We start from the raw sequence: 51,054 nt of genomic DNA, 5'->3' as shown, positions 1-51,054 counted from the left end.
TCGAACCGGTCCAGCCGTTAAAGGTATAGCCATTGATGGCAAAGTGGTTCGTGAGATTTGCGGTTCCCGTGCTGCCGGTAATCGTCTGATCCGGCATGGTGCCCGTCGCAGTCTGGCCTGCCGGCGCGTTCGCGACAAACTTGACCGTATAGTGGTGCGGGTTTCTTGTCACCGGGCCCGGGACATAGGTAATCGTATAGGTACCGATTGCCGTGCTGCCCGCCGTGCCGTTGTCAAAGCTCGTCGGTGCGAGCGGCGTTGCATTGTCCGTCGTGGTGGTCGCAACCGGCTGACTGTTGTCAAAGTTCACAGTGACGCCCGTCACGCGGTCGCTGCCGATGAGGCCCGTCACTGTCACATCGGACGGATTCCAGGTGAGGGGCTCGGTCGCCGTCACGTTGCGATGATTCACGGTAATGGTGAGCGGCACATTGACCGCGCCGTTGCCCGCGTTGGTGAAACCGCCGTTCGATCCCTGCACGAGGAAGGAGCTGCCGCCGGTCACATTGATCGTGCCGTTGTTCGTGACATTGCTGCCCGCCGGAACGCCGAGGGTCTTGCCGTTCGTGTTGATCACGACCCCCGCCGGGATGTTCTGCGTCACAACCGTGTTGTTGGTCAGCGTAATCGCCGGGTTGCCGTTCTGGTTCGACCAGGCAATCGCGTCGTCGAGGTTGCTGAAGTACTGCCGCTGACCGTTCACAACCACATAGGCCACATCGCTCGTGACGAGCGGAATTGACTGGTTGACCGTCGTACCGCTCTGCTTGTAAGAACTAAACTCAACGAAGAAGCCGTGAATATCAAAAGGTGCATAGTTATATCCGGTCAGGTTGTGAAGATCGTTCCACTTGCCGCCGACCGCATGTACCTGCATGACAGATTCATAGCCATTAACTGTAGCACCCGTATCGCCGGGGGATGAATTCGGTTCGCCCGGTGTGAAGTTTGTATACATTCCGTTCAGCGGTCCGACACGCTGCTCATAGTATTCAACACCCGCCTCGGGGCCATCCTGCCAACGGAATTTTTTAAACGCTGCGGGAGTTCCGGCCGCATGACCGATGTAGCTCTGCGCTTCGTAGGGCTGTCCCGGCGCGCGAAGCGCTGCGCTGTTGTCGTGCCAAGCGGGAATGCTGTCCGCATCGTTCAGCGGCGCCCAGCGGTTACCGCCCGACCACGCACCGACTGTCGTAATGTTATCCAGAACGGTATTCTCATCTGCGGAGGTAATCGTGACCAGATAGCCGACCATACCATTCAATCGATAGGTTTTTGCGAGATTATAGCTGTCCGCCCAGCTGATCAGCTGACCCGGGTTCGGCTCCACATACATGTAGTAGTGCTCGGCCGTATCGCCCTTGTCCGTCCGCGGATTCGGAATGGTTGCCTTGGTGATGGTCGCGCCGGTCGGCAGGTTGTTCGCGCCGTTTCCGAGCGTGATCTTGACCTGCTGCGTCGCACCGGCGCTCGGCAGATGGAACTTGATATTGTTCTCGATAAAGGTCTTCGCGTCCGCCGGTGTCAGCGCCGTCGGAAAAATAATCTGATAGAACTTGTGCGCGGTTAGAATGTCCGTAAAGGTCTGGACCCCCGTCGGCGTACTGAGAAGCTCAATGCTACCCACATCGACCTGGAAGTTCATCGAAGTGATGCCGTTTCCGAGCGTGTCGGTGACCGTCACATCCTTTAACTTGTAGGCCAAGCGGTTGTCATCGTCATAGTCGAGACGCTTAAATGCGACCGAGAGCGGCAACGGAGTTGCGGAAGTCGGCGTGTAGTTCACAACCGCAAACGGCGAGAAGTGCTCTGCCGCAGCCTGTAAAACCGGCAGATTCTCATTGAGGCCCTCGCGGAGCGTGTCGACCTTATCGGCTGCCTCGTCGATATGGAGGACGGAGACTGCGTTCTGCTCGATTTCCGCCGCATCGGTGCCCGTCTCCGCGCTCGCCGCCGAGACAATCGCAATGTTCCGAAACGAAACAGCGAGGGTACCTTTCGTGTTATCCGGCTGAATCGGCTCACCGGCCGCATTCAGCACCGTGAGGTCGCAGAGGAACTGGGTCGTCGCGGACTTTCCTGCCGCTTCGGCGTGCTCGCTAATCTTTGCGAGCACTTCCTTCTCTTCCTCTTCACTGAGTTTCCGCGCCTTCAGGCTAGCCCCTTCGGGGAGCACACCGGCCGGGGCGCTGACTTCAATCTCGACGCCGTCCAGCTGCGTGTGCAGCACCTTCGCCGCATTGGAAGGCGTGCCCCAGCGCGCGGAACCGGCAGTCAGATCCTCTGCCTTCTTTTCCTTCGCCGCCGCATCGGAGGGGCTTGCGCTGCCCTTCTGCGAGAGCTGCCGCTGTACATCCTTCGGAAGTGCGAGGTCATTGATGAGCTCGGCATCCTCCCGGAACTCCTCGGCAGACGGCGCTGCGAAAGCGGGCGCCGCCGTCGAAATGTTCAGGGCGACCATTGCCGCGCTGAGCACCCCGGCCAGCAGACGCTTTGACCAGTTCCTTCGTTTTCTCATATGCTTTCCTCCTTGTTACGCGAGCCAACCATAGCTCTTTCTTAATAGTCTAGCGAGGTCTGTAAGGATTTTCAACAGCATATGAATATTTTTTTAATTTTATTGTTGTTCATTTAAGATATAACTTGGGTTTTAATGAACTTTTTATGAGCATAGTGTTCAATAACTCCGAGTGCCAAGAAGGCGCTGTGCTCTCGCACAGCGCCTTCTTGGTTTATATCGCATCACGCACGAACTGATCCGAGACTTCAGCGTTTGCTCTCTTTCTGCTCAATGCGGCGACGAATCGCGAGCATCTTTTCATCGGTATCCGCGATGATGTCCGCGCAGGCACGGAGTTCTTCGGAAATTTGCTCGGCATCCGGAATCTCTTTTTTGTACTTGAGTTCGTGGTCGAGGCTCGCCCAGAAATCCATCGCAATCGTGCGAATCTGGATTTCCACCCGGATAAAGCGCTTCTGATCCGAAAAGTAGACCGGCACCTCCGCAATGATGTGATAGGAGCGGTAGCCGTTGTCCTTCGGATTCTTGATGTAGTCCTTAATCTGCAAGACATGCACATCGTCCTGCCGCATCATCATACCGGCGAGCGCGTAAATATCGTCCACGAAAGAACAAATGACACGCACGCCCGCAATATCGTTGAGATTCTCCATCATGGATTGCAACGTCAACAGAAAGCCCTTCCGCTTCAGCTTTTCGATGATGCTATGCGGCTGTTTGATCCGGTACTTAATCATCTCAATCGGATTTCTCTGATTCCGGATCGAAAGTTCGTCATTCAAGACTTCCAGCTTTGTCTTGACCTCCCGAATGGCACAATTATACATCATCATGGCGTCCTGAAACTGCTGCGCCCAAGCGACCATACTCTCGGGGACCTGGAAAGCGCCGGGTCCCCGGAGTACGGCTCGCTCCAGCTCGCTGTTCGGATCGCCGCCGTTTGTCATCATTTTTCCGCCTTGTCTCCTGTGACAGCGGCGACGGCGCCATCCAGCCACGGAACGGTCAGGGTCTCCACCTTGCCCGCATCGACCGCAGCGGCAATGTTCGCGTCAATCGGCGCTTTCGCGAGCACCTTGACCCCGTAGGTCTTTGCAATCTCATCGATATGGCTCTCGCCGAAAATCGAATGCGCTTTTCCGCAGTCCGGGCACTCATAATAGCTCAGATTCTCGACCAGGCCGAGAATCGGCACGTTCATCTGACGCGCCATGTTAACAGCCTTCTCGACAATCATCGACACCAGTTCCTGCGGGCTCGTCACCACGACAATGCCCTCGACCGGCAGCGACTGAAATACCGTGAGTGGCACATCGCCGGTACCCGGCGGCATATCGACAAAGAGATAGTCGACATCGCCCCAGTAGACATCACTCCAGAACTGCTTCACGACGCTCGCAATCATCGGTCCGCGCCAGATGAGCGGCTCCGTGTCGTCGTCGAGCAACAGGTTCGAGCTCACAATTTTGATGCCGCTCTTGGTCTCGGCCGGCACCATCAGATTCTCGCGGGAGTGAAGGCTCTGACCGTCCACCCCGAAGGCTTTCGGGATGGACGGGCCGGTGATATCGGCGTCCAGAATGCCGACGCGGTAGCCCGCCTCGCTGACGCGGGAAGCAAGCAGGCTGGTCATAAGCGACTTACCCACACCGCCCTTACCGCTCATAATCGCGATGACATGGCAGATATTGCTGTTTTCGTTGCTCGGAACCTGAAAATTCGGTTTCGGCGGCTCCGGCATGCCCTGGGGCGTAGAATTACATGTATCAGACATAAACTTACCTCGCAGGAGAACACAATTCTCCGTTTTTTTGTGATAATCAAAACAAAATCAGTCTACAACATTCCAAAGCATTCCGCAAGCAGTGGCAAGCCCTGCCCTCTTTGTGGTATACTGTCCGCGAAGAAGTCAAAGATCATTTTGCGGCGCAATACTTAGTCACTGCAAACTGTCAGAAAAGGAGAAGTTATGCACCAGGCAATTCAGATGAGCGACACACTCTGGTATCTCGGATCCAGCGACAGAAGACTCGCTAAGTTTGAGAACTGCCACCCGATTCCGCTCGGCATTTCCTACAACTCTTACTTGGTCATGGACGAGAAGACCGTCCTGCTTGATACCGTGGATCAGGCGATCTGCGGCGTGTTTCTGGAAAATCTCAAGGCTGTATTAAACGGCCGTCCGCTCGACTACATTGTCGTGAACCACATGGAGCCGGATCACGCCGCTACGCTTGCCGAAGTGTTGCTCCGTTATCCGGAGGCTACGGTTGTGGGCAGTGCAAAGACCCACGCGATGATCAAGCAGTTCTTCGGTGACCTCAATCTGCAGGGCAAGGTCATGCAGGTCAAGGAGAACGATACGCTCTCGACCGGTCATCACAACTTCCGCTTCATTCTGGCTCCCATGGTCCACTGGCCGGAAGTCACCGTGACCTACGACGAGAGCGATAAGATTCTCTTCTCGGCCGATGCCTTCGGTACCTTCGGTGCGCTTTCCGGCAATCTCTATGCCGACCAGCTGGATTTCGGGGATTTTGAACTCTCCGAGATGCGCCGCTACTACTCCAACATCGTGGGCAAATACGGCTTGCAGGTACAGGCGCTCTTAAACAAGGCCGCGGGGCTTGACATTCAGATGATTTGCCCGCTGCACGGTCCCGTATGGCGCGTCGCGAATAAGATTCAGTGGCTCATCGAAAAGTACTCCCGCTGGGCAACCTACCGCCCCGAGGACAACGAAGTGGTTGTCTTCTATGCTTCGATTTACGGCGGCACCGAGAATGCGGCGGAAGTGCTCGCCAATGCGCTCGGCGCCAAGAAGGTCAAAAACATCAAGATGTACGATGTCTCCGTGGTCGATGTCTCCTACCTGGTCTCCGAGGCTTTCCGCGCGAGCCACCTGGTCTTCGCCTCCGCGACCTACAACAACGAGATCTTCCCCTACATGGAGAACCTGATTCGCGACCTCGCGGCGCACAATGTGCAGAATCGCTCGATTGCCCTCGTGGAAAACGGCTCCTGGGCGCCGGTCTCCGGCAAGAAGATGAGCGAACTCTTCTCCTCGATGAAGAACATGAACTTCTTACAGGACACGGTCTCCTTAAAGTCCCGCGGTCACGAGGAACAGCGCTTGCAGTTGCTCTCGCTCGCAGACACGATTGCCGAGTCGGTCTTTGCCGCAGAACTACACTGAGCTTTTCGCGCCGCCGCCTCCCGCTTTGAGTAGGAGCAACCGCAGTAATCCTGGCGGTAGAGCCCGTACTCTCTCGAGAGCTCGGTCGAGCGAAGAAACCCGTTTTTCTTTTTAAAATCTGACGGTAGGAAGGCAACGCCCTCCTCCACACCGATGCGCTCCCCGATTGCATTCAGTCGGGGGGCGCTTTTCATCGGGGAAATCGTGAGACTCGTCGTAAAGTAGTCAAAGCCCCCCGCCTTGGCAGCCTTTGCGCTCTCGCGGAGACGAAGTTCAAAACAGATGCCGCAGCGCTCCCCGCCCTCCAGGTCCGTCTCGTGACCGCGCACCGCTTCGTGAAAGCGTTCGGGGCTGTATTCCCCCTCGAGGAAGCCGACCGGACGCGGCAAATTCATTTCCCGGAGTAAGCGTTTCTCCTCCTCTGCCCTGCGATGATACTCTTCCGGGTCATCGATGTTCGGGTTACAGAAAAAGACAGTCACATCAAAATGCGGCGCCAGACTCTCCAGACAGAAGGAGGAGCAGGGCGCACAACAGACATGAAGAAGAAGCTTCGGGACTTTGCCCGAAGCTTCGTTTTGTTTGACCAAATTGTCCAGCTCACGCTGATAATTTCTCTGATTCATAAAAAGTCTCTGATTCTCTTGGATCTCACCGGGTTTCTGAGTTTCCGGAGCGCCTTTGCCTCAATCTGGCGGATGCGCTCTCTGGTCACCTTGAACTCTCTGCCGACTTCCTCGAGTGTTCTCGGGTGGCCGTCCTCGAGGCCGAAGCGGAGCACGATGACCTGACGCTCTCTCTCCTTGAGGTCGCCGAGCAGCGCCTCGATGTGCTCGCGCAACATGACCGACTCCACATTATCCTCGGGCGTCAGCACATTGTTGTCCGCGACAAAATCGCCGAGGTTTGAGTCGTCTTCCTCGCCGATCGGCGTCTCGAGCGAAGCGGGTTCGCGCGCAATCTGCATAATTTCCATGACCTTTTCCTCGGTCATGTCGAGCGCCTTTGCGAGTTCCGCGACGCTCGGCTCATAGCCAAGCTCCAGCGTGAGCTTGCGCTGCATCTTGCTCATCTTATTGATGGTCTCGACCATGTGCACCGGCACACGTATGGTTCTCGCCTGATCCGCGAGCGCGCGCGTCACGGACTGACGAATCCACCAGGTCGCGTACGTCGAGAGCTTAAATCCTTTCTCGGGGTCAAACTTTTCGACGCCCTTGATGAGCCCCAGGTTTCCCTCCTGCACGAGGTCCAAGAAACTCATGCCGCGCCCCGTATAGCGCTTCGCAATGCTGACCACGAGACGGAGGTTTGCTTCAATCAGCTTCTTCTTCGCCTTCTCATCGCCGGCCTGTTTTCTGCGCGCGAGCTCCATCTCCTCCTCGGCAGTAAGCAGCGGCACGGTGCCGATTTCTTTTAAGTACATCCGGACCGGGTCTTCGGTGCCGACGCCTTCGAGAAGATCCACCGGATTCAGATTGATTTCCTCGCTCTCAATCTTCTCTCCGTTTTCGTCCTCTGCGTCGAGGTCATCGTCGAGATCCAGGTCGAGATCGAGCATCGCATCGCCCTTGCCGTTGCTCACGAGATCCTCCGGCGGCTCCTCCTCTTGGTGGTGCTGCACTTCGATATTATTGCCCTCAAGATAGCTGTAAATATGCTCAATGCCCTCGGGACTCAGATTATAGTCCTGAAAGTAGTCATTGATCTCATCGACATCCAGCTTGGAGTCCTTGTTCTTGGCCTGTTCGACCAGCTGCATGAGTCCGTGCAGGAGCTCCTGCTCCTGAATTTCCCGCTTATCGGCCTCCGCCTGCTTGCTCTTCGCGCTCTTCTTTTCCGTTTTCTTCTTCGCTTCTGCCATTTGGATTCATTCCTCCTGTTCTCGATGTCCTGAAGACACGAACTTACACATAGCCGTAAATTCCGCGCACGCTGACCTCGCCGCTGCGCACTGCCGTGAGACTGTGATCGTCCCGGGACACCAGTAATTCGCCTTCTTCCGTAATGCCGACTGCCGTGCCCGTGTATGCTCCGTCCGGATCCAGCACCCGCACTTCCCGGTTGCGATTGGCAAGTAAGGTCTCGTAGCGTTCTTTCAAGGCCGTGAAATTGCCCGTCTCCTCAAAAAGGCGCTCGTAGACCGCGAAATGCTTCCAGATTGCCGCAATAATCGGCGTCCGCGCGGTCTGCTTGCCCTGTTCTATCGCGAGCGAAGTCGCAACGCTCTGAATTTCCTCCGGAAAGCTTTCGGTATTCACATTGATACCGATGCCAATCACGACAAATTCGATGCGATCCATGTCCGTGCTCATCTCGGTCAGAATGCCCGCGACTTTTTTGCCCTTTACAACCACATCATTGGGCCACTTGATGGCCGCCTCCAGTCCCGTTGCCTCGCGTATGCCGTCCGTCACAGCCAGCGCTGTGACCAGAGTCAACATGGAGGCGCGCTCCGGCCTGAGCGCCGGGCGCAATAAAAGAGACATCCAGATACCGCTCCCCGGCGGGGAGCTCCAGTTGCGGCCCCGCCGCCCTCTGCCGGCGGTCTGTTCCTCCGCGACAAAGAGAGTCGGTCCCCGGTCTCCGGCAGCGGCAGCACGCTTCACCTCTAAGTTGGTCGAGTCGGTCTGCTGCAAAAAAATCCAGCGTTTCAAGAAATTTTGCGCCGCAAATGCCTCGTCGAGCGATGCCTGACTCAGTAAATATTCTGTGTTCTGCAAACGATAGCCTCGATTCTGTCTCGCTTCTATGGTATAGCCCTCGTCACGCAACCTGGCGACCGCTTTCCAGACCGCTGTCCTGGTCACATGAAAGCGCTCGCAGAGCGCCTGTCCCGAGCAGTAATCGCCCGCTTCGAGCAGCGCCTTTAAAATATCATCCTTCAGCAAAGGACCCCCCTCAGAGCATCACGACTGCGCTGACCGCGCAGAGACCTAAGAGTATCGCGCCGAGTAGCATCACAACGACGGCACTGCCCTTTTTCCGGTGTGCGCGCCGAAGAGCGGTAAAACGAACCTGACCGTTGACCAGAGTCAGAAGCCCCGCCAAGCCGAAAATCAAAGAGAAAAAAAACGGATACTCTTCCGGTGACAAAAAAGCAAAGACTGCAAGCACGGTGACCGCAATGCCCACAAAGACATGCAGGACATCGAGCCAGAAATGGTTCTGACTGATCAGACTTCCCTTCATTTTGTCTCCCTTCTCCGCTGTCTTGCGCGCTCATAGAGAAGAACAGACGCCGCGACAGCCGCATTCAGTGATTCCACCTGCCCGAGCATGGGAATATGGATGCTTTGGTCCGCAATCGCTATCATCTCCGCCGTGAGGCCCGCAGCCTCATTGCCGATGAAAAAGGCAGTCTTCTCCGGATACTCTATGCTGTCATAGGGCACAGAGGCCTGAAGAGCCGCCGCATAGAGGCGTATGCCCTCCCGCTTCAGCGTTAGGAGCGCCTCCCGAAAATCGTCGACATAGACCACCGGAACGCGGAAAATGCTGCCCATCGTCGCGCGTATCACCTTGGGATTATAAATGTCCACAGTGCCGCGGTTTGCGAGAATGGCCGAGAGACCGGCTCCCTCGCCCGCCCGGAGCATGGTCCCGAGATTTCCGGGATCCTGCAGGCTTTCGACCGCGAGGAAGCAGCTTGCGCCTTCCGCCAGAACTTCCGCGAGACCTTTCCGCTGCATGCGAAGCAGCGCGAGCACGCCCTGCGGCGTCTTCGTATCCGACATCTTCGCAAAAATATTGTCGGCGACTGTCTCCGCCCTGAGCGCCTCTATTTTTTCCCGGACTTCTCCCTCGGCGCGCGCCGCAAAACTCTCACTCACATAGAGCTCTTCGATTTCCGCTGCGGGTGCTTCCAGGAACATGCGCCCCCCCTCGACCGGAAACAATCCTCGCGCCGCGCGAAGAGACGCTTTCTCAAAGAGTGCGCGCACTTCTTTTACTTTCTTGTTCGCGGGCGATGTAATCATAGCGACTCTGCCTCCTCAAGCCAGACACGGCTCACCGCGTCCGAAGGCATGCGGAGATCGCCGCGCGGCGACACCGCCACACTGCCGGTCTTCGGGCCGTCCGGCAGGCAGGAGCGCTTGAACTGCTGCGTGAAGAAACGGCGGAGAAACGTGATAAGCCACTTTTTGACAGTCGCCCCGTCGTAGACACCCGCAAAGGCACACAACGCAAGACGGTAAATCTTCCGCGGGCTGCTGCCGTAGCGGAGCATCTGAAACAGAAAGAAATCATGGAGCTCGTAAGGTCCCACGAGATCTTCGGTCTTCTGGCTGATCACGCCGTCCTTCGGCGGCAGGAGTTCGGGACTCACCGGCGTGTCGAGAATGTCGAGCAAGACTTCGCGGAGTTTTCCGCCCGCAAGGCTCGCCTCATGCTCGACAAGAACGCGCACCAAGGTCTTCGGCACCGAGACATTGACCGCGTACATTGACATGTGGTCGCCGTTATAGGTGGCCCAGCCGAGCGCGAGTTCCGAGAGGTCACCGGTTCCGATGACAAGCGCATTGTCCCGGTTTGCGATGTCCATGAGTACCTGCGTGCGCTCGCGCGCCTGCGCATTCTCATAGGTGATATCGTGCTTCTCGGGATCTTGTTTGATGTCCTGAAAGTGCTGCAGTACAGCTTCGCGAATCGAGATTTCCTCGAGCGAAGCGCCGATGGCTTCGGCGAGCGCACAGGCATTCCGGTAGGTTCTGTCCGTCGTGCCGAAGGCCGGCATCGTAATCGCCTCAATGCCGCTCCGCGGAAGACCGAGCGCATCAAAGCTCCGGGCCGCGACCAGAAGCGCAAGCGTCGAATCGAGTCCGCCCGAAAGGCCGAGCACCGCCCGCTTGCCGTTGATATGAGCGAGGCGCTTCTTTAAGCCGAGCGCTTGAATCTGCAGCACTTCCTCGCATCTCTCACGGCGCGCCGCCGCATCCGCCGGCACAAAGGGCGACGGATTAACCGACCGCGTGAGTTCGGTCTCCGTGAGGCGAAGGTCAAAGCTGACGCCGCAGTACAGATTCGCCTCGCTGTCCCGCTGCGGGTAGCTGCTCTGCCGTCTCCGGAGGAAGAGCAGCTTTTTCAGATCCAGTTCCGAAGCGATGACCGCATTGGTGAGCAGCGGCGATTCGGCAATCACGCTGCCCGCCTCCGCAATCAGATTGTGGGCGCTGAACACAAGATCCTGCGTCGATTCACCCTCGCCCGCACTCGCGTAAATATAGCCTGCGAGAAGCTTGCTGCTCTGCGCCTTGACTAGCTCCCGCCGCGCCTTCCGTTTTCCGGCGAGCGCATTCGAAGCCGAGCAGTTCACAATGAGCGTAGCCCCTGCCGTGCAGAGATCGATGGAGGGCGCATTCGGGACCCAGAGATCCTCGCAGATTTCAACGCCGATTTTGAGTTCCGGCAATGACTCACAGCAAAAGAGCAGTCTTGCCCCGAAGGGAACCCGCTCTCCGAAGAGCGGCACGAGAACCGGAGACCGGAATCCAGGTGCAAAGTAACGGCGCTCGTAGAACTCGCCGTAGTTCGGGATGTGCAGCTTCGGCACGAGACCGAGCAACTCCCCCTTCTGAAAAACGGCGACCGCGTTATAAAGTTGATTTTCAAACGCAAAGGGCAGACCGACAAAGCAGAGCACTTCGGTGTCCGCTGTCTGCTCCAGCAGTTTTTTTAACTCCCGGCACACCGCCTCCTGCAGCGTATCCTGTAAGAAAAGATCGCCGCAGGTATAGGCACTCAGCGCAAGCTCGGGGAACACAAGTACTTTGGTTCCCCGAGCCGCTTCGCTCCGGATGACGGTCTCGATTTGTTCCCGGTTATAGGCGGGATCCGCGACCCTCACCTCCGGCGTCGCGGCTGCGACGCGGATAAACCCGTCTCTCATGCCTTCTTCTCACTCCCATCGCCCGGCGTTGCCACCGAAGCGGTCTCTTTCAGTGCTGTCACCAGTCCCGCCATATTCTGAAGATCGGACGGAATCACAATCTTGGTCGCTCTGCCGTCCGCAACACGGGTCAGCGCGTCGAGACTGCGAAGCTTCAGAACCGCCTCATCGGCGCCAGCCTCGCGAATCAGACGGATACCTTCGGCCTCCGCTTCCTTCACGGCGCGGATCGCCTTTGCCTGACCTTCCGCCTCCTGAATCTTTCTCTCCTTCTCAGCCTCCGCGCGGAGAATTGCGGTCTGCTTCTCTGCCTCTGCGTTCAGAATAGCGGCTTCCTTATTGCCCTGTGCGTTCAAGACCGCGGACTCTTTTTTACCCTGTGCCAGGGTAATCACTTCACGCTTCTCGCGCTCTGCCTTCATCTGCTTCTCCATGGCCTCGCGAATCGCATCCGGCGGGAGAATATTCTTTAACTCGACGCGGTTTACCTTGATCCCCCAGGGATCGGTCGCAACATCCAGCTGAGAGCGCATCTCGGTGTTGATGGTCTCACGGGAAGTCAGCGTCGTGTCGAGGTCCATCGATCCGATGATGTTGCGGAGCGTAGTTGCCGTCAGGTTCTCGATGGCGGAAATCGGATTCTCGACGCCGTACGCATAGAGCTTCGGCTCGGTAATCACAAAGAAAACAACCGAGTCAATGCGCATCGTGACATTGTCCTTCGTGATTACGGGCTGCGGCGGGAAGTCCGCGACCTGCTCCTTCAGGTTGACGCGCTTCGCGATGCGATCCACAAACGGAATCATGAGATGCACGCCCGCATCCCAGGTCGCATGGTAGCGCCCCAGGCGCTCAATGATGAGAGCCTGTGCCTGCGGCACAATGCTGATACCGTTCGCAAGAATGCCGACGATTATGACAAACAAAATAACTCCCGGAATAAACTTCATGGCTTCCTCCTTTTTGGCGACAATACTCCAATTGTTTTCGTTTCAGTATAGCATACTTCGCAAGGTTTGGCTTGCCAAAGCGCTTTTTTCCTGTTATCCTAAATCCCGAGTGAATTGCTAGGAAATACTGGCAAAGAAAAACTGGAAGGAGTTGTCATGAAAATATCCACAAAAGGGCGCTATGCACTTCGCCTGATGATGGAATTTGCGAGACAGCCGGAGCAAGTCACACGTCTGAAGGACGCCGCTGCAAAGCAGGAACTCTCGGAGAAATACCTCGAGCAAATTGTGGCCGTGCTGAGCAAAGCCGGCTTTGTAAAGAGCATACGCGGCGCCCAGGGCGGCTATCTCCTGACCCGCGCGCCGAAGGACTACTCGGTCGGCGATATTCTCCGTCTGACCGAGGGCAATATGGCACCTGTGGTCTGTCTCGGACAGGATTCCGTCGCCTGCGATCTCGCGGAGCGCTGCGTGTCCCGCTCCGTCTTTTCGCGCATTGAATCGGCGGTCAACGAAGTCATTGACCATATCACGCTCGCGGACTTACTGCAAGAGGAACAGACGCTCGCCACTGCTGCGGCGCCTCTCCCCGAAGATGCCCACCACCGCTGTCAGGGCGGACACTGACAGCGCCCGCAAACGGCAGGATAAGACGCAAAAAAAAGAGGTTGTGCGTTTGCACAGCCTCTTTTTTGTTCGGACCAAACGCCCGTCCCGTCGCTCTGCAGCACTGCGACAAGACGGATTTGCTTTCGTTTTATTCCTCTGCCTTTTCCGTAGACTTTCCCTCTGCCGCGTCCATATCCGCGAGCAGCTTCTCGACGCTCACATACTTCACGCAGAGCGTAAAGAGCTCCGCCGCGATGCGCAAATCGTTCAGGGGCGGGAAAGAAGGTGCAATGCGGATGTTTGAATCGTGCGGATCCTTGCCGCCCGGCCAGGTCGCACCGGCGCCCGTCATAATCACACCGGCCTTCGCGCAGCGGGACACGACTTTCTTCGCACAGCCCTCGAGGGTGTCGAACGAGATGAAGTAGCCGCCCTTCGGCTTGGTCCAACTGCCGATGCCGAGACCGCCGAGTTCTCTGTCCAGAATCTCCTCGACCATCTCAAACTTCGGACGCAGGATGTCAGCGTGTTTTCTCATGTGCTCAACCATGCCGTGGATGTCCTCAAAGAAACGGACATGACGCAGCTGGTTCACCTTGTCGTGACCGATGGTCTGGACTTTCAGCTGCTTTTTGATGTCCTCGAGGTTATTCAGAGACGAGGCGAGTGCCGCAATGCCGGAGCCCGGGAAGCTGACCTTCGAGGTCGAAGCAAACTTGTAGACAAGATCCGGATTGCCCGCGCGCTTACACTCCGCGAGAATCTCGATAATCGTATCCTGATCGTGGTCGTAGAGATGATGAATCGTATACGCATTGTCCCAGTAAATACGGAAATCCTTGGCCGCCGGCTTTAAGCGCGCCATGCGACGCACAGTCTCGTCCGAATAGGAGTTGCCGGTCGGATTCGAGTACTTCGGCACGCACCAGATGCCCTTGATGGCCTCATCTTCCGCGACCAGCTTTTCAACGATGTCCATGTCCGGACCGGTCGGCAGCATCGGCACCGGAATATTCTCAATGCCGAAGTACTCGGTGATTGCAAAGTGGCGGTCGTAGCCCGGCACGACGCAGAGGAACTTCACCTTGTCGAGCTTGCACCAAGGCGTCGAGCCCATGACGCCGTGCGTGTAGGATCTCGAAATGGTGTCGTACATGACATTTAAACTTGAGTTTCCGTAGAGGATGATGTGGTTGTAGGGCACTTCCATCATATCGCCCATGAGCTCGAGCGCCTCCGGGATGCCGGTCAGCACGCCGTAGTTACGGCAGTCCGTGCCGTCTTCGGAGCGGAGCTCGGTGTCCTCGTTCAGCACCGCCATCATTCCCATCGAGAGGTCGAGCTGGGCTGTGCAGGGCTTACCGCGGCTCATATCGAGTTTTAATGCAAGTGCCTGCATGTCCTTATACTTGCCCTTCAACTCCTTCTTCAATTCCAAAAGCTCTTCCCGCGTCATCTCTGCGTATGGTTTCATTAGCTACTCCTTTCAGAACCTAGTGAATGAATTCACAGAATTCTAGCACTGTTTCCGTTGCTTCGCAAGACCGTTCTCAGATTGCATTCTTATAAATATTCAAAATATCCTCATACCCGAGCACCTGGAAGCCGCCGATGCTGCGGGTCTTCTGATAGCTGCACTCCGTCGCAAAAGCTTCGAGTTCTTTCTTCTCCGGCGTATGACCGAGCAGTTCTGTCAGCGTAATCGGCATGCCGAGCGACTGAAAGAAGCGCTCGGTCGCCTGAATCCCGGCCTCGATGCGTGCTTCCGCCGTGCCCTCTTGGATGCCGTATACCTTCTCCGCAAAACGGACAAAGCGGGACGGATTCGCGTCCTTTACATAGCGCGCCCAGGCCGGGAAGACAGCGGTCAGCGTTGCGCCGTGCGTATAGTCGCCGATGGCCGAGAGCGCCATGCCGAGCTGGTGGCACGCCCAGTCGCCCTCACGCGCTGTATCTCCCTTGGCACCGACGCCGGTCAGACCGACATGGGACACGGAACCGCACCACATGAGCTCGCTCATCGCCTCATAGTCCTTCGGATTCTGCACCGCGATCGGCCCGAAGTGAATGACATCCCGGAACAAGCCCTCCGCAATCTCATCGGTCAGGTGGTTGCCGAGAATCGGCGCAAAGTAACGTTCTGCCGTGTGCATGAAAATATCCGCGGCGCCCGCGCCGATCTGCCACTTCGGCAAGGTCATTGTGAGTTCCGGGTTCAGAATCGCAAACTTCGGGCGATTCAGGTCGGTATTGATGCCGCGCTTGGTGGGCTGCGGCAGGGTGTCGTTTGTGAGCACCGCGGAATTGCTGGTCTCGGAGCCTGCCGCCGAAATCGTGAGGATCACACCGATCGGCAGCGCTGTCTCGACCTTTCGCCCGGTCCAGAACTCCCAGACATCGCTCCCCGGCGCAGCTACGGTGTCGGCGACTGCCTTGGCCGTGTCGATCACCGAGCCGCCGCCGATTGCCAGAATAAAGTCCGCACGGAAGGCTCTCGCCTCCTCGACCATGCGACGCGCGGTCGAGACCAGCGGGTTCGGCACCACACCGCCGCTCGCCGAAAAGGCAATCCCCGCCGCACGGAGTATCTCCTCCACGCGGCCGAGTAAACCGCTCTTGACCGCAGAGCCGCCGCCGTAGACGACAAATACGCGACTTCCGCCGTAATGTTTCACGAGTTCCGCCACTTTCGCCTCTTCGCCGCGGCCGAATACAATTTCCGTCGGCGCATAATATACAAATTTCTGCATAGGAATCCTCCTCTTCCGCGAGACTGTTTTCCGTCTCTATGAGTTGACGGGTTTCATGTCCCGGCTTCTTTCTACGCTACTCTCCGGCGTTTTGAAAGCGGGTGCTTCCTCCCCTTTCCCGAATTCGGATTTTATTGTTTTCACTTCGAAGACTGCACTCCGTTTATCCTGTCCGAACCGCTTTGCTGTCTTGATTCGTCTTATGCCTTCACGAGCTTCACGAAATTCTTCTTGCCGCGCTTTAAGAGCTTGCCTTCGCCGACAAAGAAGTCCGCGTCAAAGCTCGCCGCGATGTCCTTTACGCTCTCGCCGTCCATGCTGACGCCGCCCTGCTGGACATTTCGTCTTGCCTCGGAGCGGGAGGACGCAAGCCCCGCCTTCACGAGCAGGGTCAGAATGTCCGCCTTGCCCTCGCTAAAGTCCTCATCCGTGAGTTCCACGGTCGGGACATTTTCGGAGGCACCGCCGCCCGCAAAGAGTGCCTGTGCGCCCTCGCGCGCCTTCTTCGCTTCCTCTTCGCCGTGCACAAGCGTCGTAAGCTCGTAAGCGAGAATATCCTTTGCCTCGTTCAGCTTAGCGCCCTCCCAGGAATCCATCTCGTCAATCTCATCGAGCGGCAGGAAAGTCAGCATGCGGAGGCACTTTAAGACATCCTGATCGCCGACATTTCTCCAGTACTGGTAGAACGCAAAGGGAGAGGTCTTGTTCGGATCCAGCCAGACCGCGCCGCCCACGGTCTTGCCCATCTTCTTGCCCTCGGAGTTTAAGAGGAGGGTGATGGTCATCGCGTGCGCGTCCTCGCCGAGCTTGCGGCGAATGAGCTCCGTGCCCGCGAGCATGTTGGACCACTGGTCGTCGCCGCCGAACTGCATATTGCAGTCATAGCGCTGAAAGAGCTCATAGAAGTCAAAAGCCTGCATGAGCATGTAGTTAAACTCGAGGAAAGAGAGTCCCTTCTCCATGCGATTCTTATAGCACTCCGCGCGGAGCATGTTGTTGACCGAGAAGTGGGGGCCGATGTCGCGGATAAATTCAATGTAGTTTAAGTTCCGGAGCCAGTCGGCATTGTTCACCATTCTCGCCTTGCCCTCGCCGAACTCGATGAAGCGGGACATCTGGCGCTTAAAGCTCTCGCAGTTGCTGTCAATCTGCTCGATGGTCATCATGCTGCGCATGTCGGTTCTGCCGGAGGGATCTCCGATCATACCTGTGCCGCCGCCGACCAGGGCAATCGGCTTATTGCCCGCCATCTGGAGACGCTTCATGAGGCAGAGCGCCATAAAGTGCCCCACGTGCAGACTGTCCGCCGTCGGGTCAAAACCGATATAGAAGGTCGCCTTGCCCTCGTTTACCAGGCGGCTCACCTCCGCCTCATTGGTCACCTGTGCCAACAGCCCGCGGGCTTTGAGCTCATCGTAGCAATTCATCTCTTCTTCTCCTCTTTCAAAATCACAGATAATTTCAGTATACCACGGCGCTTACATTCTCTCAAAGCGCATCATGCCGTTCTCGACTATCATCGCCGTGAGATATCCGTCCTCTTCGCCGCAACCCGTGTCCAACGCAATTACGCCCGTTCGCGGCAACTGAAACCAGATGCCGTAGCTCGGGTGAAAGTTGCTCTCCGCGCCGCTGCCGTCCAGATAGGTCGGGCATTCGACGCGGTGGTGTCCGAAGACTGTGAGCTTTCCCGCGTAGTTGTTCTCCTCCATGCAGCGGTTGCCCCAGAGAAAGGTCTCAGGCTCGTTATTCCAGATAACCTCATCGGTGATGTCCGCGTGCACGGCAATGAAGTCCCCGCATTCATACCAGGTTCGCGTATTCTCCTTCAGCCAGAGCGCTGTCTTTCCCGGGGAGAGCTTTCTCTCCTGCAGGGATTCGAGCGTCTCCTTGCCGCCGTTTTGCTTCCAGAGCAGGCTGTTGGCTATCTGCCCCCTTGTGAGGAGCAGGGCGTCGAGGAGCATCTGCTCGTGCTCGCCGCGAATGTATACAAAGCGCTTCTGCATCTGCTCCGCGAGATTGCGGAGGGCTATATACGTCTCCGCCGGGGAAGTTCCGTAGTCCAGGGCATCCCCGAGCACCACGAGTTCCTCCGTGGCGGGATCGAAATTCAGTTCCTCCAGCATACAGCAGAGTGTCTCCGCCTCGCCGTGTAAATCCGATAGTATGACTGTGCGCATGGCTTCTCCTCATAGACAACTTGCCCCGCCAAAGCGGCGGGGCAAGGATGCGCGTCAGAGCGACGCGATATCAATCAGTGTGAGTTCCTCTGCCTTCTGCTCGAGCGCAGTCGCAAGGGCCTCTGCGGTGTCGAGCGCCGTCAAGACATTGACGCCGGTCTCGACCGCATTTCTGCGAATCTCAAAGCCGTCCTTTTCACGGTCCGCGCCCTCCGGCGGCGTATCGATGACAAGGTCCATCTCGTGACCCAGGATGAGATCCAGAATGTTCGGATGCTCCTGCTCGAGCTTTCTCACCTCGAGCACCTTGATGCCGGCCTCCCGAAGAACCTTCGCCGTGCCGCGGGTCGAGAAGATGCGGTAGCCGAGCGCCTCGAAGCGCTTTGCGATCGGCGCAATCTCCGCCTTATCTTCATCGCGGACGGTGATAATCATATTCTTGTACTTCGGGAGCTTCACGCCCGCGCCCTGGAAGGCCTTGTAGAGCGCCTCGTTAAAGCTCTCCGCGATGCCGAGGCACTCGCCCGTCGACTTCATCTCGGGTCCGAGGCTGATGTCGGCGCCGCGAATCTTCTCAAACGAGAAGACAGGCATCTTGACCGCAATGTAATCCGCCTCCTTCTGGAGTCCCGGCTCGTAGCCGAGCTCGCGCAGACTGTGGCCGCAGATCACGCGGGTTGCGAGCGGAATAATCGGAATGCCCGTGACCTTCGAGATATAGGGAACGGTGCGCGAGGAGCGCGGGTTCACTTCAATCACGTAGACTTCCTCGCCCTTCGCGATAAACTGAATGTTGATCATGCCCTTCACGTGCAGTGCACGCGCGAGCTTCTCGGAGTAGTCGACAATCTTCTTCTTCACGGTCTCGGAGAGTGACTGCGCCGGGTAAACCGAAATCGAGTCACCGGAGTGAATGCCGGTGCGCTCAATGTGCTGCATGATGCCCGGAATCAGGATATCCTTGCCGTCGCAGACCGCATCGACCTCAACCTCGATGCCCTGAATGTACTTGTCGACCAGAATCGGATGCTCCTGCGCGTAGCGGTTGATCACACCGATGTACTCGTCGATGTCGTGGTCCGAAATCGCGATGCGCATGCCCGCGCCGCCGAGAACATAGGAGGGACGCACCAGCACCGGATAGCCGAGGCGATGGGCAATCTCCTTTGCCTCCTCCGCGGTAAAGACCGTGCCGCCCGCCGCGCGCGGAATGCCGGTCTCCTGGAGAATTTCATCAAAGCGCTCTCTGTCCTCCGCTGCGTCGACATCCTCCGCCGCCGTGCCGAGAATCGGAACGCCCATCTTCATGAGGGCCTCGGTCAGCTTGATTGCAGTCTGTCCGCCGAACTGCACGACCGCGCCGTCCGGCTTCTCAAAGTTCACAATGGCTTCGACATCCTCCGGGGTCAGCGGCTCAAAGTAGAGCTTGTCCGCGATGTCAAAGTCGGTTGAGACCGTCTCCGGGTTGTTGTTGACAATGATGGTCTCATACCCCTCTTTCCGGAAGGTGAAGGTGCAGTGCACCGAGCAGAAATCGAACTCGATGCCCTGGCCGATGCGTATCGGGCCGGAGCCGAGAACCAGCACCTTCTTCTTCGGCTTCGTCTCCTCCGCCTCGTTCTCACCGTCGTATACGCTATAGTAATAGGGAGTCTCCGCCGCAAACTCCGCAGCACAGGTATCAACCATCTTAAAGCCCGGGTAAATCTTAAATTCCGCGCGCTTTGCCTTGACCTCGGCCTCGGTCTTGCCGCAGAGCGCCGCAATCACGTGATCCGGGAACTCAAAGCGCTTCGCATCGCGGAGCAGCTCTTCGGTCAGCGGTCTTCTGCGGAGTTCTGCCTCCATGCGAACCAGGCGGTCCAGTTTATGGATGAACCAGCGGTCAATCTTCGTGAGCGCGAAAATATCGTCGTAGGAGAAGCCGCGGCGCAGCGCCTCTGCGATGACCCAGATGCGGCGGTCATCGACCACGCGCAGTTTTCTCTGGAGTTCGTCGTCGTCGAGGGACGCGTAGTCATAGCTCATCAGGCTGTCCACGTGCTGCTCGAGCGAGCGTATTGCCTTCATGAGCGCGCCCTCAAAGTTCGTGCAGATTGCCATGACCTCACCGGTCGCTTTCATCTGCGTGCCGAGCGTGTGCTTCGCCGTGATGAACTTGTCGAAGGGCAGGCGCGGCATCTTGACCACGCAGTAGTCGAGCATGGGCTCAAAGGAAGCGTAGGTCTTCTTGGTCACCGCGTTCTTGATTTCATCCAGGGTGTAGCCGAGCGCAATCTTCGCCGCGACCTTTGCAATCGGGTATCCGGTCGCCTTCGAAGCGAGCGCCGAGGAACGGCTGACGCGCGGGTTCACCTCAATGACACAGTACTCAAAGCTGTTCGGATTCAACGCGTACTGCACATTGCAGCCGCCGGTGATGCCGAGCTCGGTGATGATGTTGAGCGCGGAGCTGCGGAGCATCTGATACTCCTTGTCGCCGAGGGTCTGGGAAGGCGCAACCACAATCGAGTCGCCCGTGTGCACGCCGACCGGATCTAAGTTCTCCATGTTGCAGACTGTGATCACATTGCCCGCGCCGTCGCGCATGACCTCGTACTCAATCTCCTTCCAGCCCGCAATGCAGCGCTCCACAAGCACCTGTCCCACGCGGGAGAGGCGGAGACCGTTCTGCAGTATCTCGACAAGAGCGCGGCGATCCTCCGCGATGCCGCCGCCGCTGCCGCCGAGTGTATATGCCGGGCGCAGCACGACCGGATAGCCGATCTCCTCCGCAAACGCAATGCCGTCTTCTACATTCTCGACGACCTTCGACGCCGCGACCGGCTCGCCGATCTTCTCCATGGTCTCCTTAAAGAGCTCTCTGTCCTCTGCCTTCTTGATGGTCAATGCCGTGGTGCCGATCAGGCGGACCTTGTTCTCCGCAAAAAAGCCTCTCTCCTCGAGCTCCATCGCGAGATTCAGTCCCGCCTGACCGCCGAGGGTCGGGAGCACCGAGTCCGGCTTTTCCTTCAGAATCAAGCGCTCCAATACTTCAACCGTCAGCGGCTCAATATAGACATGGTCCGCAATGTCCTTGTCCGTCATGATGGTCGCCGGGTTCGAATTTAAGAGTACAACTTCGATGCCCTCTTCACGGAGCGCACGGCAGGCCTGAGTGCCCGCATAGTCGAACTCCGCCGCCTGTCCGATGATGATGGGGCCGGAGCCGATCACCAGTACTTTTTTGATTTCCGGATTCTTAGGCATGCTGTACCTCCATCATATCGAGAAAGTGGTCAAAGAGATACGAAGTGTCGTGCGGTCCGGGGCAGGCCTCGGGGTGGAACTGCACGGTCAGAATGTTCTTGCCACAGTAAGCAAGACCTTCGTTGGTGCCGTCGTTGACGTTCACAAAGCGCGTCTCCGCGACCTTCGGGTCAAGACTCTTGTCATCGACCGCGTAGCCGTGGTTCTGTGCGGAGATATAGGCTCTGCCGCTAATCAGATCCCGCACCGGGTGGTTGCCGCCGCGGTGGCCGTACTTCATCTTATAGGTCTTGCCGCCGGTCGCAAGCGCCATGAGCTGGTGTCCGAGACAGATTGCAAAAATCGGAACTTCCGAGTCGTAGAGCTTCTTGATTTCCCGAATCAGCCCCACATTTTCCGCGGGGTCGCCGGGGCCGTTCGTCAGGAAAATGCCGTCCGGCTTCTCCGCAAGGATATCCTCCGCGCGCGCATCCTGCGGCCAGACCGTGAGCTCCAATCCGCGCTTGCTGAGCTCACGGAGCATGTTGCGCTTAATGCCGCAGTCGATAATCGAGACCTTCTTGCCCTTGCCCGGAATCACATACTTTTCCTTGCAACTCACACGGGCCACGGCGCCGAGTACCTGATATTCCTTCATCCGCCGCAGAGCCTCTTCACGGTCAAAGTCCGGATTCGTGGTCAAAAAGCCGTTCATGGTGCCGCGCTCCCGGAGTATCTTGGTCAGCGCCCGCGTATCAATGCCCTCGATGCCGGGCACATCCTCCTCCAGTAAAAACTGCTGCAGAGTCTCGCGGCTCCGGAAATTCGATGCGAGCTCTGCGAGTTCGCGGACAATGAAGGCATCCGGCCATGCACGACCCGACTCCATGTCCTCGCGGCATATGCCGTAATTACCGATCAGCGGATATGTCATCACGACCGCCTGTCCCGCATAACTCGGGTCTGTCAGCACTTCGAGGTAGCCCGTCATCGAAGTATTGAATACGATTTCGCTCACCACTTCCTTGACTGCGCCTATGCTTCTCCCGGTAAACAGAGTGCCGTCTTCCAGTAAGAGATACGCTTTCATCTGCATTCCTTTCTTTATACTGCGCCTATCACACCATTTTCTTCCGACCTACTATAGCAAAAAAGGAGCCTGCTGTCACTCTGAGAAATAGCTTCCGGAAAAGACTTCCACCGCGGGCCCCGTTATCCGGAAATGTCCGTCCGAGAGTCGCTCGAGCATCAGATCGCCGCCGAGAAGGTGTACCGTGACTTTCTCGGCCGCACGCCCGAGCCGCATCGCCGCAAAGGCGACCGCAGTCGCGCCGGTACCGCAGGCCAGGGTCTCTCCGCTGCCGCGCTCATAGACCCGCATGTGGAGTTCGGTCGGACTCTCGATATAGAGAAATTCCGAATTCACGCCCTCCGGAAAGCGCGGATGATGCTCATAGGCCGGGCCGATTTTTTCGAGGTCAAGCCCCCGCAGGGTTTCAAGGCTGTCGACCAGATATACGGCGTGCGGATTGCCCACATTGACCGGCGTCATATGGGTCGCCTTGCCGTCCACTGTAATGGCTTCTTCGAGTTCGCCGTCCAGCACCGCTTCTCCCATGTCGATGGTCACCAGCGATTCGCCGACTTCCGCATGACGGATACCGGCCCCGGTCTCGATGTCAAAGCTTCTGCTTGTGACAAGGCCGTGGTCGTAGGTATAGCGCGCCACACAGCGCGCGCCGTTACCGCACATTTTTCCCTCGGAGCCGTCCGCATTGAACATGCGCATGCGAACGGGCGCAATCTCCGACGGGCAGATTAAAATGAGGCCGTCACCGCCCACCCCGAAGTGGCGGTCGGCAATGCGGATTGCAAGTTCTTCGGGCTTCGCAACCTGCTCCGAAAAACAATCGATATAGACATAGTCGTTGCCAAGCCCCTGCATCTTTGTGAATTTCATGTGAACACTTCCTCTCAAGTGGCATTCTTGTTCTACTTTTAGTACAATACAGACAAATGACCGTAAACTGCTTGCCGTTGCGGCAGAAAGGACACCCGATGAAACGACATCTACTGTTAGTTCCCACTCTTCTGCTCTCGCTCACGCTGACAGCCTGTGGCAGTCAGCAACATACCGATTCGAAAGCGGCCGCCGAACAGAAATCATATGACACAAATTACGCGGCCGAGGAGACCGGCGCCGTCGCCAAAGTCGCAGACAGTTCCGTCGACGGCCTATCTGTCAACTCCCTCACACAGACAGCCAAAGAAGGGCAGAAACTGATTACGACCGAGAGTCTGGATCTCGAGACCCGGGACCTCGACAGCTTTCTCAGGGAGCTGAAAGCGGCAACCGCCGACGCGGGCGGTTATTTCGAGACCTCTTCGATGACAGGCTCCTCCTACGATGCCCTCGAAAAAACGCGCTCTGCCTATTTCACGGCCCGCATTCCCGAAGAAGCGCTCGCAGCTTATGTGGATCGCCTCAAGCAGAATGCCAATGTGCTCTCGGAGAACAGCTCTGTTCAGGATGTGACCCTCGACTATACCGATGTCGAGAGCCGGAAAAAAGCGCTGAGCGCCGAGCGGGACCGTCTCTACGAACTGCTCTCGCAGGCGGCCTCGACAGACGCGATTCTCTCGATTCAGCAGCGAATCGGCGAAATCGATTCCGAGCTTGATTCCTACGAGTCCCAGCTCCGGCACTACGACAACGCCGTCAGCTATGCGACCGTGAATCTCTCGCTCAGCGAAGTGCGCGAATACCGCGTCGCCGAGACCGACAGCTTTCTGTCGCGCGTCAAAACCGGCTTTCGGAACAGCCTCTATTTCGGCTTTTCTGTCTGCACCACACTTCTCGTGCTGCTTCTCGGTCTCTCGCCGATCTGGATTCCGGTGCTCATTCTGATTCTCGTGCTTCTTCACTTCCGGAAAAAGCACCGCGACAAGACAGAGGCAGCGCGACAGGCGGCGGCAGCCGCGCGTGAGGCGGAGCGCCTCGCAAAGCGCGACGCCGAAGCCGCTAAGAGCACTGCCGCGACCGCTGCATCGGGCGACACGCCGGAAGACAGCGCAAAGTGAGTGCCTTACAGTAAGCCTTTCGCTTTATAATGTTCCGCAATTCTCCGGAAACCGGGGAGCGCATTCCGAACCGTCGTCTCCGCGACACAATACGCGAGACGGACATAGCCCGGGCAGGCAAAGCTCTTGCAGGGCACGGTGAGGATGCGCTCCTCTTTTAATGTCGCGGCAAATGCGGCGTCATCGCCCTCCGGCGCCTGAATCAAAAGGTAAAAAGCGCCCTCCGGCTTTACCAGCCGATAGCCCATCTCCGGGAGTTCCTGAAGAAGCAAGGCGCGGTTATGCTCGTAGACCGAGAAGTCCGCGCGGCAGCCGAGCGTCCGTTTCAGCACGCGCTGCATCAGCGAGGGCGCATTGACAAAGCCGGAAATGCGATTTGCAATGACCGCCGCGGCATACAGCTCGCGCGCCTCCGGAATGCTGTCCGGCAGGAGCAGCCAGCCGATGCGCTCGCCCGGGAGTGACAGGGTCTTGGAATAAGAATAAACCACCGCCGCATGCGGCATCAGCGCCGGAATCCACGGGACCATTGCGCCGTCGTAGACGAGCTCGCGGTAGGGCTCATCCGAAATGACGAGAATACAGCTTCCGAACTCCCGCTCCTTTTCCGCAAGTACCGTCTGAATGCCGCGGATCACTTCTTCCGAATAGACGACACCGCTCGGATTGTTCGGCGTATTCAGAATGAGCGCGCGCGTCTTTTTGCCGACGGCTGCGCGGAGCGCATCGAGATCCGGCAAAAATGTCGCGGAATCGGTCGCGACAGGGCGGAGCACCCCGCCGTAATTCTGCACATAGTTTTTGTACTCCGAAAAGTAAGGCGCAAAGGTCAGAACTTCATCGCCCGGGTTCAGCACCGTCTTAAGGAGAATATTGAGCGCCGCCGCCGCGCCGGTCGTCATGATCAACTGATCGGCACGGTAGGTGAAACCAAAGCGCTCCTTAAGAGAGTCCGCAATCGCCGCGCGGAGATCCGCAAAGCCTGCATTGTTCATATAGCCGTGGACAGAGACGCTCGGCTCTTCCGCAAGCACCTCGCGAACGGCCCGCTCCACTTCCGCCGGAGCCGGCACATTCGGATTGCCGAGGCTGAAGTCATAGACCTTATCGCTGCCGTACTCTCCCCTAAGGCGCTCTCCCTCCTCAAACATCGCCCGAATCACGGAATTTTGCGAGAGCAACGCCTGCATCGACTTTGAAATCATTTCCATTGTTGTTTTCCTCCGACAAACCAAAGCACGAACGCTGTCTCCCCGAAGTATACCCAGGTCGCGGGATTCGAGAACCAGGTCGTGAAAAACGATAACATGAGATAAATGGCAAACTGCGCATAGAGCATACAGAAGACCGGGCTGTGCACCGAGCGCAATCTTCTCTCAAAGCGCGCGGCAATGAAGCCGAGCAGTGCCATAAAGAGAACCACGCCGAGGATGCCGAAATCATACCAGGCGTCATAAATCAGGGTGACGGTCGTGAGCTCGGTCTTGGTCACATAAATCGGAAAATTCACGAGCTCCGGCCGCAGAAACTTGAGTCCGGTCAGCGCAAAGAACGGGAAGAGCATTTTGAGCCCGTAGCTGTGCGACGGAAGCTCACGAATCAGACAGTTCACATTGTCGTAGTTATTCGCAATGTAAATATAAGGCTGACTCACAAAAATCGGAAAATTCCGCTTCATCTCGAAAATGCCGTTTAAGTAAGAGACGCTGTGCCCCCGCGCCATGCTGAGAATGCCGTAAACCCCGAGCAGACAGACAAGTCCGAGTCCGGCAAGCGGCGCCGGTATAGGCTTCCGCCGGAAGTTAAGCCAGGTAAAGGCCGCCATCAGCACTGCGAGGAGCAGCTGAAAGCGGGACACACAGAGCACCGGAATCAGCAAGGATACCGCGACCGCAACCAGAAGGCTGAGATTTGTAACTGTGCTTCTGTGGTGCACGACATTGACATACAGAAGTGCGAGCGAAGGCACCAGTACGCAGGAGACCGTGAGATAGTGCAAACCGCTCACATGAAAGTAGGAGTAGGCATGCGGCATGTGCCGGACCAGAAAGGGCACAAAGCCGAGGATGTGCACTTCCGCCAGAAAAGCTGCGGCCGTGAGCGCCGTGAGACCGGTGACGGCGACAAAGAGCCGTCCCGCGTGAATCTCGGTGAGGCGCCCCTCCCGCACTCTCTGTCCGCTCCGCTCTCTGCCGCCGCCGAAGAGGAAGGCCAGGCGAAATGCGCCATAGGCCAGGAAAAAGGCCGCAAATGTCTGCAGCTCCCAGGGACCCTGCAGGCGCGAAAGTTTCAGACAGGAAATGCCCTCGCCGCCGACAAAGAACAGCGAGAGAAGCGCGAGGAGATTGACTCTCCCGCCGTTTCGCCGCTTTTCCCGCAAAAAGAGAACAAGCGCTGCAAAGAGCAGCGCTGTTCCGGAGAGCAAATAATATTGTGTTCTCGCAAAGAGCACTGCCGCAAGATAGCAGATAAAGTATACGATCACGGGTTTGCTTCCTCCGTGCTGTTACTGCTGCTCTCACCGGTGCTTCGCTCGGTTGCTGCCGCAGTCGTCGCCGCCGTACTGCCGCTCTCGCCGCTCTGTCGCTCCGTGCTCCGCGATTCTGCGCTGCCGCTCTCGGCTGTCGTTCCCACCGTCTCACTCTCGCTGCTGCTCTCGCTGCTCTGCTTGGTCTCCGCTTCCGGCAGACTCACCGTCACCGTAACTTCCGGCACGGCCGTCGCCGTGATGCCCTTCGGCAACGTCAAATGGAGCGGTACCAGATGCGCACCCTCGCCGAGACTTCCGACTTCGAGATACGCGCCGAGGGATGCCGCGTTCATGTTCTGCAAATCCGTCGAGAGACCACGCACGGCAACAGCGACCGTCTCCGGTGTCAGCGTGTAGCGATACTGTGCCTTCGCGCCCCGGAGCGCAATACCGTTGTTTGCGCTGAGCGGGAAGTTCCGCTCCGTCGTCGCTGTGATTTTGACCGTCACGCTGATATTGGTGTTGCCGGTCGCCGTGATGCCGCTCGGCAGATAACTTGAGAGATCCAGCTGGAACGTCTTATCCTCTTTTGCGCCCTCAATGTTCAGCGCAGAGGCCGGGATACTGAGTTCGGTCGTCTTGTTGAGCAGTGCGCTGTCGGAAGAAGTCACCGGAATCGCGCGCACCGTGCTCTCGATGCCCGTCAGATTGAAGCCGGCCGCCGGCTCGCCGGAGGTCTGGAAGCGGAGCGTCAGGCTCTTGCCTCGCAGCATTTCGACTTCGTAATTCACTTCCTTCGGCTCGACGGTCAGCCGCTCGTCGCTCAAGGAAATCGCATTGCCGTTCGCATCGTAATACATCACGGAAGCCTTGCCCGAGAAGCTCTCGGTCGCATCCGAAGTCGGAATGCTGATGCCGACCGAAGAGATGCGTCCCACTTCGGACTCGGGGCCGCTGACCTTGACCGCATCGGCGCTCAGGGTAATCGACCCGACTTCGTAGCCCTCGCGCGGCTCGCCGTCTTCGTGCGTGTCGAGCGAAAACGTCTTGTTCTGCACATTCTCTGTCGCAACGCGCACCACGCCCGGGCGCGCCGTCGGCGTACCGCTGATCAGATCACGGTTACCCACCACTTCGACCGTGACCGGCACTGCACCCGTGATATCGTAGAGGTTTTCGAGATCCACGCTCGCATGAAAATCTTCTGTCCGAATTTTATAGGCGTCCCGCGTCCGAACCTGATAGCTGATTGTGACGGTCTCCGCATTCTGCAGGCTGTAGGTCTTGCCGGCGCGGGTCAGCACGCTGCCGTTTTGCACATCGAGCGGCACTGTCTTGGTGCGTATCACCTCGGGATTCGAGATGTTGACCAGCAACATCCAGACCACATAGCCCACCAGCAAAGAAATCAGCTTAAAGCGCCAATTACTGAGTATTTTCTCTTTCATGCTTCTCTTTTCCCTTCAGGAAATCCCAGCCGTTAAACGTAAAATGCTTTGTCGGCACTTCTGCGTCGCTGAGCGACAAGAGCAGCGCGCGCAGTTCTTCCGGCGTCTGCATGACGCGAAGCTGTCCGCTCCTAGCGACGCTGACACGCCCGGTCTCCTCGGAAACCACAATTGTCACGGCATCGGTCGCTTCGCTGACGCCGATGGCCGCGCGGTGTCTGGTGCCGAGATCTTTCGAAATCCGCATGCTCTCGGAGAGCGGCAGGTAGCAGGTCGCCGAGACAATCGTATTGCCGCGAATCACGACAGCGCCGTCGTGCAACGGCGTATTGTGCTCAAAGATATTGATGAGCAACTGGTTCGAGACAATGCCATCGATGTCGATGCCGGTGCGGACAATATCATTCAGCGAAATCTTCTGCTCAATGACCATCAGCGCGCCGGTCTTCACCTTGCCCATCTCAAACGAAGCCTTGACCAGCTCATTGACCGTGTGCGCGCTGAACAGGCTCTCCTGTTTCGTGTCGCCGAGCAGACCGTTTAAGAATACCAGGAAGTTCCGGTTGCCCAGTTGTTCGAGCGCCGAGCGGAGCTCCGGCTGAAAAATGATAATCAGCGCCGTCACCGCAATGGTTGCGACCTGCCCCATGAGCCAGAGTATCGTGTTCAGGTGGAACAGGGTGCAGAAGCCCACAAAGGCAACAATCAGCAACAGACCGCGCAACAGAATCCACGCCTTGGTGTCCATGACCCAGGTCAGAAAGGCATAGGTCATCCAGGAAATAATCAGAATCTCGATGATACCGGTGAGCGTGAGCCGCGGAATAAACTCCATTCCGGCTCCCAAATTATGAAAGAAGAGCTGCATGGCTTACCTCTTTGTCTCGCCCTCGTCCGCACTCTTCCGCGGTCGCTTGGGCGTATTGATGGTCTGTGTCTTGGGTTCCGGCGCCGTGACCGTAATCTTCGGCACTGCCTTTACATAGTAATAGTAGTCGTCATCCTCAAACTGCGAATATTCCGTCCGGGAATAGTCGACATGGAACACCAGAAAGCGGTACATTTCCGCGAGCACGCCGGAAAGCAGCAGCCCTGCGAGCAACGGAATAATCTTGACACCGACGCTGTACCAGAAGTTGCCGAGGAAAAACACAAAGAGCATCGTGAGAATGCCCGCCAGAATCCCGAGATCCCAGGCATTGTTCACCGACAGGCGGTGCACACACCAGACGACCAGCAGCGACAGCGAGAACGCGAGCAGGTAGAGCAACATGGTCTTATCAAGCAGCACCCCGTTCAGCATCTGCAGGTACTTCTGCGCGACATCCACCGACTCGCCGTTGGTGAGCGGCGCCGCATTGTTGTGCACATAATTCAAAATGTATGAGAGGACGATACCGCCGGAGAGCGGAATCAGCGAAAACGCCGAGCCCCCGAGTCCCACCAGAATGGGCAGCACATAGGGGATTTTTAATTCAAACAGCACCGGCGTCAGAATGAGGATGATGCTGTCCCGCGGCGAGAATCCGTAGTAGAGCAACGCGACGACCAGCAGAAAGGCGAGCGTAATCAGCGCAAACTCCGCGGAAACCGCAAAAATATTGAGCAACACACAGATGCCGAGCAGCACGCAAATGCCGCCCCAGGGGAGAAAGGCGGAAACCAGCGAGAGCAATATCACTACAATCGGCGCGCGGAGCCGTCTCTCATACCCCATGCCGTTGTTCAGCAGAACGAGTGCGAGCAGCGCCACGGCAAAATGCAGTACCGGGATGATGACATTCCCGTGTCGCGCGTAAAACGCGCGAAGCTTTTCGCGAAACAGAATCAGATTAAGCATTCGCGCTCTCCTCCTTCTCGAGTTCCTTGATTCTCTCCTCGGTGTCATAGCGTTTTTTCAGGCGCTTTAAACAGCGCAGATGCTCTTCGCGCCGCGCCGCCGACTCCTCATACCGCCGCCGGAACACAAAATAGGTCACGAGCTCAAAAAGCAGAAGACCCACGGCATAAATCACAACACAGCGGAGCACAAAGCGCAACACAATCGAGACATTGACCGCGTTCAGAATGCGCTCCAGAAAATAAAGCAAAAAGACACCCAGAATCAGAAGATAGCTCAGCGTATAGCTGAAAAATGACTGCAAAAGATGCATGCTGAGATAATCGCCGCGAAAGTACTCTTTCGCGGGGCGCTCGTACTCTTCCGCGCTCTTTTCGTATTGTGCAATCTTGTGCATCAGACGTATCTTGTCTTCGCGCAGCATAAAAACCTCCGTTCGTTGCTTTTCAGTATAGCACAGGGGAACTCTCATTGTCACCGCTTGTATGCCGTGCTAAAATGACTGGAAGTGTTCCTGTTTCGGAACAATTTGGAGAGCCATGACAGGAGGTCTTACATGGGCGAAGTATTTATCAACAAGCACCCGCTGGTGCAGCATAAAATCACGCGACTGCGCGATAAGACAACAGGCACGAACGAGTTCCGCAGCCTCGTCGAGGAAATCGGCATGCTGATGGGGTATGAGGCGCTCGCCGATTTAGAGACCGAGGACATTGAGGTGGAGACGCCGCTGGAGCACACACTCTCTCCGGTCATTGCCGGCAGAAAGATGGCCGTTGTGCCGATTCTCCGCGCGGGTCTCGGCATGGTGAACGGCATTCAGGCGCTGGTTCCGACCGCGAAGGTGGGGCACATCGGCCTGTACCGCGATCCGAACACGCACGAGCCGGTCGAGTACTACTGTAAGCTCCCGACGCCGATTGAAGAGCGCACCATTGTGGTCACCGACCCCATGCTCGCGACCGGCGGTTCCGCCTGTGATGCCATCCGCATGATTAAGCAGCACGGCGGCAGAAAGATCAAGTTCATGTGCATCATCGCAGCGCCGGAGGGACTGGAGCGCCTTCGGAAAGAGCACCCCGACATCCAGATCTATGTGGGCCACCTGGACAGACAGCTGAACGAGCACGCCTACATTCTCCCGGGCCTCGGCGACGCGGGCGACCGCATCTTCGGAACGAAATAAATTCGCACTTTTTTCCGACGCTTTTGATTCCTTCCCTTTACGTTTGCTTCGACGGCTTCGAAAAACAAAGGAGATACACGCCGAAGCCAAGCTTAATTGCCGCATCCGCATAGGCGGTATAAATCAGCGGCAGTTCCGGAAAGACATAGCCGAGCGCAACATTCACCGCAGAGACGAGACTCAGAACAATCATCGATTTCCCGTGCACATAATAAAAAAGCAGGAAATGAAGCGCGGTGGCGAGTAAGGCGCCGAGCCAGATGCGTCTCCAGTTTTCGCTTGCGAAATACGGTCCGCCGAACAGAGACATCAGCACAAACAGCGAAATGACTGCGTAAAATCCCGCTTTCCTTTGAAACGGACTCGAGGGTCCGTCAGAGAGACGCCTCTGCAGACTTTGATTGGCATTGATCGAAAGAAACGCTGCGATATAGCCCAGGCTGAACACCGTCATATTGATGATTTGCTTTCCGCCGATCAGCGCGGCCGCAAAAATCACCAGTGACACCGCAATCAGCCAGAGACCGCAGGCTCTCTTATGATTGAATGCGAGTATCTCTCCCTTCGGCTGCAATAAAGACATAGCTTCTCTCCTCTCTGTTTCTTGACAAATGCACGGTGCGCAATCCGTCATTTGCCGCTTCCCGTCCGGACACAAAAGCGAGACAGCCCTTGCTGTCTCGCTCTTTCGTTATGCCTCCGGGAACAGCGTGTCCGCGTAGCGCACGGTATCCATGGCTTCCTTCGCGTAGCAGTCCGCGCCGATATCGTCCGCGTACTCCTTGGTCATGACGGCGCCGCCGACCACGACCTTTGCGTCCGGTTTCTTCTCGCGAATCAGCTTGATCGCATCTTCCATGTTGACGACGGTTGTCGTCATCAGCGCGCTCAAGCCGATCAGCTTCACATCGTGCGCGACTGCGGTCTCGACTATGGTTTCCGCCGGAACATCGCGGCCGAGATCGTAGACCTTGTAGCCGTAGTTCTCCATGAGCACCTTCACGATGTTCTTTCCGATGTCGTGAATATCGCCCTTCACGGTCGCGAGAATCACACTGCCGCGCTCCTTTCGCGCGGTACCACTCATCGCGCTCTTGATGACCTCGAAGGCTGCCTTGGCTGCCTCTGCCGACATGAGAAGCTGCGGCAGGAAGAGCGTGCCCTTTTCAAAGCCCTTGCCGACCACATCGAGCGCCGGAATCAGCTCCCGGTTCACAATGTCAAGCGGCGCTTCGCCCGCCTCGATGCGGCGCTTGGTCTCCTCGGTCGCTTTCTCGCCGAGGCCGAAGCGAATCGCGTCGATGAGCGGAGAACCCTGCATCCCCTCCGGAAGTTCCGCACTGCCGATTTTCGCCTTCTCGCCGCCCTCTGCCGCGGCGACGACAACCTTGCCCTTGCCCGCAAACACATTGGCCTTGCCCGCATATTCCGCGATATAGCCCTGGCACTGCCGGTCAAATCCCGAAAGCGCGAGGTAGGAGCGGTAAGCCGCCATCATCGCCTCATTGTTCGGGTTGATGATCGCACAGGAGAGGCCGCTCTTCATCGCGAGCGCAAAGAAAAAGCTGTTGATTAACTCGCGCTGCGGCAGTCCGAAGGAAATATTGCTGACGCCGAGAATCGAGTGCCCGTGCAATTCGTCGCGGACACGGCGCAGCACTTCGAGCGTCACATTCGCCGAGTTATCGTCGGTCGAAATGGTCATCGCGAGGCCGTCGATGATGATGTCCTCCGGCGGAATGCCGTACTCCGCCGCGCGCGCATAAATCTTCTTCGCGACGCGGATACGCCCCTCGGCGTCCTCGGGAATGCCGCCCTCGTCGAGCGCGAGACCTACGACCACGCCGCCGTACTTGGCGACGAGCGGGAGCACGGTCTCAAGGCTCTCTTCCTTGCCGTTGACGGAGTTAATCATGGCCTTGCCGTGGTAAAGGCGAAGGCCGCGCTCCAGCGCCTCCAAGTTGGTCGTGTCGAGCTGGAGCGGCAACGCCGTGACACCCTGGAGTCTGGTCATCACAGTCTCCATCATGTCCGGCTCGTTGAGTTCCGGCAGGCCGACATTCACATCCAGCATATCGGCGCCCGCATCTTCCTGCTCAATGCCCTGCTCCAAGATGTACTCAATATCACCGTTCCGGAGCGCCTCTTTAAAGCGCTTCTTGCCGGTCGGGTTGATGCGCTCGCCGATGATAATCGGGCGATTGCCGAGCTCCACCGTCTGCGAGAACGAGGAGACCACCGCGCGGTGCTTCTTCACCGGCTCACAAAACGGAAGGTCTCCGGTCTTCTGAATTTCCAGACGGATGTGTTCCGGCGTCGTGCCGCAGCAGCCGCCGAGCACCTGCACGCCGAGTTCCGCAATCTTTTTCATCTCGTCCGAGAACTCCTCCGCCGAGAGGTCGTAATAGGTCTTACCGTCCTTCGCGTGCGGCAACCCTGCGTTCGGATTCACGACAATCGGAATCGAGCAGACTTCCGTGAGCTTCTTCACAATCGGATAAAGCTGCACCGGGCCGAGGCCGCAGTTCACACCGAGCGCATCGATGCGGAGTCCCTCGAGCATCGCCGTGACGCTCTCGACCGTGCCGCCGGTCAGCGTTTTACCCTTTTCGTCGAAGACAACGGTGACAAAAACCGGCAAATCCGAATTCTCTTTGGCCGCGAGCACGGCTGCCTTTGCCTCCATCGCGTCGGACATGGTCTCGATCAGCACGAGGTCTGCGCCCTCTTCCTTGCCCCAGCGCACCACCTCGGCAAAAATTTCGACGCAGGTTTCGAATTCGAGATCGCCCATCGGCTTTAAGAGGCGTCCGGTCGGGCCTAAGTCCAGCGCAACAAAGCCGTCGGTGCGGCCGCTTAGCGCAAGTCCCTCCTTGACATGGCGCACACCCGCGCGGACAATCTGCTCAAGCTCTGCCTTGTCCGCATAGTGCAGGCGATTCGCGCCGAAGGTATTCGTGTTGACAATGTCGGCGCCCGCGCGGAAATAGGATTCCGCGATTTCAATCACATCTTCCGGGCGCTCGAGGTTCCACCGCTCCGGCAGCTCGCCGCCCTTTAAGCCCTTCTCCTGTAACAGCGATCCTGTGCCGCCGTCGCAGTAAAGCCACTCTTTTCCAAGACAGGCGCGTAAACTTCTCTTCTCCATCTCTCTTATCTCCGAAAACTACAATTGGTCTTACTACAGCTCTCACAGCCCTGCAGGACACAGTGCGAATCCTCGGGCGAGACGCCGATCAATGCCGTGACCGACTTGGTCGGCATCATCAAAAGGCTCTCGGTCAGCGTAATGCCGGTGTGCTTCTGAATCTCCAGCACGCGGAACAGCTCCGGCTGAATCGCAAGCGGCAAATCGCCGTAGCCCGGCGAGAAGCGCGGGCGGAGGAACTTGCCCTCGGCCGCCGCCTCTTCTTTCAGCTGCCGGTTCAAGGTGTCGCAGTAACTCTCAATCAGCATCGCGCCGGCCGCCTGGTAAATGACCGCCCGGCTCATGCGCCCGATTGCCGCGGCGCGCGCGGCAAGCCGGTCCATCGCAAACCCTATGGTCGCCGCCATGAGATACGCCTCATCGCAGCCACGCATGTTCCTGGAGAGCGCCCGGCTCTCGAGCTCCATGTCACCGATCAGAAAGCGGTTGTCGCCGAGAAACTTGAGCGGAAAACGCCGCGCGACCGACTTGAGCTCTGCCTGACTGACCAGATCTTCCACACACTGTTCGACCACATGTCTCACTTCGCCCTCCGGAACGCCCTTCCGGTAGCCCAGGTAGCGATATACCTCGCTGTAGTCGAGCTCTAACTCGCGTGCGTCCATCAGTCCAGAATCTCCGAGAGCTGCTCTAAGATTGCCTTCGCGATTTTCGGGCGATTCATCGTGTAGACGTGGATATGCCCGACGCCGTTTGCAATCAGGTCGACAATCTGTTCCGCCGCATAGATGACGCCAGCCTGCTCCATCGCGCCCTTTCGCTCGCCGAAACGGTCCACAATCGCGCGGAAGCGCTGCGGCACTTCCGTGCCGGACATCGCAACCGAGCGCTTTAACTGCTCTGCCCTGGTAATCGGCATAATGCCCGCGATGATCGGAACAGAGATTCCCTTTTCTCTTGCGCGGTAGAGAAAATTATAAAAAATATTGTTGTCAAAGAAAAGCTGGGTTGTCAGGAAGTCAAGTCCCGCGTCGACCTTCTCCTTGAGATAGCCGAGGTCATCTTCCTTGTGCGCACACTCCACGTGTCCCTCCGGATAGCAGGCCCCGCCGAGGCAGAAGGTATCGCCCTCTCTCTCCTTGATGTCGCGAATCAGCTCGACCGCATAGCGGTAGTCCTCCGAGCGCGTGCCGTCCTGCGGCAGATCGCCGCGGAGCGCCAGAATATTCTCAATGCCCTTCTCCTTGTACAGGGAAAGCATTTTTGTCACATGCTCCCGCGAGGAGGAGACACAGGTCAGATGTGCGAGCGTCGGAACACCGTAACCGTTCTGGATCTCCGCCGCAATCTCCGCCGTAAAGTCACCCGTGCCGCCGCCCGCGCCGTAGGTCACCGACATAAAGTCCGGATGCAGCGCCGCAATCTTTTTGGCATTCTCTGCGGTCGCCTCGTACTTCTCCGAGGTCTTCGGCGGAAATACTTCGAGCGAAAGCGTAACGGGTTTCTCTTCCAATAAATGACTGATTTTCATAACAAAATACCCCTCCCTGTAATCGCTTTATTGTAGCACAGGGAGGGGCAAATTTTCTAATGCCTTTATATTATCGCAATCGATTCATTCTTTTAATACAAATGCTTGCGCGGCTGTTCATAGCGCGAGCGGACGGGGGCGTGTTCCCGAAGACTCTCTTTCAGCTCCAGAATGCGCTGGTTTCTGCTGCCGCGGAAGCGGAGATTCACATCCTTTTCCGCGAGAATAAACTCGCCGTCCACGAGGATATCCGAGAGTTCCAGAATGCGCTCGGTCGCCTCGGTGTGACAGCGCGGATTTTCGCTGTCCAACAACTCCTCAAAGGTATAGCCGGAGTAAATCCAGATCGTGGCATGCGGCACTTCCTGTTTGACGCGCTCTAAAAACGGCAAGAGCGCGCGCTGGTTCTGCGCCTCCATCGGCTCTCCGCCGAGCAATGAAAGTCCGTCAATGTAGGAGGGCCGGAGGTGCTCTATGATGTCGTTCTCGACCTCTCTCGTGAAGGGCTCTCCGAAGTTAAAATCCCAGGTTTCCTCATTGAAGCAACCCGGACAGTGGTGCGTGCACCCGCTCACAAAGAGCGAGATGCGCGCGCCTATGCCGTTCGCCGTATCCGCGTAAAAGACCTGTCCGTAGTTCATGCTTCCTCCTAAATGTCTCAGTCTGCGACGCTCTTGCAGCCCGCCTCCCGCTTTGCGGTCGAGACATGCAGGACGCGGTCGCGAATCTCCTGCGTTCTTCCCTGGTTCCAGAACTGCGTGCCGATGTAGCCGCAGGTTCTCCGCGCAACAAAGAGCTTCTCCTGGTCTCGGTTACCGCAGTTCGGGCATTCCCAGACCAGCTTGCCGTTTTCGTTCTCACGAATCTTAATCTCGCCGTCATAGCCGCAGACCTGGCAGTAATCGCTCTTCGTGTTGAGCTCCGCATACATGATGTGATCGTAGATGTAGCGCATAATCGAGAGCACCGCCGGAATGTTGTTCTGCAGATTCGGCACTTCGACATAGCTGATGGCACCGCCCGGCGAGAGCTTCTGGAAGTCCGCCTCAAACGAAAGCTTCTGGAATGCATCGACCTTCTCGCTCACATGGACGTGATAGCTGTTCGTGATATAGTTCTTGTCCGTGACGCCCGGGATGACGCCGAAGCGCTTCTGCAGGCACTTTGCGAACTTGTAGGTCGTGGACTCCATCGGCGTTCCGTAAATCGAATAGCTGATGCGCTCCGCCTCGCGCCACTCCGCGCACTTGTCGTTCAGCTTCTGCATGACCTTGATTGCGAACGGACGGCCGATTTCCGCGTCGGTGTGGCTCTTGCCCGTCATCCGCATGCACATCTCATAGAGACCCGCATAGCCGAGCGAGATGGTTGAATAATTGTCAAACAGGAGCTTATCAATGGTCTCGCCCTTCTTCAAGCGCGCCAGTGCACCGTGCTGCCAGAGTATGGGGGCAACGTCGGAGACGGTGCCGAGCAGTCTCTCGTGGCGGCAGCGGAGCGCACGGTGGCAGAGCTCCAGTCTCTCCTCGAGAATCTCCCAGAACTTGTCCATGTCACCGTACGAGGAGCAGGCGACATCGACGAGGTTGATGGTCACAACGCCCTGATTAAAGCGACCGTAGTACTTGTGCTTGCCGTTTTCGCCGAGGCCCTTGAGATCCGGAGTCAGGAAGGAGCGGCAGCCCATGCACGGGAACACATCGCCGTTCTTGTACTCCTTCATCTTCTTTGCCGAGATGTAATCCGGCACGAGACGCTTCGAGGTGCACTCCGCCGCGAGCTCGGTGAGCTCCCAGTACGGCGCGTCCTCGGTGATATTGTCCTCATCGAGCACATAGATTAACTTCGGGAACGCCGGGGTAATCCAGACACCCTTCTCGTTCTTCACGCCGCGCATTCTCTGCAGCAGCACTTCGCGGATGATGCTCGCGAGGTCGTCGCGGAGGCGCCCCTCCGGCACCTCATCGAGGTACATGAACATCGTGACAAACGGCGCCTGGCCGTTACAGGTCATCAGCGTAATCAGCTGGTACTGAATGGTCTGGATACCGCTCCGGATTTCTTCCTTCAGTCTGCACTCGGTGATGCGGTCCACAATTTCATCGTCCGCGGACTCGCCGCAGAGCTCTCTCTCTTCGAGGACCGCCTTGCGAATCTTCTGACGGCTCACATCGACAAAGGGCGCGAGGTGCGAGAGCGTGAAGGACTGACCGCCGTACTGGTTCGAAGCGACCTGGGCGACAATCTGGGTCGTGACATTGCAGGCCGTGAAGAAGCTGTGCGGCTTCTCAATCATGGTCTCGCTGATTACGGTGCCGTTCTGCAGCATGTCCTCCAGATTGATGAGGTCACAGTTGTGCTCGCGCTGCGCGTAGTAGTCGGAGTCGTGGAAATGAATCAGTCCCTCCTCGTGCGCCTTCACAATCTCCTCGGGGAGCAGAATGCGGCGCGTCAGATCCTTCGAGACTTCGCCCGCCATGTAGTCGCGCTGGGTCGAGTTGATGACCGGATTCTTGTTCGAATTCTCCTGCTTCACCTCTTCGTTCGCCTGATCGATCAGGGAGAGTATGCCCTCATCCGTCGTATTCGCATTTCGCGCCAGGCTTCTCTTGTAGCGATAGCGGATATACTTCTGCGCAACCTCAAATCCGCGCATCTCCATGATGCCGGTCTCGACCATCTCCTGAATGTCCTCGACATTGACGGCGCGCTTAATCTTCACGACCTCCGCCGCAATCTTGTCGGCAATGGCCTGAATCTGATAGGGGTTCATCTGGTGAATCGGATCCACCTCGCGATTGGCAGCCTCGATTGCATTGACAATCTTGGTGATGTCAAATTCCACTTCCTGCCCGTTGCGCTTGATTACATTGGTTCTGACCTTGGTTTCCATCCCGATTTCCTCTCTAAAAGCACGGTCCACACTATATATGGATTTAAAGCAAAACAGAAGCCCCATAAGTGGGGCTTCTATAGTTTACCTTGCTTTGGCAAAATTGGGAACATGGCAAAGCGCTGAAACGCCCGACCAAAACGCGCGCCTTCGCGCCGCGGAAACCGGCAGAGTTCACAAGAATCAAAATGCAATCGGCAAAATACACAAGCTTTTTCGCATTCTTTCGGCGAACTACCACATATAGTTTCTTATTCCGAAACTTTTCCCTTTATTTGTGTTCCTCGCTGTCTGTCTGCGCCACACGCGGCAGCTCAAACCAGAACAGCACGCCGGACGGACAATTCTCGACGCCGCAGGGCATGTTGTGCTGGGTCATAATCGCGCGCACAATCGAGAGTCCGATTCCGCTCCCGCCGTACTTCCGGGTGTGTGCCTTGTCGACCTTGTAGAATTTCTCAAAGAGTCTGCCGAGATCCTCCTCGGGAATCTGCTTTCCGCTGTTATAGACCTCACAGCGTACCCGATCCCCCTGCGGCAAAAGACGCACGATGACTTCGCCGCCCTCTTCCACATGGTGAAACGCATTGCTCACATAGTTCATCAGCACTTCGTCGATGCGGAACGCATCCGCCCGCACCGAAACCCCTGCATCGGGGGCCTCGAGCGAAACCTTCGCCCGGCTCTCTTCGGCGAGTACCTTGGTCTTCCGGAGCACACTCTCCGCACTCTCCCGGAGATCAAAGACCTCCATATTGAGATCCGGCTTATCGGACTCGAGCTGGGAAAGCGTGAGAAGCTGACGCACGAGTCGGTTCATGCGCCCCGCCTCGTCGAGAATCACGCCGAGATATTGCTCGCGCATTTCTTTTTCTTCGCAGAGCCCGTCCTGCAGTCCCTCTGCGTAACCCTGAATCAACGCAATCGGCGTCTTCAGCTCATGCGAGACATTCGCAATGAACTCTCGCCGCATCCGGTCGATTTCCTCCTGATGCGCGAGATCGTCGCGGAGTTTCCGGTTTGCCTCCCTAAGCTCCGAAACAGCTATCTCCAACTGCTCTGCCATGCTGTTCATATTGTTGCCGAGCACGCCGATTTCATCTTCATTGGCACCGCGGTAGCGCACCGAAAAATCCATATGCCCCAGTTTTTCGGAGATGGCTGCGAGCGAGCGTATGGGATCTGTGATCCGAGAGGTCATGCCCCAGACCAGAAAAACGCCAATGAGCAGGGTCAAGGTACCCATGTAGAAGAGAAAGCGGTTTGCGAGCCGCACACTCTCCTTCAGATTGGCGACCGGCGTCGTCATGAGGAGCAAGGTCTGGTTGTCGGAGAGATAGGCGAAGCAGTCGATATTCGCGCTCTGGCTGCCGTCGTCGTAGGCCTGCAGTATGGTGTAGCTCTCCGTCTTTTTTAGGACAAGCGTCTTGCTGTCCTCATCCTGCCGGAACAGATAGCGCTGTACCCGCTGGTAGAGATGGCTCTTGCCGTTTTCGGTGCTCTGCAAAAGTTTTGAATTCGCCGAGTTGACGAGCGCCACCGTGATGTTATAGCGGTTGCTGTAATAGCGGAGCAGCTCCTCCATCTCCGCGGACTCCGTTCCCGCCGACGCCGCGATTTCATCGAGTGTGCGATAGGCGCTCTCGAGGTCCAGCACTTTCTGACGCCGGTAAAACCGCTCGAGCCCGAAGCTGTTCACGAGGAACAGGATTGCCATGAGCACCGTGAGCACTGCGAAAATCAGCGCAGTGAAACGGAGTCGTATCGAGTGTTTCACGCTTCCTCCGGCTCGAACTTATAGCCCATGCCCCAGATGGTCCGAATCAGCGCGCCCTTTTCTCCCATCTTCGCGCGGAGCTTCTTCACATGCGTGTCGATGGTGCGCGCATCGCCGAAGTAGTCGTAATTCCAGACATGGTTCAGAATCTTTTCCCGCGAGAGCGCAATGCCCTGATTCTCGAGGAAGTAGCGGAGCAGCTCAAACTCCTTGAAGCTGAGCTCCACTTTTTTGCCGTCGACCGTGACCTCGTGAGCACGCTCGTCGAGGCAGATGCCGGCCGCTTCGAGCTGCTCGTCGCCCGCCCCCGCGGAGGTGCGCTTCAGGATTGCGTCGATTCTCGCGAGCAGTACCTTCGGGCTGAAGGGTTTTGCGATATACTCATCCGCGCCGAGCGAAAAGCCCTGGAGCTCATCCTGCTCTTCGGCGCGCGCGGTCAGCATGAGCACCGGCACATCCGAGATGTGCCGGAGTTCCTTTAAGGTCTCAAAACCGTCCATCTCCGGCATCATGACATCGAGGAGGATCAGCGCAATGTCCGGTTCCCGCTGGAATATCTCGAGCGCCTCCCTGCCGTTTTCCGCCTCCAGCACCTGGAAGCCCTTCATCCGGAGATAATCGCGGACCAGCGCGCGCATGCGCGCTTCATCGTCCGCAATCAGAATTTTTCTATTCTCGCTGCTCACGCCTTGTTCTCCCGGAAGCAGAGGGACAGCTCTTCCATCTGCTTCTCCTCAACCACATCCGGTGCGTTCATCATGAGATCCGAGGCGTCTTTGACCTTCGGGAAGGCAATGACGTCGCGAATGGTATCCGCCCCTGCCATCAGCATTGCGAGGCGATCCAGGCCGTAGGCGAGACCTGCGTGCGGCGGCACGCCGTAGCGGAAGGCCTCGAGCAGGAAGCCGAAGCGCTCCTCTGCGACCTCTCGCGTGAGGCCGAGCACCTCGAACATTTTTTCCTGAATGTCCGAACGGTGAATACGGACCGAGCCGCCGCCGATTTCATTGCCGTTTAAGACAATGTCATAGGCCTCGGCACGGACTGCGCCCGGGTCGCTGTCAATCTTATCCCAGTCCTCTTCCATCGGCATCGTGAACGGATGGTGCATCGCCTTAAAGCGCTGCTCCTCCTCCGACCACTCGAGCAGCGGGAATTCCGTAATCCAGACAAAGCGGAACTCGTTCTTATCGAAGAGTTCCAGCTGCCGTCCGAGTTCGAGCCGGAGTGCGCCGAGCACATCGAAGACAACTTTGTTCTTATCCGCCGCAAAGAGCAGGAGGTCGCCGTTCTCGCCGCCCATCGCCTTGATTAACGCCTGCATCTCCTCTTCCTTCAGGAACTTTGCGAACGAGGACTTTACGCTGCCGTCCTCCTGGATTGCGACATAGGCGAGGCCCTTTGCGCCGTAGCCCTTCGCATACTCGACGAGCGCGTCGATCTTTTTCCGCGGCATGTGGCCCTGTCCCTTGACATTCAGACCGCGAACGCTGCCGCCGCCATCGAGCGCACCCGAGAAGACCGCAAACTCACAGCCCTTCACGGTCTCGGAGACATCGGTGATTTCCATGCCGAAGCGGAGATCCGGCTTGTCGGAGCCGTAGCGCTCCATCGCCTCTCTCCAGGTCATGCGCTGAATCGGAAGCTTCACCTCGACGCCGAGCACTTCCTTGAAAATCGTGTGCAGGAGCTTTTCGTTGACCGCAAGCACATCGTCCGCGTTCACAAAGGAGAGCTCCATATCGACCTGCGTGAACTCCGGCTGACGGTCCGCGCGGAGATCCTCGTCGCGGTAGCAGCGCGCCAGCTGGAAGTAGCGGTCATAGCCGGAGCACATGAGGAGCTGCTTTAAGAGCTGCGGCGACTGCGGCAGCGCGTACATGCTGCCCGGGTGGACACGGCTCGGCACGAGATAGTCGCGCGCGCCCTCGGGCGTCGACTTAATGAGCGTCGGCGTCTCGATCTCGAGGAAGCCCTCGCCGGTCATAAAGCGGCGAATCTCCGCCGCAATCTTCGAGCGCAGCATGATTCTCGCCTGCAGGTCCGGACGGCGAAGGTCTAAGAAACGATACTTTAAGCGGAGCTCTTCTCTGGTCTTCGTGTTCTCCTCGATCGGGAAGGGCGGCGTCTCGGACTCCGAGAGGATGCGCAGTGTCTTGGCCCGCACCTCGAGTTCACCGGTCGGGAGCTTCGGGTTCGGGTCGGAGCGGCGCTCCAGGCGTCCCTCGACCGCGATGCAGTACTCGCTCTTTAAGCTCTGCGCCTTGTGAAACACCTCTTCGCCGCAGTCATCTTCCTCAAAAATAAGCTGCAGGATACCGCTGCGGTCGCGGAGATCGGTGAACACGACGCCGCCCTTATTGCGACTCCGCTGCACCCAGCCCATGACCGTGACTTCACTGCCGAGGGTTGCGCCGACAACCTCCCCGCAGCGATGTGTTCTCTTTAAACCTCTCATTGACTCCGACATACTGTATCTCCCCCCTTATGCCTCAAAATAATCCCGGAATACGGTGTAGCCCTGCTGCGAGAGCTGTTCCCGCTGGAACTTCTTGTTCTTTGCCATCTTCGTGACCAGCACGTCTTTTCCCTCTGCGCGAAGTGTTTCGGCTTCTTGCAGCGCTTCGGTGCGGCGCGCTGCGCTAAGCTTCTTGTCGAGCAGAATCGCGACCTTTTCTTTCTGCGTAGGAATCGCGTACTGCTGATCCATGAGAATCGCAATGATGCGCTCAAATCCGATTGAGAAGCCGCAGGCCGGGACATCGGTGCCCGTGAACTTGCCGACCATCTTGTCGTAGCGGCCGCCGCCCGCGACCGAACCGCCGAAGCCCTCCATCGAGACCTCGAAGATGGTGCCGGTATAATAGCCCATGCCGCGCACCAGGGTCGGATCGAACTGTACCTTGACCGCGCCGCCGCTCACGCTCTGAACGGCCTCCATGATCTCCGCAAGCTCCTCCGCCGTACCGGGCTCCAGAAAAGCGCCGAGCTTCTCGCCGAGCGCGCGCACCGCTGCCGCGTCGGTGCCGAGGTCTTTTAACAGACCGAGATACTGCTCTGCCGACACCTCGGACGCGCCGTTCTCAATGAGCTCCGCGCGCACGCCGTCGGTGCCGATTTTATCCATCTTGTCGAGCGTAATCAGGACGCCGTCCTCCTGCCCCGCCGGGAAGCCCGCAAAGGCCACCATCGCGCGGAGTATCTTCCGGTCGTTCACGCGGACCAGGAAGTCATTCTCCGGCACGAGTTTCTTCAAGGTCTTCGCAATCGCGAGAATCAGCTCGATTTCCGCTAGATTGCTCTCCTCGCCGAGAATGTCGATATCGCACTGCGTGAACTGCCGGTATCTGCCCTTCTGCGGGCGGTCCGCTCTCCAGACCGAACCGCACTGCAGCGCCTTAAAGGGGCTCGGCAGCTTTGCCGCGTTGTTCGCATAGTAACGGGTCAGCGGGAGTGTCAGGTCATAGCGGAGGCCGCTGTCGCAGAGGTCCTCTTCGCCCGCCGCGTCCGCGAGACGGAGCTTCTCGCCGCGCTTCAAAATCTTGAAAATCAGCTTCTCATTGTCGCCGCCCTGCTTGCTTGTCAGATTCTCTATGTGCTCCACGCAGGGGGTCTCCATCGGCGTAAAACCGAAACTCCGGTAAGTCTCCTTGATCACACCGATCAGATAATCCCGCAGTGTCATCTCGTCCGGCAGAATATCCTTCATTCCAGTGACCGGCTGCTTTTTTAAACTCATCGCCTTGCCCTCCTTGTTCTCTCTTCGGCTGTCATAACCCTATCTTCTTTATCCTAGCACATCTCCCGCAAGGGCGCGCTGCTTTTTTGCGAGCAGTTCCGGTAAACGCTCGATGTAGAGCGCCGGATCCTTGACATTTTCCAGGCGGTCATACTGCCCTTCGCCGCGCATCACGCGGGTTGTCGTGCCCGCACCGCAACCCACAATGGTCTCGAGTTCCTCCATAATCAGAATGTTATAGAGCCCCTCTTTGCCGGGACGGCACCAGCCCACATTTTCAAGATTGCCTGCCATATTTTTCTGCCGGTACAGGTAATAAGGCGAGAGCCCCATTTCCTCGCAGTAAGAGGCGGCGAGCTCCACCATCTGATTGGCGTCGCCGTAGTAGACATCCCGGTAGTCTTCGCGCTTCGTGTTGAGACGCGCCGCCCGCTTCAAGGCGAGACTGTGAATCGTCACATCGTCCGGCGACAGAGCGCGTATGCCCTCCATGGTGCGCCGCACATCCGCCTCGGTCTCGTTCGGCAGCCCCATGATAAGGTCGGTGTTGATGTTGTCAAAGCCGAGTTCCCGCGCCAGCGCAAAACTCTCCGTAAACTGTTCGACCGTGTGGAAGCGCCCGATTAAGTCAAGCGTCGCCTGCTTTAAGGTCTGGGGGTTGATGCTGATTCGGTCTACGCTGTTTTCTCGGAGCGCGAGCAGCTTCTCGCGGGTAATGCTGTCCGGCCGCCCGGCTTCCACCGTAAACTCCCGGCAGGCCGAGAAGTCAAAGGTCTCCCGCACAAAGAGAAGCAACGCGCGGAGCTCTTCGGCCGTAAGACTGGTCGGCGTGCCGCCGCCCACATAGACCGCGTCGAGACGCCTACCCGCCATCATATCTGCCGTGAGGCGAAGTTCCTCCCGGAGCGCCGCGAGGTAGGGCGCCGCCTTGTTTTTGCCCGCCGGATAGGAGGGAAACGAGCAGTAGAGACAGGTGGTCGGGCAGAACGGAATGCCGATATAGAGGCTGTAACCTGTCGTAAAGTCGAGTCCCCGGATTGCGCGGCGCTCATTCTCCGCAGTCCTCACGCAGAGTGCATTTCTCGCATCGCTCAAAAAGAAATCGCGCTTAAATTCGGCGCGAATTTCCTCTGCCGTCTTGCCCCGTTGCAACAAGCTAAGAGCGAGCTTTGCCGGGCGTATGCCGGTCAAGGTGCCCCAGGGGAGCTCTTTCCCCGTGAGCGTCGCAAGCGTCCGGTAGAGTGCCCGCTTTAATTCGTTTTTGGAGGCAAGTCGCTCGGAAAACCACGGACTCTCAAACGAAAGCCGCTCGCCGCGGTCCGTCAGCACGGCAGTGTGATAGGTTCCGAGTCGCCCTGTCTCTTCGTTCCCGGCCTCCGCCTCCGCCGTCATGATACAAGAAATCATGGCGTCTTGTTCCGGCACATGACTGAAGCTCTGTCCCGGAAAAAACGCCATGAAAAGTTCCCGGACGTCCTGTTCGAAGGGGACGTCCCGTAATTGTAAGGATATCATCTGTTTTACCCTGTCTCAGTAATAGAAAATCGGGTTGCTCTTCCGCTCTTCGCCGATGCTGGTCTGTCCCATGTGTCCCGGGAGCACGAGCGTGTCCGCCGGCAACGCAAACAGGCGATCCAGCGAGCGCTTTAAGCTCGCCATGTTGCCGCCCGGCAAATCGACGCGCCCAAATGAGTGTTCGAATAAGGTGTCGCCCGAGAAGAGCAGCTTTTCCGCCGGAAAGTAATAGCAGCAGGAACCCGCCGTGTGCCCCGGCGTAAAGATCACTTCGATTTCGGTGCCGAGGAAAGAGAGCTTTTCCTTGTCGTGAAACAGGCGGTCCGCCTTGAGCGAAAGTCCCTGCCGAAGCCATCTCGCATCGCCGTTTAATTCCGGATTCCGCAGTGTCTCTGCCTCGGTCTCGGCGGCGCAGATCGGCACCTGAAAGGCATCCCGGAGCGCCGACGCCGCGAGCACATGGTCAAAATGTCCGTGTGTCAGCAAGAGTGCCTTGAGCGAAAGTTCCCGCTCCCGGATGACTTTCTCAATCTGTGCGGCATCGTCCGCGGGATCGATCAGCAGAGCCTCCTTGCTCTCTTGATTCCAGATCAGATAGCAATTGGTCTCCACCATGCCCAGTGTCATACAAAGAATCGAAAGTCTGCTCTCTTCCATGGCTCAAACCCTCTCAATGTCAATGATACCCTCGCACTGCCGTATCTTATCCTGCAGGGAGCGCAGTTCCTCCGCCGAACCGATGTCAAAGCTCAGGTTCATGGTCGCGATGTCCTGCTTCGAAGTGCGCGTGTTAATCGCCTTGATGTCTATGCCGCGCTCGGTAAAGACGCGGGTGATGTCGACAAAGAGCCCCGTGCGGTTGTGCGCAATGACGCGGATACTCGCGAGGTACTTTGTCGCCTCGCCCTCCGGCACCTGCCATTCGGCCGGAATAAGGCGCGCACGCTCCGCCTCCGGAAGCGACAGAATGTTGACACAGTCCGTGCGGTGAATTGTGATGCCTCTGCCGCGCGTCACAAAGCCGACAATCTCATCGCCCGGCACCGGCGCGCAGCAGCGCGAGAAGTGAACGGCCAGGTCGTGGATGCCCTTTACGACAATGCCGTTGCCGGACTTCCGGAGTGTCGCCTCGGCATTCTCCTTGTTGTAGGCCTCGATGTTGGCGAGCACCGTCTCATCGGAAATCTGCTTTGCGAGTACCTTTTTCCGCTCCTCGATCATGCGGTTCACGACCTGGCCTTCCTTCAGGCCGCCGTGTCCTACGGTCGCGAGCACGGCATCCCAGTCGTGCATCGAATAGCGGCGCAGCACCTTCTCCTGGTACTCCGGCCGGTTTAACTCATTCCAGTCCTGTCCGCGGCTCTTCGCGTAGGCGGCGAGCAGTTCTTTGCCGCGCACAATGTTCTCTTCCTTGAGCTCGGTCTTGAACCACTGGTTAATCTTATTCCGCGCCTGCGAGCTCTTGGCCTGCTTCAGCCAGTCTCGGCTCGGTCCGCGCGAGTTCTGAGAGGTCAGAATCTCGATGCGGTCGCCGTTCTGAATCCGGTAGTCGAGCGGCACCATGCGCCCGTTGACGCGCGCGCCGACCATGCAGTTGCCGACTGCCGAGTGAATCGAGTAGGCAAAGTCAATCGGCGTCGAGCCGGTCGGCAAAGTCTTCACATCGCCGCCGGGTGTAAACGCATAGACCATGTCGGCAAACGGGTTCAGCTCGTTCTTCACGTCCGAGAGAAACTCTTTGTTGTCCGGCATCTCCCGCTGCCATTCGAGAATCTGGCGGAGCCAGCGCATTTTCTCGGCCTCGCCGCCGGTCAGCGTCGGGTTCTCGCCCTTTGCCTTCTCCTTGTACTTCCAGTGCGCCGCAATACCGTACTCTGCGACCTTGTCCATCTCATAGGTGCGAATCTGCACCTCAAACGGCGTCCCGTTGTGGAACAGAAGCGTCGTGTGCAGGGACTGGTAGCGGTTCGGCTTCGGGCGCGCGATGTAGTCCTTGAAGCGCTCCGAGAGCGGCGTAAAGTGCACATGGAGCTGCCCGAGCGCCGCATAGCAGTCGTTTAAATCCTGCACGAGCACGCGAACCGCAAAGAGATCGTAAATCTCGTCAAAGGTCTTATGCTGATTCACCATCTTCTTGTAAATCGAGAAGATGTGTTTTCTGCGCCCGATCACCGAACTCGGAATTTTGGACGAGTTCATGATGCCCTGTACTTCCGCGATAATGGTCTCGAGCAGGCGCTCCGTGCTGTGGCTCTTCTCCTCGATTTTTTCCTCGAGGTCCCGGTAAGCTTTCGGCTCGAGATAGCGGAGCGCGAGGTCGTCGAGCTCCACCTTGAGGCGGCTGATACCGAGGCGGTCGGCGAGCGGCGCATAGATTTCGAGCGTCTCTTTCGCCTTTTCGCGCTGTTTTTCCGGCCGCATGTGCTGAAGGGTGCGCATGTTGTGGAGGCGGTCCGCGAGTTTAATCAGAATGACGCGGATGTCCTGCGACATCGCGAGAAACATCTTCCGGAGATTCTCCGCCTGGATGTCGAGCTTGTCCGTGGTCCAGGTAATCTGGGTCAGCTTGGTCACGCCGTCCACGAGCACGGCGACATCCTCGCCGAACACGCGGGAAATCTGCGCCCTGGTCAGTATCGTGTCCTCGACGACATCGTGCAGGAGACCCGCGATAATGGTCTCTTTGTCGAGCTCAAGGTCCGCGAGGATAATCGCGACGCAGAGCGGGTGAATAATATAGGGCTCGCCGGACTTCCGCTTCTGATCCATATGCGCATTTTTTGCGGTCATATAGGCGCGGTGAATCAGCGAGGTGTCATCCGAGGGATGATAGCGCTCAATGGCGGCAATCAGCTCCTCATACAGTAAATCCGGGTCTGTAAACTCTGCCGGATTCTCCAATTCTCTCAGGTTTCGCTCTTCCATCTTGTCCGGTTCCCCCTTTCCCGGCGCCGCGCAAAGACCCGGCGCTGTTTCTGAACTGCTCTTCCGCTTTCGGATATAGTAAGCCTCAATTATAAAGAGTTCAAACATGAAATGCAAGCTGCGGCAAACACGGCCGCAGCCTCGCAATTCGTGAGCAAAAATCCCGCGAGATCCCCTGTCATACCGCCGAACGAAAAACGGGCGCGGCAGGCGCTGTAGAACGCCGCGGCGAGCACGGCCGTCAGGATTATAAAGCCTGTCAGCCGTGTCCCGGTCAGCATGAGCAATCCACTCCCGAGTAGCAGATAGAGAAGCGAGATGCCCCGCCCCCTCCGCCGCTGCTTCTCGGCCGTGAAGTCGTAGACCGTACCGGCGCCCCGCGCATTCGGAAGTACAAAAATCGAGAGTGCGCTGAGCGCGCGGCTTAAGAGAAAGCAGCAGAGCACCTGCGGCAGTATCCGCCCTGCCGCTCCGCCCGAAAATACAGTCTCCCAGGAGGCAAACCCGCAAAGGAGCAGTAAAATGCCCTGCAGTACGGCCGCCGAACCGGCGTGAACATCTTTCAGAATCGCAAGCTTTTCCGCTTTGCCCTTCCAGGAACCGAGCGCATCGACCGTGTCCAGAAAGCCGTCAAAGTGAATGCCGCCGGTGAAGAGTAACGGTGCCGCCGTCATGACAAAGGCGGCGAGCGGCGCCGAAACACCGCCGCGTACCAGTACGCGTGCGATGCCGTATAGGAGTCCGCCCTCGATCACGCCGAGCAGCGGAAAGAAAAAAAGCGCCATCGCCTTGCTCTCCTCGTCCCAGCGCACATTCGGCACCGGAAGCCGCGAGTACATCGCCGCGGCAATGCAAAAGGCACGAAGATATTTCATAGCGCCTCCTTCCGTTTGAGGCAGCGCACCGCTCCGAGTTCCGAAAGATACACCGCATCCGCTCTTGCGGCGAGCCCATTCTGCAACGCGGAAAAGAGGCGCACATAGCGCTCGGTGTCGGACTCTCCGTATCGCGGCTCCTCCGCGAGCAGGGCGCCGACCAGGATAAGTTGCGCACACTTTTTCTCGAGCGCAAGCAGACTCTCGCGCAGCTCCCGCAGTACGGTTTCTTCGCTTCGGTCCTCCGCCTCCGGCGAAAAGAGCTCGTTTCCGACGAGATTTCCGAGGTCTTCCAAAAGAACCACAGCGTCCGCGGGCAGCGAAAGTTCGTGTACCGCGCGCGCCTTTTCAACGGTCACAAAGCCCTTTTCGGCGCGCTGTGCCCGGTGCTTTTGAATCCTCGCTTCTGCCTCCCTACCGTCGTGCTCCATGGTCGCAAGATAAATGAGCGGACGCCCCGCTTCTCGCGCTGCAGCGGCGGCGGTCGCTTCCGCTGCCTCGGATTTCCCGCTCGCGCTGCCGCCTGCGTAGAGCACTAGCATGGTTTTCCCTCGCGGGCGCGCCCGAAGGCGCGGCAGGCAGCCGCAAAGCGCGCCGCTGCCTTTCTGCCCGCTGCGTTTGCGAGGTAAAGGTGCGGGTAGCCCGCAAAGAGGGTCGCACTTCCCCGCACGCAGGACCAGGACTTACTGCCGTTTGCCTTGGTCGCAACGCAGCTCCCGCCGTTCTCCGTCGCATCCCAGTAGTGGAACTCGTGCCCGCGGAGACTTTCGCCCGGCGAAAGCAACAGGGTCTCCTCTTCCGCCCGGACTTCGATATAGCCGAAGCGCTGCAACTTCTCTGTCCGGAAGGCACGGCCGGTGAGTGCCCCCGCCATTTCATACGGCACGCCGTGCATATCCTCGAGGCTTTCGAGCAGGTACATAAAGCCGCCGCACTCGGCGACCGTCGGAAGCCCGCCCCGCACGGCGTCCCGGATATCCTCCCGGAGCGAGACCTGGTTGCTGAGCGCCTCGGCATAGAGTTCCGGATACCCGCCAGGCAGCCAGAGCCCCGAGAGCCCGGCGGGCAGCGAGCGGTCCGAAAGCGGGCTGAAATAGACCGGCTCTGCGCCGCATTCGGTCAGCACGCGCAGATTTTCCGGGTACAGAAACGAGAACGCCGCATCCCGCGCAATGCCGAGGCGAAAGGCTTTTGCCGTTGCCCCCGCACTTGTCCGGAACTCGGCCGGAAGCGTCTTTCGGAGTGCCTCCGCCATCTGCCGCGCAAAGCGACAAATCTCTTCGGTCTCGAGCGGCACCACGA

43 protein-coding genes (1 of these 43 cut by a window edge) are annotated in these 51,054 nt (G+C 57.7%); 4 read left to right on the top strand and 39 right to left on the bottom strand.

All coding sequences use genetic code 11. The annotated features are described in order from the left end of the window. From ACO4XG_RS03850 to ACO4XG_RS03840, 3 genes are all read right to left on the bottom strand, one after another. Nucleotides 1-2,518: C-type lectin-like domain-containing protein (locus ACO4XG_RS03850; protein WP_485129656.1), on the bottom strand; the 2,518-nt coding region annotated here is incomplete at its 3' end. A 248-nt stretch (nucleotides 2,519-2,766) separates the two neighbouring features. After that, on the bottom strand, nucleotides 2,767-3,471 hold the full coding sequence (locus ACO4XG_RS03845; protein ID WP_308508081.1) for a GTP pyrophosphokinase: 705 nt from the start codon (nucleotides 3,469-3,471) through the stop codon (nucleotides 2,767-2,769). Next, nucleotides 3,468-4,295, bottom strand: coding sequence for an Mrp/NBP35 family ATP-binding protein (locus ACO4XG_RS03840; protein ID WP_330670088.1), 828 nt, complete (start codon nucleotides 4,293-4,295; stop codon nucleotides 3,468-3,470). Before ACO4XG_RS03840 ends, ACO4XG_RS03845 begins: the two co-directional genes overlap by 4 nt. A 195-nt stretch (nucleotides 4,296-4,490) precedes the next feature. On the opposite strand from ACO4XG_RS03840, the gene ACO4XG_RS03835 reads away from it, so the two are divergent. Continuing rightward, nucleotides 4,491-5,717, top strand: coding sequence for an FprA family A-type flavoprotein (locus ACO4XG_RS03835; RefSeq protein ID WP_308508082.1), 1,227 nt, complete (start codon nucleotides 4,491-4,493; stop codon nucleotides 5,715-5,717). On the opposite strand, the gene ACO4XG_RS03830 is transcribed toward ACO4XG_RS03835, so the two are convergent. The 7 genes from ACO4XG_RS03830 to ACO4XG_RS03800 are packed head-to-tail and all read right to left on the bottom strand — an operon-like array spanning nucleotide 5,639 to nucleotide 12,557. Next, nucleotides 5,639-6,343 carry an epoxyqueuosine reductase QueH gene (locus tag ACO4XG_RS03830; protein WP_308508083.1) on the bottom strand — a complete coding sequence of 235 codons (705 nt, stop codon included), beginning with the start codon at nucleotides 6,341-6,343 and terminating at the stop codon, nucleotides 5,639-5,641. The genes ACO4XG_RS03835 and ACO4XG_RS03830 overlap by 79 nt on opposite strands. Further along, nucleotides 6,340-7,581, bottom strand: coding sequence for an RNA polymerase sigma factor RpoD (gene rpoD, locus ACO4XG_RS03825; protein ID WP_330670090.1), 1,242 nt, complete (start codon nucleotides 7,579-7,581; stop codon nucleotides 6,340-6,342). Before rpoD ends, ACO4XG_RS03830 begins: the two co-directional genes overlap by 4 nt. A 43-nt stretch (nucleotides 7,582-7,624) precedes the next feature. Next, a complete protein-coding gene (locus tag ACO4XG_RS03820) occupies nucleotides 7,625-8,605 on the bottom strand; it encodes a biotin--[acetyl-CoA-carboxylase] ligase (RefSeq protein WP_308508155.1) in 981 nt (326 codons plus the stop codon). Nucleotides 8,606-8,618: 13 nt separating this feature from the next. Then, nucleotides 8,619-8,909, bottom strand: coding sequence for a DUF6637 family protein (locus ACO4XG_RS03815; RefSeq protein WP_009532181.1), 291 nt, complete (start codon nucleotides 8,907-8,909; stop codon nucleotides 8,619-8,621). Next, nucleotides 8,906-9,697 carry a TrmH family RNA methyltransferase gene (locus ACO4XG_RS03810; protein ID WP_308508084.1) on the bottom strand — a complete coding sequence of 264 codons (792 nt, stop codon included), beginning with the start codon at nucleotides 9,695-9,697 and terminating at the stop codon, nucleotides 8,906-8,908. The genes ACO4XG_RS03815 and ACO4XG_RS03810 overlap by 4 nt, the downstream gene beginning before the upstream one ends. After that, the gene (locus ACO4XG_RS03805) at nucleotides 9,694-11,607 is read right to left on the bottom strand and encodes an NAD(+) synthase (protein ID WP_308508085.1); all 1,914 of its coding nucleotides are present in this window, start codon (nucleotides 11,605-11,607) and stop codon (nucleotides 9,694-9,696) included. Before ACO4XG_RS03805 ends, ACO4XG_RS03810 begins: the two co-directional genes overlap by 4 nt. Beyond that, a complete protein-coding gene (locus tag ACO4XG_RS03800) occupies nucleotides 11,604-12,557 on the bottom strand; it encodes an SPFH domain-containing protein (protein WP_308508086.1) in 954 nt (317 codons plus the stop codon). The genes ACO4XG_RS03805 and ACO4XG_RS03800 overlap by 4 nt, the downstream gene beginning before the upstream one ends. Before the next feature lie 156 nt (nucleotides 12,558-12,713). Here ACO4XG_RS03800 and ACO4XG_RS03795 point away from each other — a divergent pair, with 156 nt between their 5' ends. Then, on the top strand, nucleotides 12,714-13,184 hold the full coding sequence (locus ACO4XG_RS03795; protein ID WP_308508087.1) for an RrF2 family transcriptional regulator: 471 nt from the start codon (nucleotides 12,714-12,716) through the stop codon (nucleotides 13,182-13,184). A gap of 130 nt (nucleotides 13,185-13,314) precedes the next feature. On the opposite strand, the gene ACO4XG_RS03790 is transcribed toward ACO4XG_RS03795, so the two are convergent. The 7 genes from ACO4XG_RS03790 to dapF all read right to left on the bottom strand — a co-directional run bounded on the left by ACO4XG_RS03790 (nucleotide 13,315) and on the right by dapF (nucleotide 23,284). Continuing rightward, complete coding sequence (locus ACO4XG_RS03790) at nucleotides 13,315-14,640, bottom strand: aspartate aminotransferase type Ic (protein ID WP_308508088.1); 1,326 nt, start codon at nucleotides 14,638-14,640, stop codon at nucleotides 13,315-13,317. Between the two features lie 76 nt (nucleotides 14,641-14,716). Continuing rightward, nucleotides 14,717-15,916, bottom strand: coding sequence for an iron-containing alcohol dehydrogenase (locus tag ACO4XG_RS03785; protein ID WP_308508089.1), 1,200 nt, complete (start codon nucleotides 15,914-15,916; stop codon nucleotides 14,717-14,719). A 200-nt stretch (nucleotides 15,917-16,116) separates the two neighbouring features. Next, entirely contained in the window at nucleotides 16,117-17,343 is a 1,227-nt protein-coding gene (gene tyrS, locus ACO4XG_RS03780; RefSeq protein WP_308508090.1) for a tyrosine--tRNA ligase, read from the bottom strand. A gap of 51 nt (nucleotides 17,344-17,394) precedes the next feature. Next, nucleotides 17,395-18,096, bottom strand: a complete 702-nt coding sequence (locus tag ACO4XG_RS03775) for a metallophosphoesterase (RefSeq protein ID WP_308508091.1) — start codon at nucleotides 18,094-18,096, stop codon at nucleotides 17,395-17,397. Nucleotides 18,097-18,150: 54 nt separating this feature from the next. After that, nucleotides 18,151-21,345: a carbamoyl-phosphate synthase large subunit gene (gene carB, locus ACO4XG_RS03770; RefSeq protein ID WP_308508092.1), complete on the bottom strand. Its 3,195-nt coding sequence runs from the start codon at nucleotides 21,343-21,345 to the stop codon at nucleotides 18,151-18,153. Beyond that, a complete protein-coding gene (locus ACO4XG_RS03765) occupies nucleotides 21,338-22,414 on the bottom strand; it encodes a carbamoyl phosphate synthase small subunit (RefSeq protein WP_308508093.1) in 1,077 nt (358 codons plus the stop codon). Before ACO4XG_RS03765 ends, carB begins: the two co-directional genes overlap by 8 nt. A gap of 75 nt (nucleotides 22,415-22,489) precedes the next feature. Beyond that, nucleotides 22,490-23,284, bottom strand: a complete 795-nt coding sequence (gene dapF, locus ACO4XG_RS03760; protein ID WP_308508094.1) for a diaminopimelate epimerase — start codon at nucleotides 23,282-23,284, stop codon at nucleotides 22,490-22,492. A gap of 98 nt (nucleotides 23,285-23,382) precedes the next feature. Here dapF and ACO4XG_RS03755 point away from each other — a divergent pair, with 98 nt between their 5' ends. Further along, nucleotides 23,383-24,405 (top strand): DUF4349 domain-containing protein, encoded by a 1,023-nt coding sequence (locus tag ACO4XG_RS03755; protein WP_308508095.1) that lies wholly within the window; start codon nucleotides 23,383-23,385, stop codon nucleotides 24,403-24,405. Between the two features lie 5 nt (nucleotides 24,406-24,410). Here ACO4XG_RS03755 and ACO4XG_RS03750 read toward each other — a convergent pair whose 3' ends face one another. Genes ACO4XG_RS03750 through ACO4XG_RS03725 form a run of 6 tightly spaced genes read right to left on the bottom strand, consistent with a single transcriptional unit; the run spans nucleotide 24,411 to nucleotide 30,587 of the window. Continuing rightward, the gene (locus ACO4XG_RS03750) at nucleotides 24,411-25,610 is read right to left on the bottom strand and encodes a pyridoxal phosphate-dependent aminotransferase (RefSeq protein WP_308508156.1); all 1,200 of its coding nucleotides are present in this window, start codon (nucleotides 25,608-25,610) and stop codon (nucleotides 24,411-24,413) included. Beyond that, nucleotides 25,607-26,890: an O-antigen polymerase gene (locus tag ACO4XG_RS03745; protein ID WP_308508096.1), complete on the bottom strand. Its 1,284-nt coding sequence runs from the start codon at nucleotides 26,888-26,890 to the stop codon at nucleotides 25,607-25,609. Before ACO4XG_RS03745 ends, ACO4XG_RS03750 begins: the two co-directional genes overlap by 4 nt. Further along, nucleotides 26,887-28,323: a CdaR family protein gene (locus ACO4XG_RS03740; RefSeq protein WP_308508097.1), complete on the bottom strand. Its 1,437-nt coding sequence runs from the start codon at nucleotides 28,321-28,323 to the stop codon at nucleotides 26,887-26,889. The genes ACO4XG_RS03745 and ACO4XG_RS03740 overlap by 4 nt, the downstream gene beginning before the upstream one ends. Beyond that, on the bottom strand, nucleotides 28,301-29,191 hold the full coding sequence (gene cdaA, locus ACO4XG_RS03735) for a diadenylate cyclase CdaA (protein ID WP_308508098.1): 891 nt from the start codon (nucleotides 29,189-29,191) through the stop codon (nucleotides 28,301-28,303). The genes ACO4XG_RS03740 and cdaA overlap by 23 nt, the downstream gene beginning before the upstream one ends. Nucleotides 29,192-29,194: 3 nt before the next feature. Then, nucleotides 29,195-30,163 (bottom strand): ABC transporter permease, encoded by a 969-nt coding sequence (locus ACO4XG_RS03730; protein ID WP_308508099.1) that lies wholly within the window; start codon nucleotides 30,161-30,163, stop codon nucleotides 29,195-29,197. Continuing rightward, nucleotides 30,156-30,587, bottom strand: coding sequence for a hypothetical protein (locus tag ACO4XG_RS03725; RefSeq protein ID WP_009532199.1), 432 nt, complete (start codon nucleotides 30,585-30,587; stop codon nucleotides 30,156-30,158). Before ACO4XG_RS03725 ends, ACO4XG_RS03730 begins: the two co-directional genes overlap by 8 nt. A gap of 132 nt (nucleotides 30,588-30,719) precedes the next feature. Here ACO4XG_RS03725 and upp point away from each other — a divergent pair, with 132 nt between their 5' ends. Continuing rightward, complete coding sequence (gene upp, locus ACO4XG_RS03720; protein ID WP_308508100.1) at nucleotides 30,720-31,349, top strand: uracil phosphoribosyltransferase; 630 nt, start codon at nucleotides 30,720-30,722, stop codon at nucleotides 31,347-31,349. Between the two features lie 37 nt (nucleotides 31,350-31,386). Here the strand turns inward: upp and ACO4XG_RS03715 are convergent, their stop codons facing one another. From ACO4XG_RS03715 to ACO4XG_RS03640, 16 genes are all read right to left on the bottom strand, one after another. Beyond that, the gene (locus tag ACO4XG_RS03715) at nucleotides 31,387-31,932 is read right to left on the bottom strand and encodes a DUF6609 family protein (RefSeq protein ID WP_308508101.1); all 546 of its coding nucleotides are present in this window, start codon (nucleotides 31,930-31,932) and stop codon (nucleotides 31,387-31,389) included. Nucleotides 31,933-32,040: 108 nt separating this feature from the next. Continuing rightward, nucleotides 32,041-34,497, bottom strand: a complete 2,457-nt coding sequence (locus tag ACO4XG_RS03710; RefSeq protein ID WP_308508102.1) for a homocysteine S-methyltransferase family protein — start codon at nucleotides 34,495-34,497, stop codon at nucleotides 32,041-32,043. 5 nt (nucleotides 34,498-34,502) lie between these two features. Then, on the bottom strand, nucleotides 34,503-35,162 hold the full coding sequence (locus ACO4XG_RS03705) for a vitamin B12 dependent-methionine synthase activation domain-containing protein (RefSeq protein WP_308508103.1): 660 nt from the start codon (nucleotides 35,160-35,162) through the stop codon (nucleotides 34,503-34,505). Further along, nucleotides 35,162-36,028 carry a methylenetetrahydrofolate reductase [NAD(P)H] gene (metF, locus tag ACO4XG_RS03700; protein WP_308508104.1) on the bottom strand — a complete coding sequence of 289 codons (867 nt, stop codon included), beginning with the start codon at nucleotides 36,026-36,028 and terminating at the stop codon, nucleotides 35,162-35,164. The genes ACO4XG_RS03705 and metF overlap by 1 nt, the downstream gene beginning before the upstream one ends. A 92-nt stretch (nucleotides 36,029-36,120) precedes the next feature. Next, nucleotides 36,121-36,669: an anaerobic ribonucleoside-triphosphate reductase activating protein gene (gene nrdG, locus ACO4XG_RS03695; RefSeq protein WP_308508105.1), complete on the bottom strand. Its 549-nt coding sequence runs from the start codon at nucleotides 36,667-36,669 to the stop codon at nucleotides 36,121-36,123. Nucleotides 36,670-36,686: 17 nt separating this feature from the next. Beyond that, the gene (gene nrdD, locus ACO4XG_RS03690) at nucleotides 36,687-38,921 is read right to left on the bottom strand and encodes an anaerobic ribonucleoside-triphosphate reductase (protein WP_308508106.1); all 2,235 of its coding nucleotides are present in this window, start codon (nucleotides 38,919-38,921) and stop codon (nucleotides 36,687-36,689) included. 271 nt (nucleotides 38,922-39,192) lie between these two features. Further along, nucleotides 39,193-40,698, bottom strand: a complete 1,506-nt coding sequence (locus ACO4XG_RS03685; RefSeq protein WP_308508107.1) for a sensor histidine kinase — start codon at nucleotides 40,696-40,698, stop codon at nucleotides 39,193-39,195. Continuing rightward, nucleotides 40,695-41,384, bottom strand: coding sequence for a response regulator transcription factor (locus ACO4XG_RS03680; RefSeq protein WP_308508108.1), 690 nt, complete (start codon nucleotides 41,382-41,384; stop codon nucleotides 40,695-40,697). Before ACO4XG_RS03680 ends, ACO4XG_RS03685 begins: the two co-directional genes overlap by 4 nt. After that, entirely contained in the window at nucleotides 41,381-43,168 is a 1,788-nt protein-coding gene (aspS, locus tag ACO4XG_RS03675; protein WP_308508109.1) for an aspartate--tRNA ligase, read from the bottom strand. Before aspS ends, ACO4XG_RS03680 begins: the two co-directional genes overlap by 4 nt. Before the next feature lie 15 nt (nucleotides 43,169-43,183). After that, nucleotides 43,184-44,437 (bottom strand): histidine--tRNA ligase, encoded by a 1,254-nt coding sequence (gene hisS / locus ACO4XG_RS03670; RefSeq protein WP_308508110.1) that lies wholly within the window; start codon nucleotides 44,435-44,437, stop codon nucleotides 43,184-43,186. Nucleotides 44,438-44,485: 48 nt separating this feature from the next. Next, complete coding sequence (gene hemZ / locus ACO4XG_RS03665) at nucleotides 44,486-45,952, bottom strand: coproporphyrinogen dehydrogenase HemZ (RefSeq protein ID WP_308508111.1); 1,467 nt, start codon at nucleotides 45,950-45,952, stop codon at nucleotides 44,486-44,488. A gap of 15 nt (nucleotides 45,953-45,967) precedes the next feature. Next, nucleotides 45,968-46,609 (bottom strand): MBL fold metallo-hydrolase, encoded by a 642-nt coding sequence (locus ACO4XG_RS03660; protein ID WP_308508112.1) that lies wholly within the window; start codon nucleotides 46,607-46,609, stop codon nucleotides 45,968-45,970. Between the two features lie 3 nt (nucleotides 46,610-46,612). Next, nucleotides 46,613-48,877, bottom strand: coding sequence for a RelA/SpoT family protein (locus tag ACO4XG_RS03655; protein ID WP_308508113.1), 2,265 nt, complete (start codon nucleotides 48,875-48,877; stop codon nucleotides 46,613-46,615). A gap of 89 nt (nucleotides 48,878-48,966) precedes the next feature. Further along, nucleotides 48,967-49,752: an adenosylcobinamide-GDP ribazoletransferase gene (locus tag ACO4XG_RS03650; protein ID WP_308508114.1), complete on the bottom strand. Its 786-nt coding sequence runs from the start codon at nucleotides 49,750-49,752 to the stop codon at nucleotides 48,967-48,969. Next, a complete protein-coding gene (locus tag ACO4XG_RS03645) occupies nucleotides 49,749-50,294 on the bottom strand; it encodes a bifunctional adenosylcobinamide kinase/adenosylcobinamide-phosphate guanylyltransferase (protein WP_308508115.1) in 546 nt (181 codons plus the stop codon). The genes ACO4XG_RS03650 and ACO4XG_RS03645 overlap by 4 nt, the downstream gene beginning before the upstream one ends. After that, nucleotides 50,288-51,054: the 3' portion of a cobyrinic acid a,c-diamide synthase CobB gene (locus ACO4XG_RS03640; RefSeq protein ID WP_308508116.1), read on the bottom strand. The gene runs 565 nt beyond the window's last position; 767 of the gene's 1,332 nt are visible here — the last part of the coding sequence; its start codon lies off the right edge, out of view — the gene reads right to left on this strand; its stop codon occupies nucleotides 50,288-50,290. Before ACO4XG_RS03640 ends, ACO4XG_RS03645 begins: the two co-directional genes overlap by 7 nt.

The organism is Stomatobaculum sp. (genome assembly GCF_057248925.1).
This window is presented reverse-complemented; position numbering and strand designations above follow the sequence as displayed.

Bases quoted from the DNA above. Each gene is read 5' to 3' on its own strand.
- hemZ (WP_308508111.1), bottom strand. From the start codon at position 45,952: ATGATATCCTTACAATTACGGGACGTCCCCTTCGAACAGGACGTCCGG.
- ACO4XG_RS03830 (WP_308508083.1), bottom strand. From the start codon at position 6,343: ATGAATCAGAGAAATTATCAGCGTGAGCTGGACAATTTGGTCAAACAA.
- ACO4XG_RS03715 (WP_308508101.1), bottom strand. From the start codon at position 31,932: ATGTCTTTATTGCAGCCGAAGGGAGAGATACTCGCATTCAATCATAAG.
- ACO4XG_RS03815 (WP_009532181.1), bottom strand. From the start codon at position 8,909: ATGAAGGGAAGTCTGATCAGTCAGAACCATTTCTGGCTCGATGTCCTG.
- ACO4XG_RS03800 (WP_308508086.1), bottom strand. From the start codon at position 12,557: ATGAAGTTTATTCCGGGAGTTATTTTGTTTGTCATAATCGTCGGCATT.
- rpoD (WP_330670090.1), bottom strand. From the start codon at position 7,581: ATGGCAGAAGCGAAGAAGAAAACGGAAAAGAAGAGCGCGAAGAGCAAG.
- ACO4XG_RS03725 (WP_009532199.1), bottom strand. From the start codon at position 30,587: ATGCTGCGCGAAGACAAGATACGTCTGATGCACAAGATTGCACAATAC.
- ACO4XG_RS03835 (WP_308508082.1), top strand. From the start codon at position 4,491: ATGCACCAGGCAATTCAGATGAGCGACACACTCTGGTATCTCGGATCC.
- nrdD (WP_308508106.1), bottom strand. From the start codon at position 38,921: ATGGAAACCAAGGTCAGAACCAATGTAATCAAGCGCAACGGGCAGGAA.
- ACO4XG_RS03650 (WP_308508114.1), bottom strand. From the start codon at position 49,752: ATGAAATATCTTCGTGCCTTTTGCATTGCCGCGGCGATGTACTCGCGG.
- ACO4XG_RS03785 (WP_308508089.1), bottom strand. From the start codon at position 15,916: ATGCAGAAATTTGTATATTATGCGCCGACGGAAATTGTATTCGGCCGC.
- ACO4XG_RS03750 (WP_308508156.1), bottom strand. From the start codon at position 25,610: ATGATTTCAAAGTCGATGCAGGCGTTGCTCTCGCAAAATTCCGTGATT.
- ACO4XG_RS03740 (WP_308508097.1), bottom strand. From the start codon at position 28,323: ATGAAAGAGAAAATACTCAGTAATTGGCGCTTTAAGCTGATTTCTTTG.
- upp (WP_308508100.1), top strand. From the start codon at position 30,720: ATGGGCGAAGTATTTATCAACAAGCACCCGCTGGTGCAGCATAAAATC.
- ACO4XG_RS03795 (WP_308508087.1), top strand. From the start codon at position 12,714: ATGAAAATATCCACAAAAGGGCGCTATGCACTTCGCCTGATGATGGAA.
- ACO4XG_RS03710 (WP_308508102.1), bottom strand. From the start codon at position 34,497: ATGGAGAAGAGAAGTTTACGCGCCTGTCTTGGAAAAGAGTGGCTTTAC.
- nrdG (WP_308508105.1), bottom strand. From the start codon at position 36,669: ATGAACTACGGACAGGTCTTTTACGCGGATACGGCGAACGGCATAGGC.
- cdaA (WP_308508098.1), bottom strand. From the start codon at position 29,191: ATGCAGCTCTTCTTTCATAATTTGGGAGCCGGAATGGAGTTTATTCCG.
- ACO4XG_RS03805 (WP_308508085.1), bottom strand. From the start codon at position 11,607: ATGAGAGACGGGTTTATCCGCGTCGCAGCCGCGACGCCGGAGGTGAGG.
- ACO4XG_RS03810 (WP_308508084.1), bottom strand. From the start codon at position 9,697: ATGATTACATCGCCCGCGAACAAGAAAGTAAAAGAAGTGCGCGCACTC.
- carB (WP_308508092.1), bottom strand. From the start codon at position 21,345: ATGCCTAAGAATCCGGAAATCAAAAAAGTACTGGTGATCGGCTCCGGC.
- tyrS (WP_308508090.1), bottom strand. From the start codon at position 17,343: ATGAATTGCTACGATGAGCTCAAAGCCCGCGGGCTGTTGGCACAGGTG.
- aspS (WP_308508109.1), bottom strand. From the start codon at position 43,168: ATGTCGGAGTCAATGAGAGGTTTAAAGAGAACACATCGCTGCGGGGAG.
- ACO4XG_RS03755 (WP_308508095.1), top strand. From the start codon at position 23,383: ATGAAACGACATCTACTGTTAGTTCCCACTCTTCTGCTCTCGCTCACG.
- ACO4XG_RS03765 (WP_308508093.1), bottom strand. From the start codon at position 22,414: ATGAAAGCGTATCTCTTACTGGAAGACGGCACTCTGTTTACCGGGAGA.
- dapF (WP_308508094.1), bottom strand. From the start codon at position 23,284: ATGAAATTCACAAAGATGCAGGGGCTTGGCAACGACTATGTCTATATC.
- ACO4XG_RS03705 (WP_308508103.1), bottom strand. From the start codon at position 35,162: ATGGACGCACGCGAGTTAGAGCTCGACTACAGCGAGGTATATCGCTAC.
- ACO4XG_RS03845 (WP_308508081.1), bottom strand. From the start codon at position 3,471: ATGATGACAAACGGCGGCGATCCGAACAGCGAGCTGGAGCGAGCCGTA.
- metF (WP_308508104.1), bottom strand. From the start codon at position 36,028: ATGAAAATCAGTCATTTATTGGAAGAGAAACCCGTTACGCTTTCGCTC.
- ACO4XG_RS03840 (WP_330670088.1), bottom strand. From the start codon at position 4,295: ATGTCTGATACATGTAATTCTACGCCCCAGGGCATGCCGGAGCCGCCG.
- ACO4XG_RS03775 (WP_308508091.1), bottom strand. From the start codon at position 18,096: ATGCGCACAGTCATACTATCGGATTTACACGGCGAGGCGGAGACACTC.
- ACO4XG_RS03730 (WP_308508099.1), bottom strand. From the start codon at position 30,163: ATGCTTAATCTGATTCTGTTTCGCGAAAAGCTTCGCGCGTTTTACGCG.
- hisS (WP_308508110.1), bottom strand. From the start codon at position 44,437: ATGAGTTTAAAAAAGCAGCCGGTCACTGGAATGAAGGATATTCTGCCG.
- ACO4XG_RS03645 (WP_308508115.1), bottom strand. From the start codon at position 50,294: ATGCTAGTGCTCTACGCAGGCGGCAGCGCGAGCGGGAAATCCGAGGCA.
- ACO4XG_RS03660 (WP_308508112.1), bottom strand. From the start codon at position 46,609: ATGGAAGAGAGCAGACTTTCGATTCTTTGTATGACACTGGGCATGGTG.
- ACO4XG_RS03790 (WP_308508088.1), bottom strand. From the start codon at position 14,640: ATGAAACCATACGCAGAGATGACGCGGGAAGAGCTTTTGGAATTGAAG.
- ACO4XG_RS03655 (WP_308508113.1), bottom strand. From the start codon at position 48,877: ATGGAAGAGCGAAACCTGAGAGAATTGGAGAATCCGGCAGAGTTTACA.